Below are 55478 nucleotides of genomic sequence, written 5' to 3'. Positions count from 1 at the left end.
CTGTTTCCTCCATGGGACTAAACGTCACGTCAGGACGTGGTGCGGCAGACCGTAAAGCCGGTTTCTCCGAGGGGCAAGCATCCGTCCCCTGTTTGATGTTGAACCCTACGGAAGCGCCAGCGGCAAGGCGCCGGCGGCAGGCGTTCATTCCCCGGCGCTCTTGCCGTCACGACGGGATGCATGCTGGTCATGCCCCAGTAGCTTGGCGGGAACACTGGCGGCGATGGAGACGCAGCCATTATATGAATGCACATGACCCCCGATTCCACACGGAGACCAAGCCCATGCCCCAGTTCGATGTCGACCTCTTTGTCATCGGAGCCGGGTCAGGAGGCGTCCGCGCCGCCCGCATCGCGGCGGGCTACGGCGCCAAGGTGATGGTCGCAGAGGAGTATCGGGTCGGCGGCACCTGCGTCATCCGAGGATGCGTGCCGAAGAAGCTCATGGTCTATGCCAGCCGCTTCGCCGACGATTTCCACGACGCGGCGGGCTTCGGCTGGAAAGCCGGGGAGCCGAGCTTCGACTGGACAACCCTCATCCGCAACAAGGACAAGGAGATCCACCGGCTGGAAGGGATCTACCGGACGAACCTGGAAAAGGCCGGGGTCGAAATCGTCAACAGCCGGGCCGTGATCGAAGACGCGCATACGGTTCATGTCCTCAAGACGGGGGCCCGCATTCGCGCCCGCTATATCCTGGTAGCCGTCGGGGCTCATCCTACGATGGAGCCCGCCATTCCGGGCGGCGAACTCGGCATCACCTCCAACGAAGTCTTCCACTTGGAAGCCAAGCCGGAGCGCATTCTGATCGTCGGCGGCGGCTATATCGCCGTGGAATTCGCGGGAATCTTCGCAGGCCTCGGCAGCCAGGTGACCCTGGTTCACCGGGGCGACAAGCTGCTGCGCGGCTTCGACGAGGACGTGCGGGACGCCCTGGGCGAGGCCTATGCTCTGCGCGGAATGAACCTCGCCCTGGGCAAGACCCTCACGCGCCTCGACAGGACGGCGGACGGCATCGCCGCGACCCTGTCCGACGGATCCATCGTAACGGTCGATCAGGTGCTCGTCGCCACCGGGCGGCGCCCGAATACCCATGGGCTCGGTCTCGAAAAAGCAGGGATCACCGTCGACGAAGTGGGAGCAATCCCGGTCGACGCCTATTCCCGGACGCTCATCCCTTCGATCTATGCGGTGGGAGACGTGACGAACCGGGCCAATCTGACGCCCATCGCCATCCGCGAGGGCCACGCCTTCGCGGACACGGTGTTCGGCGGCAAGCCCACCATCATCGACCACGACCTGATCCCCACGGCGGTCTTCTCGACCCCCGAGATTGGCGTGATCGGCTGCGGCGAGGCGGCCGCCCGGGAGATCTACGGGGACATCGACGTCTACAAGACAGCCTTCCGTCCCATGAAGGCCACCCTCTCGGGCGGATCGGAGCGGGTACTCATGAAGCTGATCGTCGACAAGGCCACCGACAAGGTCGTCGGCGTTCACGTCATGGGTCACGACGCGGGCGAGATGATCCAGCTCGCGGGCATCGCCGTCACGATGGGGGCGACCAAGGCCGATTTCGACCGCACCGTCGCGGTTCACCCAACTGCAGCCGAGGAACTGGTGACCATGCGCACGCCCGTGGTGGTCAAGAAGCCGGAAGCCGTGGGGTGAGACTGCGCCTCGAGGCGGTCGCGTCCTTTCGGCACTCGCCTTTTTGTTTGTGTCGTGTATAGGTGCCTTTTCGTGCCGCTTGTTGCGGTTGCGAGAGGATGCAAACGACACGGGGGTAAGTGTCATGACTGAGCGGTGGACGCCCGACAGCTGGAGAAACAAGCCGATCCAGCAGGTTCCGGCCTTTCCGGATCCGGAGGCGCTTGAAAGTGTGGAGCAGCAGCTCGCAGGCTTTCCCCCGCTCGTTTTTGCCGGTGAGGCCCGTAAACTGAAGCGCGAGCTGGCCAAGGTGGCCAAGGGCGAGGCGTTCCTGCTCCAGGGCGGCGACTGCGCCGAGAGCTTCGCCGAGCATTCCGCCGACAACATCCGCGATTTCTTCCGCCTGTTCCTGCAGATGGCGGTGGTGCTGACCTACGCGGGCGGCTCGCCGGTGGTGAAGATCGGCCGCGTGGCCGGCCAGTTCGCCAAGCCGCGCTCGTCGGCGACCGAGACCATCGACGGGATTGAGCTGCCGAGCTACCGGGGCGACATCATCAGTGATATCGCCTTCACGCCCGAGGCCCGCACGCCCGATCCGCGCCGCCAGATCGAGGCCTATCGCCAGTCGGCCGCGACCCTCAACCTGATCCGCGCCTTCGCCACCGGAGGATACGCGAACCTTGAGAACGCCCATCGCTGGATGCTCGGCTTTGTGAAGGATTCGCCGCAATCCTCGCGGTACAGCGAGCTGGCCGAGCGCATCACCGAGAGCCTCAACTTCATGCGGGCCATCGGTGTCGATCCCGAGACGCATCCCGAGATGCGCTCCACGGATTTCTACACCAGCCACGAGGCCCTGCTGCTCGGCTACGAGGAGGCCCTGACCCGCGTGGATTCCACCACCGGCGACTGGTACGCCACCTCCGGGCACATGGTCTGGATCGGCGACCGGACCCGTCAGCTCGATCACGCTCATGTGGAATATATGCGCGGCATCAGAAACCCGATCGGTCTCAAGTGCGGCCCGTCGCTCACGCCGGACGGGCTCCTCAAGCTGATCGATGCCCTCAATCCCGAGGACGAAGCCGGTCGCCTTACCCTGATCTGCCGCTTCGGCTCGGACAAGGTCGCCGATCATCTGCCGAATCTGATCCGCGCGGTGCAGAGGGAAGGCCGCACGGTCGTGTGGTCCTGCGATCCGATGCACGGCAACACGATCAAGGCGGCCTCCGGGTATAAGACGCGCCCCTTCGAGCGCGTCATGGGCGAGGTGCGAGACTTCTTCGCCATCCATCAGGCGGAGGGCACCCATGCGGGCGGCATCCACCTGGAGATGACCGGCAAGAACGTGACGGAATGCACCGGCGGCGCCCGCGCGCTCACCGACGCGGACCTCTCGGACCGCTATCACACCTATTGCGACCCGCGTCTGAACGCGGAGCAGGCGCTGGAAATCGCGTTCCTGACCTCCGAGCTGATCAAACGCGAACGTCAGTCCCGGGAGCGACCCGCCGCGCTGGCAGCCGAATAAAAACGAGAAAAGGGGCGCTTCAGGCGCCCCTTTTTACTTGGCCGGGTTGGTGGTAATCCAATCCTAATCCTAGCTCAGCCAGCCCATGAAGTAGAGGATCAGAATGATCGGCAGAGGAATGCCGATCAACCAAAGCAAACCGCCCTTCAGCATCGTTGTCTCCATTGTCCAAATCTGTGAGGATAACGACCTGGGCTGTAGTGGGTTCCGAGATTCATGGTGTTCGCACGGGTCTCATCCTCATGGTTCCGCATTGCGTCATCACCGGCCCTGGGCCGGGGCGTTCTATGGGAGCGCTTGTGCCCTTCGCGTCGGGATGGCCGGGAGCCGTATGACGAGGCAGCCACGATCTGAGGAAACACTGGCCGAGGGATAGCTCTCGCTCAGCATTGCTGCGCACCCGCGGGCGCGCTAAGTCTTCAGACACCATGGCTCAGAACACGCTCAAGATCGCCCTCGCGCAGCTCAACTCGATCGTCGGCGATGTGGCCGGCAACGAGGAGAAGGCTCGGCATGCGCGCGCCGAGGCTGCCCGGATGGGAGCCGACCTCGTGATGTTCTCCGAACAGTTCCTCGCCGGCTACCCGGCCGAGGATCTGGTCCTCAAGCCTGCCTTCCAGGATACCTGCCGCGCCGCGCTCGAGCGCTTGGCCCGCGAGACGACGGATGGCGGGCCCGGCATGCTCGTCGGTCTGCCGTGGCGCGAGAAGGGCGAGCTCTACAACGCCTATGCGCTTCTCGACAACGGCGCGATCTCGGTGCGCTTCAAGGTCGACCTGCCGAATTACGGCGTCTTCGACGAGAAGCGGAACTTCGAGGCCGGTCCCTTGCCGGGCCCGGTGAATTTCCGCGGGATCCGGTTGGGCATCCCGGTCTGCGAGGACATCTGGACCGGCGACGTGGTCGAATGCCTTGCGGAAACCGGGGCCGAGTTGCTCCTCGTGCCCAACGGCTCACCCTATTGGCGGGGCAAGACAGAGGAACGCTTCAACATCGCAGCCGCCCGCGTGACCGAAAGCGGCCTGCCGCTCGTCTATCTCAACCAGGTCGGCGGCCAGGACGAGCTCGTCTTCGACGGCGCATCCTTCGTGCTGAATGCCGATTGCTCGCTGGCCTGCCAGCTTCCCGCTTTCGAGGAGACGATCGCGCTCACGGCCTGGGAGAAGGGCGAGGACGGCTGGGTCTGCCGTGAGGCTTCCAAGATGACGGTGGAGGAGGGTGAGCGGGCCGATTACGCCGCCTGTGTCCTCGGCCTCCGCGACTACGTGGAGAAGAACCGTTTCCCGGGCGTGGTGCTGGGGCTCTCCGGCGGAATTGATTCGGCGATCTGCGCGGCCATGGCCGTCGACGCGCTCGGCCCCGACCGGGTGCATTGCGTGATGCTGCCCTACCGCTACACGTCGCCCGCGTCCCTCAAGGATGCCGAGGAATGCGCGAAAGCTCTCGGCGTGCGCTACGACGTCCTGCCCATCGCCGACGCGGTGGAGGGCTTCGAGGCCGTGCTCCAGCCGCTGTTCCAGGCGACGGAGCGCGACATCACGGAGGAGAACCTCCAGAGCCGTGCGCGTGGAACCATCCTCATGGCGCTCTCGAACAAGTTCGGCGCCATGGTGGTGACCACCGGCAACAAGTCCGAGATGTCGGTGGGCTACGCCACGATCTACGGCGACATGAACGGCGGCTTCAACCCGATCAAAGACCTCTACAAGATGGAGGTCTTTTCCCTGTCCGCGCTCCGCAACCGCTGGAAACCGAAGGGGGCTCTGGGACCGGACGGCATCGTGATTCCGGACAACATTCTCGCCAAGGCTCCCACGGCGGAGCTTCGCGAGAACCAGAAGGATCAGGATTCCCTGCCGCCCTACGAGGAGCTCGACGAGATCCTGCGCGGTCTTGTGGAGGAGGAGTTGCGTGTTGCGGACATCGTCGCGAGGGGCCATGACCCCGAGGTGGTGAAAAAGGTGGAGCGACTCCTCTATGTAGCCGAATACAAGCGCCGCCAGTCGGCGCCGGGCGTGAAGGTCACCCGCCGGAATTTCGGCCGGGATCGCCGCTACCCCGTCGTGAACCGCTTCCGGGACCAGGGCCTCGCCGCCCATGTGGAGGACAAGGCCCTGGAGCGCGCCACCGGCAAGCCCCGTGTCGGTTCGCTCGATGTGTGATCGGCGGTGTCTCGTCCGATCCGAAGGACCAACAGCTGCCCACGTCATGGCCGTCCCGGACTTGATCGGGGGATCAGTCCCGGCCATTCCTATCGGAAAAGCGCCGCGCTTTACCCGTCGGGACCGCCAGCCCAAGGTCGGCAATGGTTTGAGAGCGAGCCGGATCAAGTCCTCGCCCGATCGGGCAAACCCCCTGCCCCTCACGGGGAAACGATAAGGAGCCTTGTTGTCCGATCCGCGTCCCCCTTGCGCCGCCTCGCTCCCTTCGCCATAGGTTGGCCATGTCCAAACCCATCGTCCGCTTCGCCCCGTCCCCGACCGGGCACATTCATATCGGCAATACCCGCGTGGCCCTGCTCAACGCGCTTTTCGCGCGTCGCGAAGGGGGAATCTTCATCCTGCGCTTCGACGACACGGATCTCGCGCGTTCGAAGCAGGAATACGCGGATTCCATCGAGGCCGATCTCACATGGCTGGGCATCCCGCCGGACGTGACTGTACGCCAGTCGGAGCGCTTCGACCTCTACGATGCCGCCGCCGAGCGGCTAAGGGACGTGGGCCGCCTCTATGCCTGCTACGAGACGCCGGAGGAGCTTGAGTTCCGCCGCAAGCGCCAGCTCGCCCGGGGCCTGCCGCCGATCTACGATCGCGCCGCCCTGAAGCTCACGGACGATGACCGCGCAAAGCTTGAGGCCGAGGGGCGCAAACCCCATTGGCGTTTCCGCCTCGATCACGTGAACGTGGCATGGAACGACCTCGTGCGGGGCGAATGCCACGTGGATTGCGGCTCGCTTTCCGATCCCGTTCTGGTGCGCGAGGACGGCACCTATCTCTATACCCTGCCATCCGTCGTGGACGACATCGGCCTGAAGATCACCCACGTGATCCGCGGCGAGGACCATGTCACCAACACGGCGGTGCAGATCCAGATCTTCGAGGCACTTGGCGCCGCCGCTCCCACCTTCGCCCATCACAGTTTGCTGATCACGGCGAGCGGCGAGGGGTTGTCAAAGCGACTTGGCCACCTCTCGGTGAAGGGCCTGCGCGATGCGGGGCTCGAGCCCCAGGCCGTGGCGTCGCTCGCCGTGCTCGTCGGCTCGGCGGAGGCGGTTCGCCCCGTGGCGGATCTCGACGAGCTCGCCAGGCTCATCGACTTCTCCCACATCTCCCGCGCGCCCGCCAAATTCGACGAGAGCGAGCTGGAGCACCTCAACGCGCGCCTCATCCACGAGATGTCGTACGGCACCGTGCGCGAACGCCTCGCCGCGCTCGATGCGGATCTGGGCGAAGCCTTCTGGAACGCGGTTCGCGGCAATCTCAACAAAGTGCAGGATGCGGTGGAATGGGCGAAGGTCGTGCGCGGCCCGGTGACGCCCGTGATCGAGGATCGCACCTTCATCGACGCGGCGGCGGAGGTGCTGCCTTCGGCACCCTGGGACATCACCACGTGGAAGGCCTGGACGGAGGCCGTGAAGGCGAAGACCGGCGTGAAGGGCAGAGCCCTGTTCATGCCGCTGCGCCTTGTATTGACCGGCGTCGATCACGGCCCGGAGCTTGGGAGCCTGTTGCCCTTGATCGGGCCCGAGCGCGTGAGGGCGCGGCTGGCGGGGCAGGCGGCTTAAAGCGCGTTCAACGATTCTCCTCGTCATGCCTGCAACAGGTGCGGGCATGACGAGGAGGGGGATGCTTCACGCCTTGATCTTGTAGCCTGTCCGGAAGATCCACCAGATCGCGGCCAGGCAGATCAGCATGAACGCGAAGGTCATGCCCAGGCTGATGCCCACATCCACGTCCGCGACGCCGTAAAAGCTCCAGCGGAAGCCGCTGACCAGATAGACGACGGGATTCAACAGGGCGACCTTCTGCCAAAAGGGTGGCAGCATGCTGATGGAATAGAAACTGCCGCCGAGGAAAGCGAGCGGCGTCACGATCATCAGCGGGATGACCTGAAGCTTCTGGAAGCTGTCGGCCCATACGCCGATGATGAAGCCGAAGAGGCTGAAGGTGACGGAGGTCAGCACCAGAAACGCGATCATCCAGACCGGATGCTGAATCGAGAAGTCTACGAAGAGCCGCGCCGTGACAAGGATGATCGTGCCGATGATCACGGACTTGGTGGCGGCAGCGCCCACATAGCCGATCACCGTCTCGATGGCGGAAATCGGCGCGGAGAGAATCTCGTAGATCGTGCCTGTGAATTTCGGCATGTAGATGCCGAACGACGCGTTGGAAATGCTCTCCGTCAGGAGCGAGAGCATGATCAGGCCCGGGACGATGAAGGCGCCGTAGCTTACGCCGTCGATCTGGGCCATGCGCGAGCCGATGGCCGAGCCGAAGACGATGAAATAAAGCGATGTCGAGAGAACCGGCGAGGCGATGCTCTGCATCAGCGTGCGCCAGGTGCGTGCCATCTCGAAGAGATAGATGGCTTTGATCCCGTAAACGTTCACGAGCGCCCCCTCACCAGGCTGACGAAGATGTCCTCGAGCGAGGACTCGGAGGTGTGAAGATCCTTGAAGTCGATGCCGTGCTCGTTGAGCCGGCGCAGGAGCGTGGCGATGCCCGTCTCCTCGCTCTGGGTATCGAAGGTGTAGATCAGCTCCGCACCGTCGGTGGAGAGCTGCAGATGCTCGGATTGCAGCGCGGCGGGCAAGGCCTCGAGCGGGCTCTGAAGGTGCAGGGTCAGCTGCTTCTTGCCGAGCTTCTGCATCAGAACGTGCTTGTTCTCCACCAGGATGATCTCGCCCTTGTTGATCACCCCGATGCGATCAGCCATCTCCTCGGCCTCCTCGATGTAGTGGGTGGTGAGAATGATGGTGACGCCGCTCTCGCGCAGGCCGCGCACCATGGCCCACATGTCCCGCCTGAGCTCCACGTCGACGCCGGCCGTCGGTTCGTCGAGGAAGAGGATCTTGGGCTCGTGCGAGAGCGCTTTGGCGATCATGACGCGGCGCTTCATGCCGCCGGACAGGGCCATGATCTTCGCGTCCTTCTTCTCCCAGAGGGAGAGATCTTTGAGGATCCTCTCGATATAGGCGGGGTTCGCGGGCTTGCCGAAGAGGCCGCGGCTGAAGTTCACCGTCGCCCAGACGCTCTCGAAAGCGTCCGTGGTAAGCTCCTGCGGGACGAGGCCGATCTTGGTGCGGGCAGGGCGGTAATCGCGGATGATGTCGTGCCCGTCAGCCGTCACCGTGCCTGTGCTCGGATTGACGATCCCGCAGATGATGCTGATGAGCGTCGTCTTGCCGGCGCCGTTGGGGCCCAGGAGCGCAAAGATCTCGCCGCGGCGGATCTCCAGATCGACGTTGCGCAGAGCCTGGAAACCCGAGGCATAGGTCTTGGAGAGGCCGGAGACCGAGATGATCGGGTCCGGCGCGCCGGAGGCTTGCTGTATTCGCGTGTGATCGAGAGGTTTCATGCGGCGCCTGATAGCACAAAAAATGCGTCGTGACCCCTCCTCCACAGGAGGGCAGGACTTACGTACATTCTTGTCTTCACGGACCTCGTGCCGGTGATTCACGCCTTTTTCGGCGCGGCGGTTCTCGAAAGACGTGGATGGCCGGGCCCGCCCCGGCCATGACGGGAAATCAGTTCTGCGGGGTCGGCACCGGAATGAGGTCCGGTGCGATCACGCGCACGGTCTTCTTCTGGCCGTTTCCGGCGACGACTTCCTGCTGGTTGCCTTCGTTCTCGCCGACCACGCGGGTGTTCTCGATGGATTGCGGGCCGATACCGGAGGATTCCCTGCTCGCGGTCGGGGCGGCGTCGGCGCTCTCGGCCGCGGCCTTCTCCTCCTCGTCCGCCTTTTTCTCGGCGGCCCTACGGGCCTGAACGGCTTTCGGACGCGAGAGCTCCTCGGCCTTCTCGGCGCTCACGATCATGTCGCCCTTGCGCTGCGACAGCATGCTTTCGGCCTTGCGAAGAACGGCGGCCCAGCTCTCGTCCTGCCGTTTGCAGGCGCAGCTTTCATCGAAGGTCTTGCGAAACTTGAAGGCGTTCGCGAGCGACGTGTAGGGCCGGTTGCTCGATAGAGAAACCGCGCGGGACAGGCCGTCGTCGCCGCCCGGATAGGCATAGGCGGTCGTCTCCGTGCCGGGGCACAGGGCCTGGCACATCTCGTCGGCACTCTGCTGGCCGCCGGGCGGAGTGGTGAGCGGGAAAAACGCGCCGTCGCAGGTTTTCACACAGATCAGGCGACCGCCGCCCAGAGCGGTCTGACCTTCGTCGGCGATGATCGGCTGACCTTCCGGCATGACCTGGTTGGGCTGCTGACCGCGCGGCGGGCCGAAGAGCGACTCGAAGAAGCCCCGGGGCTGTTCGGCGGAGCAGGCCTCCTGCACGGCCATCTGGAGCTGGCGACGGCGGACCTCCACCTCGGAGGGATCGACGGCCTGAGCGGCAAGGCGGGCATAACCGGCTTCGAGCTGGCGGATCTGCGCGGCGATGGAGCCGCACTGGGCCGGAGGCGGCCCGGCTAGGAAGCCTAAGGGACCGCGCTCGCATCCGATGGAATTGTAGTACCGGACCAGCCGGTTGATCTCTGCCCGCTGGGCCCGCATCTGCCCGGTCGGCGCCCCGCCTCCGCTGCGCTCGAGATTCGCCAGTTCCGCGCGGAAGCGCTGGCACTCGGCCGATTGGGCGAGGGCAGCCTGACCGGCGGCGAGAAATGCCGCGACGGCGAGGAGGGAGCGAAGAAGAAATGTTTTTGTCATCAAGCTGATCGCAGAACCGGGTCCGACACGGCGCCATGGCCAGAGACTGGTCATGTGGCGCCGGAATGGGGCCCTATTGTGATTACCGTCGCGCGGGCTTCGGGTGAAGCTGCAGGACAGCAGCAGCATGTACCCTCATCCGGCTCCGGGAGCAAATAAGGTTGCGTGAGCCCTTCCGGGCTCTCGCCAAGGGAGCGCGGCATCCCCACATGGAGCGTAGCATTGGGAGAGAACAGGAATGCTTGCTCGAATCGCTCTGGTCCTTGCCCTCGTCGTGGGCGCCGCCGCCGGGGCTGCGGCCCAGGAGCCGGATCTGATCTTCAAGAAGTCCACCGTCTGGCGGGCCCTGACCCCGGACGACAAGCTCGCGGTGTACGGAATCGACGATCCCCTCGTGGAGGGCGTGGCCTGCCATTATACGACACCCGAGCGGGGCGGCATCTCCGGCACGTTCGGCGTGGCGGAGGAGGTGTCGGACATTTCGCTCTCCTGCCGTCAGATCGGGCCGGTGACGTTCAAGCAGCGGTTCGGCCAGGGCGACGTGGTCTTCAGCGAGCGGCGCTCCCTGATCTTCAAGAAGATGCAGATCGTGCGCGGCTGCGACGCCAAGCGCAACACCTTGGTCTACATGGTCTATTCGGACCGGCCGATCGAAGGCTCGCCCAAGAATTCGACCTCCACCGTGCCCCTGATGCCTTGGGGCAACGAGGTTCCGGCCCAATGCGGCGAGTGGCTGAACAAGTGAGGCGCGCCCCTCAGCCGCCGTTCAGCAGCAGCCTCGCCGCCGTCGCCCACATGATGAGCCCGATCACGACGTCAAGGACGCGCCATGTGGCGGGGTTGGCGAAGAACGGCTTGAGCAGGCGTGCGCCGTAGCCGAGGGAGAAGAAGAACGTGAACGACGCCAGCATGGCCCCGATGGCGAAGCCTTCCTTTCCCTGGGCAAACTGCGTCGAGATCGAGCCGATGAGAACCACCGTGTCCAGATAGACATGCGGGTTCAGCCAGGTGAGGGCAAGGCAGGTGAGGACGGCACGCTTCATGCCGGCCGGCGCGGCCTCGGATGGCCGCAAGGCAGCAGAGCGAAACGCATCCCTGAAGCTGCGCGCGCCATACGCCAGAAGAAAGGCGGCGCCGAAATAGAGGAGGGTGGTCTCCGCCCAGGGCATCGCTGCGGTGACTCGGGACAGACCGGACACGCCGGCCAGGATGAGCACGGCGTCCGACAGGGCGCAGGTCAGGCAGACGGCCCAGACGTGCTCGCCCCGCAATCCGACGCGCAGTACGAATGCGTTCTGGGCCCCGATGGGAAGAATCAGGCTGATGCCGAGCAGGAAGCCGGCGATGAGAGAAGCGGTCATGTCGATGATCCAAACGAGAGACCATCCTCCCTAGGTGCGTCCATGGGATTAGGGTAGTTAAAAGAGCTGCTCTCACATTAGAAGTTCTAATCCATGCTGGACTATGCCCACCTGTCCGCCCTCGCTGCCGTGATCCGGACCGGCAGCTTCGAGCGGGCGGCGCAGTACCTGAACGTGACGCCTTCGGCGGTTTCTCAGAGAATCAAGCTGCTGGAGGAAAGGATTGGGACGGTTCTCGTCATCCGAGGTCAGCCCTGTGTGCCGACGGAAGCCGGGCAACGCCTGTGCCAGCATGTGGAGCAGGTCGCCCTGCTCGAAAGCTCGCTCCGTCGTACCCTTCCGGGACTCAAGGCTGACACGCAATCCGTGACGCTGCGTATTGCCGTGAACGCAGACAGCCTCGCCACATGGTTCATTCCGGCCATGGCGGAGGCCACGGGGTATCTGTTCGATCTCGTCCTCGACGACCAGGATTACAGCGCGGATTGGCTGCGGCGCGGGGAAGTGATGGCAGCCGTGACCTCTCACGGAACGCCGATCCAGGGCTGCAACTGCCGTCCTTTGGGAGCGATGCGCTACATTGCGACGGCCAGCCCCGGTTTCGTCGAACGCTGGTTCTCCGGCGGCCTCGACCGGGAGACGGTCGCCCGCGCGCCCTGCCTGATCTTCAATCAGAAGGACCGCCTGCAGCATGCCTGGTTGCGACAGGCCTTCGATGCGGAGATACGTCCGCCGCTCCATTGGCTGCCCTCGTCGCAGGCTTTCGTGGATGCCGCGCTTGCCGGGTTGGGGTGGGGGATGAATCCGGAAGTCTCGGTAAGGGAGCACCTGCGTACCGGTCGACTGGTAGCGCTGAAACCGTCGCTTCCGCTGGAGGTGCCCCTGTTCTGGCAGGAAAGCCGGATTGTCGGTCCGGTGATGGCGGACTTGACCCGGACTGTCCTGAAGACCGCCCGGGCCCTGCTGACATGCCTGCCTGTCTCACGGGAGCCCTGAGACCGGTTTGCCGCCAGCGTTACTGTGGGACGGAATCAGTTCGAGCAGGTGACCGAGATCGGGCGGAGCTCGTCGGTTTTGATCGACACCTTCTGGATGGAGCCTGTCGTCTCCTCGATCCGGAGCTGCCGGAACGAAACGGCTCGGGCATAGCCTTGAGCCTCGCACCAGGTGTCTGCCACAACTTGGCCACAAGCCTGGTTTGAGATGAGACATTCCGCGACGCCGTAGCCATCGGCGGCAGGGACGAGGAAGGTCGCTTCGGTCGATGAGGCCTGTGTGCCGTTCGGAAGCAGCGTCAAGGACGCGGCAGCAAGGAACACGGCTGTGCCCAACCCGAGCACGGCATATGCGCGGCGCATAGAAAACCTCATTGATTGAATTCGTGCTTCAGTATCACGGAAGCCCGTGAATAAAGGTCTAACGGGTTTGGTAAAGACCCGTTTCTTGCATGTGTGCAAATGAACTGTGCTCATTGGCACGGGAACCTTGACGCCTGTCCGCCGACGAGGCATTGATTGTTTCATGAACACGGCAACAATCCTCATTTCCGGGATTATTTGCGGCTAGCGCGCCACGCTGGCTGGAGCCGTCTCGTTCTCATTCCAAGAATGAAACCAAACTCCGGCCTTGTGGCCTGACAGGGACTTGGTTTCATGGCGCCTCAGCTGAAGCTCTACAACACACTCACTCGGTCGAAGGACGCTTTCGTCCCGATCGACCCCGGGAACGTGCGCATGTATGTCTGCGGCCCCACGGTCTACGACTATGCACATATCGGTAACGCCCGCCCCATTATCGTCTTCGACCTTCTGTTCCGTCTGCTGAGACATGTTTACGGTGCGGAAGCCGTAACGTATGTGCGCAACATCACGGATGTGGACGACAAGATTAACGCCCGCGCCGCCCGCGATTATCCGGGCCTGCCTCACAACGAGGCCATCCGTGAGGTGACCCTGAAGACCGAGGAGCAGTTCCACGCCGACATCCAGGCGCTCGGCGTCCTCATGCCGGAGGACGTGAACATCCCCGGCATACGGCCCAGCTTCGTGGAACCTAGGGCCACCGAGCACATCAGCGAGATGCGTATGATCATCGAGCGGCTGATCGAAAGGGGTAATGCTTACGTGGCAGAGGACCACGTGCTCTTCTCCGTCGCCAGCATGCAGGAGCTGTCTGGGCTGCCGAAATACGGCGCACTCTCGAAGCGCTCCCTCGACGAACTGCTCTCCGGCGCACGTGTGGACGTGGCTCCCTACAAGCGCGATCCGATGGATTTCGTGCTCTGGAAGCCCTCGGGGCCGCAGGATCCGGCCTGGCCGTCTCCGGCAGGGATCAAGACTCCGGGCCGACCCGGTTGGCATATCGAGTGCTCCGCCATGTCCTGGAAGCACCTGATCCAGGCCTTCGAGACGCGGCTTTCCTGCAGCGACCCGACGGAACGCGAGATTTTCGACATCCATGGCGGCGGCATCGACCTCGTGTTCCCGCACCACGAGAACGAGATCGCGCAGAGCTGCTGCGCTTTCCAGACACCGCGCATGGCCAATGTCTGGATGCACAACGGCTTCCTGCAGGTGGAAGGAGAGAAGATGTCGAAGTCACTGGGCAACTTCTTCACCATCCATGACCTGCTGAAGGATTGGCCCGGCGAGGTGCTGCGCTTCAACATGCTGCGCACCCATTATCGCCAGCCGATCGACTGGACCGTGAAGGGGCTCGAGGAGAGCCAGAAGACCCTCGACCGATGGTACGAGCTGGCCGGTCACGGCGAGAGGGCGCAGTGGTCGGAACATATCGTCGAAGCGCTTGCCGACGACCTCAACACGCCGAAGATGCTGGCGGAGCTGCATGCTCTCGACGGCGAGGGCGCCCATGACGAGCTCGGTGCCAATCTGCGCGCGATGGGCTTCCTACGGGAAGGGGTGGAGGGCTGGAAGGCCCGCAAGCGGGCTTCGCTCGCAGTCGATCCCGCCGTGATCGAGCGCCTGATTGCCGCCCGCAAGGAAGCGCGCGCCGCGAAGAACTGGCCCGAGTCCGACCGCATCCGCGACGAACTCGCGGCGCTCAACGTCGTGGTGAAGGACAACAAGGACGGCACCACCACCTGGGAGGTCGCGCGATGACCAAAATTGTCTCCGATCGTCATGGCCGGGCTCGTCCCGGCCGTCCCGGCGAAGAAAAGCGCGGCGCCTTCCATGATCGGGACCCCCGACACAGGGCCGGTGGTGACGGACGCGCAGTCGCCCGCGCATCGAGCTGGGAGGCATGCTGATGGGACAGTCGTTGTCGAAACCGGGACTCCGTCCCTTCCTTCCCGCCGACCTTCCGACGCTTGTCGAGATCTTCCAGGCGAGCATCGAGGAGCTGACGGGCGAGGATTACAGCGAGGCCCAGCAGGAGGCCTGGATGCTCCAGGCCGAGGAGGAGGATTTCGCCGGAAGGCTGGCGAAGGATCTCACCCTCGTCGCGACGGTCGAAGGCTCGGCCGTCGGCTTCATCGCGCTCAAGGACAACGAGCTGATCGAGCTGTTCCACGTGCATCCCGCCGCAGCGGGGCAGGGGATCGGCACCATGCTCTACGACGCGGTCGAGAAGCTCGCCACCGCACGCGGCGCGAAGCGCCTCGTGGCGGAGGTCAGCGACAACGCGCAGCCCTTTTTCCAGAAGCACGGCTTCCAGCCTCAGCGCCGCAACACATTGTCGCTCGGCGACGAGTGGCTCGGAACCACCACGATGGAAAAGCGCCTCGCGCCTGCCGAGGACAGGAAGCTGTCGTCATGACCCGCGAGCGCGTCTATCTCTTCGACACCACATTGCGCGACGGGGCGCAGACCACCGGCGTCGATTTCTCGCTCGACGACAAGCGAGCCATCGCCACGCTGCTCGACCGGCTCGGCATCGATTACGTGGAGGGTGGCTATCCGGGCGCGAATCCCCTCGACACCACCTTCTTCTCGGAGAAGCGCACCAAGAACGCCAAGTTCACGGCCTTCGGCATGACCAAGCGGGCGGGGCGCTCGGTCTCGAACGACACCGGCGTTTCGGCTCTGTTGGAGGCCCAGGCCGACGCGATCTGCTTCGTGGCGAAATCCTGGGACTATCACGTGCGCGTGGCGCTCGAGACGACGCTCGACGAGAACCTCGCCGGAATCCGGGACAGCGTCGAGGCCGCGTGTGCCAGGGGGCGCGAGGTGATCGTCGATTGCGAGCACTTCTTCGATGGTTACAAGGCCAATCCGGATTATGCGCTCTCCTGCGCGAAGACGGCTTACGAGGCGGGCGCGCGCTGGGTCGTGCTCTGCGACACCAACGGCGGCACGCTGCCTCACGAGGTGACGCAGATCGTGGAGACCGTGACAGCCGTCGTGCCGGGCGCGCATCTGGGCATCCACGCCCATGACGATTGCGGCTGCGCCGTCGCCAATTCGCTCGCGGCGGTGGAGGCGGGCGCGCGGCATGTCCAGGGCACGCTCAACGGCCTCGGCGAGCGTTGCGGCAACGCGAACCTCATCACGCTTATCGGCGCGCTGAAGCTGAAGGATGCTTATGCCTCCCGCTTCGATCTCGGCGTCGCGGACGAGGCGCTGGGCGGGCTCACCCATGTCTCGCGGCAGGTGGACGAGATCCTCAACCGCCAGCCCAACCGGCACGCGCCATTCGTCGGTGCGAGCGCCTTCGCAACCAAGGCGGGAATCCATGCCTCCGCCGTTCTGAAGGACCCGCGCACCTACGAGCATGTGGAGCCCGAGGTCGTCGGCAACCTGCGCAAGGTTCTCGTCTCCGATCAGGGCGGGCAGTCCAACATTCTCGCGGAGCTCAAGCGTTGCGGCTTCTCTTTGGAGAAAGGCGACCCGCGCATCGGGCGCGTGCTCGACGAGGTGAAGCGCAAGGAGGCGGAGGGCTTCGCCTTCGAAGGCGCGGACGCCTCCTTCTACGTGCTGGTCAAGCGGATGCTCGGCGAGGTGCCGGCCTTCTTCGACGTGGAGCGATTCTCGGTGAACGTGGAGCGCCGCTACAACGCGATGGGCGAACTCGTCACCGCATCGGAAGCCATCGTGAAGGTGCGCGTGGGCGACGAGGTTCTCATCTCTGCAGCCGAGGGGAACGGCCCGGTTAACGCGCTCGACGTCGCCCTGCGCAAGGATCTCGGCAAGTATCAGCATCTGATCCAAGATCTGGAATTGGTGGATTACAAGGTGCGCATCTACCAGGGCGGTTCGGATGCCGTGACCCGCGTGCTGATCGAATTCGCCGATGCGTCGGGCGATCGCTGGACCACCATCGGGGTGTCCGCGAACATCATCGATGCCTCGTTCCAGGCGCTGACCGATTCCATGATCTACAAGCTGCTCAAGAGCGGGGCGATGCTGTAGAGAGGTGCCGGCTTTCTTCGCTCCCCTTGTGAGGAGGGGTAGAGGCTGGCGGTCACAACGTCCGGGCGATGCGCATCGGCAAGAGTGCCTGAGGCCCATTCGTCATGTCATGGTCGTCTCCGGACTTGATCCGGGGATCAGTTCCGGCCATCCCCATGCGAAGGACGCAAGCGCTCCCATGGATCGGAATCACCGGCCCTGTGCCGGTGATGACATGAGAGGGAGCCGGGGGGAACGGAGAGGCGCGGAAAACCGGGTCCACATTTCTCCCTGATACGCTATGAACCGTTCATTCCAGAACCAAGTCGATCCAATGAACCTTTCGCTCCTCCTGCCCCTGTCCGGCATTCTCATCGGCGGCGTCTTTCTGTCGTCGCAGGCCCCCATCAACGCGGCGCTCGCGCGCGCTCTCGGTGACCCGCTGCTGGCAGCCTGCATCTCGTTCGGCATCGGTTTCGTGATCCTGGCGGCCGTCAGTGCGTTTCGCGGCGTCCTGCCCACGGGCAGCGCCATCGCCTCCGCGCCCTGGTGGGCATGGCTCGGTGGGGTCCTCGGCGCGTTCTACGTAGCGATCGTGATCTGGGGCGTGCCGCAGCTCGGCGCGGTGAGCACCGTGGCGGCGCTGGTGTTCGGGCAGGTGATCGCGGCTCTGGTGCTCGACGCCGTCGGCGCCTTCGGGCTTCCGGTTCAGGAAATTTCCTGGCAGCGCGTCGTGGCGGCGCTGCTCATCCTGGGCGGGCTGGTTCTGTCCCGCGCAGGATGAGCGGCCGATTCAGAACTTCGTTTCGATCAGATCCGCATTCTCGACGATGCCGATGCGGCGGGCGGAAGCCTCGAGCATGGGAATCACGTCCTCGACCTTTTCGGCCACCAGATAATTGAGTTCCAGGCCCGCGCGGATGAAGCCCTGGTCGCGCATATGGGCGAAGAGGGTGAGAAGCGGCTTCCAGAAACCTTTGGTGCTGAGCATCAGAATCGGTTTCGTGTGGCGGCCGAGCTGCGCCCAGGTCATCTGTTCCACGAGTTCTTCCAGCGTTCCGATGCCGCCGGGGAGCGCCACGAAGGCGTCCGCTCTCTCGAACATCATACGCTTGCGGGTGTGCATGTCCGACACGACGATGGTCTCCTGGACCTCGTCGAGGAGCTTTTCGCGCGACTTCAGGAAGTCCGGGATGATGCCCGTGACATAACCGCCATGGTCGAGCACGGCCTGGGCAATCGTGCCCATCAGGCCCACATTGCCCCCGCCATAGACGAGATTGATTTCCTGCTCGGCCATGGCTCGACCCAGTGCCGCCGCCGTTTCGGCGAAGACCGGATCGTCTCCGAATCCGGAGCCGCAGTAAACACAGATGGATTTGATGGGTTTGAGATCTGACATGGGCACTTCGGGGAGGAGGGGAGCCTCCCGCGTTGTATCATAAAACATAGAGATTCCCTTTTATGGCCGTAGCCTTTTGAAAGATAAACGGTTTAAATGCACGAAAGTGCCCCGGTAGAGAAAAAGCACATGGCGCAGGCAACGGAAATCAAAGGAACGATCGCGATTCTCGGCGCGGCGGCAGCCGGCGTCGTGGCGGTTCTTGTCGGCGCCCTCTACTGGGCTTGGCCCAGCACCCCTGAACCCCCGGGCTCGGCAGCCGCGCCCCAGGCGGCCATCCAGCAGCCCGCGCCGCAGCAGAGCCCTCCGGCCGAGTCCGCGCCCGCCAAGCCTGCGGAGACCAGAGCCCCGGCTCCCAAGGCAGCCGAGGCTCCCATCGTGCCCTCCTTCGATCTCGTCCGGGTCGAGCCCAATGGCGAAAGCGTGATTGCAGGGCGCGCCGCTCCGGGCGCCACCATCGAACTCCTGAGAGGCGATCAGGTCCACTCCCGGGCCGTCGCGGATGCTTCGGGGCTTTTCGCCATCGTGCCTCCGGCCCTGCCGCCGGGCTCGCACCAGATCGTGCTGCAATCGATTGCGCCGGACGGGGCCCGCCAGCGCTCCACCCAGAGCGTGACGGTGGTGATCGACGCGGCCCAGAAGCGGCCCCTGGTGACCTTGACCACGCCGGACCAGCCGACGGTCGTCCTCTCCAACCCGGAGCCGCCGGAGCCGCAGGTCGCGCAGAATGCGCCGAAGGAGCCCGAGCAACCGGCGCAACCCGAAGGGCCCGCTCAGCCTGCGCCGCAGCCGCCGCAGCAGCAGGCGAATGCCGCCCCCGAGCCGCCGGCACAGCCTGCGCCGCGGCCCGAGATCAAGATCGTGAGCGTCGAGACCGAGGAAGGAAAGCTCTTCGTGTCCGGCGTCTCGGCTCCGGGCGCGACGGTCCGCCTGTATCTCAACGACGCCCTTATCGCTCCCGGCGGGGCAGGGGCTGACGGAAAGGTCTCCTTCTCCATCGGCTCTGGCGTCCGGCCGGGCGATTACCGCATTCGTCTCGACGATGTGGATCCGGTCTCCGGCCAAGTGAAATCCCGCGCCGAGGTCGCTTTCAACGTGCCTGTGCAGGTGGCTTCCTCCCGGCGGGAGGCGCCGGGCACGACGCCGCCGTCGCAATCTCCGTCCACCCAGGGGCAGCCAGCCGCGAGGGCCAGCGCCGAAGCCCAGGTGGCTGCGGCCGGAACGATCGTGATCCCGAACATCAACACCGCGATCGTCTCCCGGGGCGACAATCTCTGGCGGATCAGCCAGCGGATCTACGGTAGCGGTTACCGCTATACCGTCATTTACGGGGCGAACCAGGACCAGATCCGCAATCCGGATCTCATCTATCCGGGACAGGTTTTCGTGCTTCCCAGCAGCGAGGAACGGAAAACCAACTAGCCTGATGGGGCCGTGAACGCCGCGGGGTGAATTCCTGTCTCCGAACCCTTATATCGGGGCCGACGGTTCATTCGGATTCTCTGGTCATGCCTCCCACTTCCTCGGTCCCCCCGACGAGCGCCGCCGTGCTCAGGCCCAAAGGCTTGTCCGCAACCTGGACGAAGCTCTGGCCCTATCTCTGGCCGCAGGGACGAGCCGACCTCCAGCGCCGTGTCTTTCTGGCCTTCGGCCTGCTCCTCGTCGCCAAGGGCGTGACCATGGTGACGCCGTTCGCCTTCAAATGGGCGACGGATGCCCTGGTGGCTGTCACGGGCAGCGGGAACCTGGCGACCGAGGCGGCCGCCGCCTCCGGCTCCTGGTTATGGAAGTCGCCGATCCTGCTCACCCTCGTCTACGGCGTCACGCGCATACTCATGGCGGTGCTGACGCAGGTTCGCGACGGGCTCTTCGCGAAGGTCGCCATGCATGCGGTGCGTAAGCTGGCGCTCCAGGCCTTCGAGCACATGCACCGCCTTTCGCTGCGCTTCCATCTCGAGCGCAAGACAGGCGGCCTGACTCGCGTTCTGGAGCGCGGCCGCGAAGGCATCGAGGATCTTTCGCGTCTCGTGGTGCTGACCCTGGTTCCCACCATTCTCGAGTTCGTGCTGGTGCTGGGACTCCTGGCCTGGGAGTTCGACTGGGTCTATTCCGCCGTCGTTTTCGTGATGGTGGTGATCTACCTCGCCTATACGTACAAGGCGACCCAGTGGCGAATTTCCATTCGCAAGCAGATGAACGACTCCGACACGGATGCCAATACGAAGGCGGTCGATTCCCTGCTGAACTACGAGACGGTGAAGTATTTCGGCGCCGAGCAGCGGGAAACCGCCCGCTACGACCGCTCGATGGAGCGCTACGAGAGGGCCTCCACCCAGACCTATACCTCCCTTGCCGTGCTCAATGCCGGTCAGGCGGTGATCTTCTCCATCGGCATGGCGATCGTGATGGTCCTGGCGGCCCGGGACATCATGGCGGGCCGCGTGTCCGTCGGCAGCTTCGTGCTCGTCAACGCCATGCTGGTCCAGCTCTACATCCCGCTGAACTTCATGGGCATGCTCTATCGCGAGATCAAGCAGGCGCTCATCGACATCGACGACATGTTCGACATCATCGAGCGCAACCCGGAAATCCAGGACAAGCCGGATTCGAAGCCGCTCGAGGTCAAACAGGCCATCGTGCGCTTCGAGGACGTGCATTTCTCGTATATTCCGGAGCGTCCCATCCTGAAGGGCGTGACCTTCGAGGTGCCGGCGGGGCACACGGTCGCCATCGTCGGGCCTTCGGGCGCGGGCAAGTCGACCATCTCGCGCCTGCTGTTCCGCTTCTACGAGCCCACGAGCGGCCGCATCCTCATCGACGGGCAGGACATTGCGGACGTGCAGCAGTCGAGCTTGCGCAAGGTCATCGGCATGGTCCCGCAGGATACCGTGCTGTTCAACGACACGATCGGATACAACATCCGGTACGGCCGTTGGGACGCGACCCAGGAAGAGGTGAGGGAGGCCGCGCGCCTCGCCCAGATCGACCGATTCATCGGTCTCCTGCCGGAGGGATACGACACCCCCGTGGGCGAGCGTGGCCTCAAGCTCTCGGGCGGCGAGAAGCAGCGCGTGGCCATTGCCCGCACGATCCTGAAGGCCCCGCCGATCCTCGTCCTCGACGAGGCGACCTCGGCCCTGGACACCTTCACGGAGAAGGAGATCCAGGACGCTCTCGACCGGGTCAGCCGCGGCCGCACCACCCTGGTGATCGCCCATCGGCTGTCCACCGTCATCGGGGCTGACGAGATCATCGTCCTCGACCACGGGCGCATCGTGGAGCGGGGTAATCACGCGAGCCTTCTGGCGCTCGGCGGGGTCTATGCCTCCATGTGGAACCGTCAGCGCGAGGCCGACCAAGCCCGCGAGACCCTGAAGCGCGCTGAAGAGGAAGACCGGCCGAAGGATCGGGCGGAAGAAACCGCGGCAGGTTGACGGAAGCCTCTCCGCCTGCCATCCCCTCGCAAACTCAAGAGCTTGATCAAGTCTCCTTGAAACAGGGTCAAGCTCTCGATTCGTTTTTTTGCCGCATGATCCGGGCGAGCAGCCGGTTTCCACTTGCTCTGATCATGCTCCAGCAAGGCTCCAAGAGAATGACCGATATCCTCGAATCGATGCGCCGCATCTTCGTCCCGATCCACAAGGAGGGGTATCCCTTCATTCTGATCGCGCTGTTCGCGACCATCGTCCTGGCCTGGCTGTGGTCGCCGCTGGGCTGGATCGGCACCATCCTCACCGTATGGGTCTGCTACTTCTTCCGCGATCCGCCGCGCGTGACCCCTCTGCGCGAGGGCCTCGTCGTCTCCCCGGCGGACGGGCGAGTGAACCTGATCACCACAGCGGTTCCTCCGGCCGAACTCAGCCTGCCGCCCGAACCGATGACCCGGATCTCGGTCTTCATGAACGTATTCGACTGCCACGTGAACCGCTCACCGGTGACGGGCCGGATCGAGCAAATCCTTTATAGTCCTGGTCTTTTCCTCAATGCCGAGCTCGACAAGGCCAGTGAGGACAACGAGCGCAACGCCCTCGTCATCGAGACGGCGGGCACCCGCATCGGCGTGGTGCAGATCGCGGGCCTCGTGGCGCGCCGCATCGTCTCCTTCGTGAAGGTGGGCGACACGTTGAGCACCGGCGAGCGCTTCGGTCTGATCCGCTTCGGGTCCCGTCTGGACATCTATGTTCCGATGAGCGCCCAGGTTCTCGTGGGCCTCGGCCAGACGGCCGTCGCGGGGGAGACGGTTCTGGCGGACCTGACCGCCAACGAGCCCGCCCGCCAGTACCGGAACGGCTGATCCCGCGCGGCAGGAGGGGCAGGTTCCCGCCTGCCGGGCTTCCCGGACGAAACTGTCCACAGCAGTTTGCTCTTTCTCAATTCCGTACGCCGCGCGGCTCGCCCTTCCGGTCAGGCGGCTCCCTTTCTCCGAAAGCCCCGATCTCTGACCCGAAGGGCCACGCTCGCGAAAACCGGGTCCACTTTTCCGTGCGATGCGTTAGGTTCATGCCATGAGTGATCTTTTCCCGCCCTTCGCCCCGGATCCGAACGAACCGCGCAAGCGGCTCTTCAAACCCGTTCCGTTCCGCGTCATCGTTCCCAACATCATCACCCTCATCGCCCTGTGCCTGGGGCTCACCGCGATCAGGCTCGCCTTCGAGGGGCGCTATGAACCCGCGGTCGTCGCCATCGTGGTGGCAGCCCTGTTGGACGGGGTCGACGGGCGAGTGGCGCGGCTGCTGAAGGGCACTTCCCGCTTCGGCGCGGAGCTGGATTCCCTGGCCGATTTCGTCAATTTCGGCGTGACGCCCGCCCTTATTCTCTACAGCTTCCTGCTGAACGAGCTGAAGGCGATCGGGTGGATCGCCGTGCTGGTCTTCGCCATCGCGATGGTTCTGCGGCTCGCCCGCTTCAACGTGATGCTCGACGATCCGCATCGGCCCGAATGGAAGAAGAACTTCTTCACCGGCATGCCCGCTCCAGCAGGGGCGCTGACCTCGATGCTGCCTCTCTACCTCTCGTTTCTGGGCTTTCCCATCGGTCCTGCGATCGCTCCCATCGCGCTCGTCTACCTGCTGGGGCTCGCCTTTCTGATGGTGTCCACCATCCCGGTCTATTCGGGCAAGACCATCGGCCTGAACGTTCCGCGCCATTGGGTGCTGCCGATCTTCGTGCTGTCGGTGGCGGTCTTCGGGCTGCTGGTGAACTTTCCCTGGGAGATGCTGACCGGCATCACGGTTCTCTTCCTCGGCTCGATTCCCCTCAGCGTCATGCGCTACCGCCAGCTCGAGCGCGCGGACGCCGTCAGAGTCGCTTCCGCCCCGCAGCCCGAAGCGCCGGAAGCCGAGGCGCCCCCTGACGCTTGAATCAAGCGTTGCAGGTGCCATGTTGTGACCGGGCGTAGCCTTCGCCCGGCTGGTAATCAATTATCGTGAAGGGCTTCAATGGCCCTGGAGCGTGGAGATCAAAGTGGCGTCCTCTTCCGAGCTGTCGAATCCCAGCGGGCGTCCGAAGCTCGTTCTGGCTTCCGCCTCGCCCCGCAGGCTCGCCCTGCTGCAGCAGGCCGGGATCGAGCCCGATGCCCTTCTGCCCGCCGATGTGGACGAAACCCCCTTGAAGAACGAGGGCCCCAAGGACCTCGCCAAGCGTCTCGCCCGCTCCAAGGCGGAAGTCGCCCGAAAGACGGCCCGCAACCGCGAGGACCTGAAGGACGCCTATATCCTGTCCGCCGATACGGTGGTGGTCTCCGGCGGGCGCATTCTGCCCAAGGCCGAGGTAGAGGACGAGGCGGCCGGGTGCCTGCGTATGTTGTCGGGCCGGGCTCATCGGGTCTACACCTCCGTCTGCCTCATCACCCCCAAGGATTCGATCCGCGATCGCCTCGTGGAAACCCGCGTGCGCTTCAAGCGTCTCTCCCGTGAGGAGTTCGAGCGCTATCTCGCGTCGGGCGAGTGGCGCGGAAAGGCGGGCGGCTATGCCATTCAGGGGCTTGCCGGCACTTTTGTGGTGAAGCTGGTCGGCTCCTACACCAACGTGGTGGGGCTGCCCCTCTACGAGGCGGTTGTGCTGCTCGATGGGGAGGGCTTCCCCGTACGCTCCACTTGGCTCGACGCTGCCTGATCGGAGAAGGAGCGAGGCATGGACCCTGCCAACGAGAACAAGCCCCTGGCATCCACCGGCACATGCCCGATCTGCGGCAAGCCGACTATCCTGGACTACAAGCCCTTCTGCTCCAAGCGCTGTGCGGACGTGGATTTGAACCGCTGGCTGTCGGGCAGCTACGCCATTCCCGCCGTGGACGATCCGGAGGACCGCGGCGAGGACGCGCGGGAAGACGGTCAATAAAATTTCTTCTAAAAAATTCTCTTCCGGCGGCTGGACAGGCGGCGAAGGTCTGACTATACAACCGCCCACGACGCGCACGGCACCAGCCGCGCATCGGATGCCCAGGTAGCTCAGTTGGTAGAGCATGCGACTGAAAATCGCAGTGTCGGTGGTTCGATTCCGCCCCTGGGCACCATTCCTCCCCTAAGTGCTTGAAGGCCTTATCTTGCAGGCTGAATGATCTGACGCCGGTGGACCGAACCGGTTGAAGAGCCATGAGCCTTCAAATGACACGTCCAACGAGCCGCCCCGATTCCTCGTATCGCCAGTTCGAGAAGAACGTGCCCGGCAGGGTGTCCCAGCGCGTACGTGGTCGGCTTTTCGTTATTGAGTCCCCGCCGCTGCGGAGTGAGCGGCAAAGGCCCGCATCGGCATCGCGGAAGCGCGCTTCCGGCGGCTGTTCGAAGCCATCGAGCAGGGACCGGCACCGCTTACATACAAGCAGATCATCGCTCTGTCCGGCGAGATCTGTCGGCTGTACGTCGAGTGATTTGAGGAGGACCCCGGATCGCCTGCGGAATGGGGCGCGCTAAGGCGATCAATCGCGCCATTCTCGAAGGCCCGATCAGCCAAGCGCCCGCAACTGAGCTAGGGGAAAGTCAATGACCAAGCGGCAGCCGCCGTGTTGTTTGGGGCTGACCTGACGGCGCAAGTGAATTCATTCCTGCCATCCGAAGCCGGCGTCCGAAGCCAGCCCGGAGGGGCTTGAGATGCGCTTCGGTAGGCTCGCCTCCCGGGTCCTGACGAAGCATGGCCTGGAGGTCGAACGCCGAAACACGGCTGAAGCTGCTGAGGGAGGTCGGCAGGGCTGCCCAAGACGCAGGATGGCGATACAAACGGGCAAGGCCACAGGGCGTAAGCCGAGCACCCACGAGAGCGACCGCCAGACCATCGAGAACCTGATCACTTATCTCGATCATGATGATCCGCACCGGGTGCGTCGCGAGGATGTTCTCGGATTCAAGAACCATCGGCTGGCTTCTATCAATTCACGCACAGGCAAACTGGTTGCAGCGAAGACCGTCAAGGACTTCGATCTCGTCGCCCTGAAGGCGGTCCTCGGCTGGGCGCGCAAGAGCAATCTCACGAGCTGCAATCCCGCCGAGGGCGTAACCCTGGATCTCGGCAAGCCGCAGCGACTGCGGTGGCCGGATCTCACCGATGCGGAAGCCGAAGCTATCCTCAGACACGCTCTCCATGCGCAGCGCGGACGAGAGCGCCCGAAAACCTAGGCCGCCAAGAAACGGGTGCCGTGGCTCATGGCCTATACCGGTGCTCGTCTCGGGGAAATGACGCAACTAAGAAAGCAGGATGTCCAGCGCGAGGCCCGGCACACTGGTCGGAACGGGAAGTCGCTCAAACGCAAGCCCCCGCATTCCGCCGCCTATGCAGCCTGCGCTTCCATGCCGGCTTCGTCCGGGTCCACGCGCCAGGCGTCGCGGGCCGCCTCGACGCCCTCCCAAGCGATGTAGGACACGATGACCAGAGTCGCTACGGGATCGGCCCACCACCAGCCCATGGTCTCCGTGAGAATGAGCCCGGCCAGCACCACGACCGTCTGATACTGGCAGATCAGCGTGTCGTTGGCGTCGTACTTGAGCGACTTGGCGTCTAGCTTCTTGCCGTAATGATACTTGCCCCAGGCCAGGACTGGATTGACCACGAGAGCCACGACCAGAATGCCGATGCCGAGCCAGGAGAAAGCCGGGGCTTTCTGCGCGATGAACGTGCTGACCGCCTCATAGAGAATGAAGGCCACCACGATCCAGAATGCGGCCGCGACGACCGACAGGGCGGTCTTCTTTCGCCGCGTCAGGCCGTGAGGGCTGATCTCGCGTTCCTCTCCGTGTAGCCGCCAGATCATCGCCCCTGCGGAAGCGCCCTCCACGTTGCTGTCGAATCCCCGGCTCACCAGTGCCGCGCTGCCCGAGAGGAACCCGGCAGTCAGCGAGATGACCACTCGGCAAGCCTAGCAAAACGGATCGCAGTTGCTTCTGTTCCTGTCAGCTCACAGACAGAGGGAGCGGCGTGTGCCTGTCCGGCCAGGCATGATCGGAATTGTGCGCTGGCCGATGCCGGTTACGCTCCTGGCGGATCGAAAAGGACCGTCCTCGCGCCGACCAGGACGACCGCCGCGCCCGCAGCGTCCCAAGGGTCGGGCCTCCGCCTGCCATGGCCCAAAGCCAAGCGAGCGAGGCTGCGACGTCGACTATTGGTTCGCCGTCATCACGGGCGAGGTCTGGTGGCGGAGCGAGGCCCAGGCCGTGCCGCCGTCACCCTCGCGCTTGATATAGGTGTAGCCGGTCCTGTGCCAGGGCAGGACGGCGTCCTTCTTATTGTCGAGGATGAAGTCACCCCGGCTAGTTCGCACCATCATGACGGCGTGACCCGCGCCCAGCTCGTCGATCACCACGGTCATGCGCAGCGCCCGGCGCGGAAAGCCTGCCTCGACCAGGCGCTTGCGCTTGACGAGCTGGTAGTCCTCGCAATCGCCGTAGCCGTCCTCGGCAAGGTCCCATACGTCCTCGACGCCCCAGTGATCCTTATCGGTCTTCGCCTTGATGCTGGCGTTAACCTGGTGGTTGATCCGGTTGAGGGTCTGCCATTCCTTCGCCGTGAGCTCGATAGTGGCCGGCTCGGAGAGGTCAACGGCGCACTCGGCCGGGTTCTGCTGGCAGAAGCGGACCCAGCCCATGATCGGCCTTGCGGTGCCTACCTTGGCAACGGGCTGGGACACGCCTGGCAGGATGCTCCCGGTCTGGGTCTGCGCCTGCGCTGCGGTCAGGGCGAGGGAGACGGCGGCGGCGAAACGGAACGTGCTCCTGGAAAAAGTCCGAACGCTCAGAAGCCCGAAGAGAGGTTGCCGCATTGCCCCCACCGATGTGCCGTTAAGGATTTGTTCATCAAACCTGACACGGCGGGTCGGCGGCGCTCAAGGCGAAAGTTAAACGAGAGTTAACAGGTCGCACCCTCTTTGGTTCCGGAGAGTTCCTTAACCATGCCTTGCGCGCAATGTCGCAGCGGTGATCTCCAGGCGCCCGCTCACGTCGTCGAACGAGAGGGCGTAGTGTATGTCGGCGCTGTCCAGATGCGCCTCGCCCTGCCGAGAGCGGCCTCGCCCCGTTCCAGCAGCACTTCACCGTGGCGCTCTGCCGCCATCCCGGGATCGTAGGCGACCATGGTGGCCCCGACCACCGTCAGGGCATCTTCGAGGAGGCACCTCGCCGCATCGGCGCCGCCCTGGCGGAAGCTGGCCGCGACGGTGATCCGCTCCATGGCGGGGCGGTCCGCCGGCCCGGACACCCCCGGTCTCGACCTGGCGCGTCGCGAAGCGGCACCGGGCGGCAACGCAGGCCGTCTGCCGGACGCGCAGGTCCGACCCGACCTGTTGCAGCGCAGGATTGACCATGCGCCGGAAGCCGTGCGGCTGCCGCGCCGATGCGGGTCATTTCCGTCAGGTCACCGTCTGAGGGGGAAGATCTGCGACAAGGCCGGCTCCCTGAACCAGTCCCCACGTCCGTGCTCCATCGCGCGAAACGGGACCGCCGCCATGGCACCCAATCACCCATTCCATGACGCACCCCTTGAGAGGCGAAAGATACCCTGATGACCAAGAGACCCCTCGTTGCCCTTGTTTCCACACTGGCCGTCGGTGCCCTGCCGCATGCGATGGCCCAGGCCCCCGAAACCTATCGCGCCGGCACCGTCGTGGTGGAGGCGCCCTGCTCGCGCGCCGCGCCCGGCGGCGCCAAGGTGGCGGGCGGCTACATGCGGATCACCAACACGGGCTCGGAACCCGATCGCCTGGTCGGCGGCTCGACCGTGGTGGCCGAACGCTTTGAGGTGCACCGCTCCACGGTCGCCGACGGCGTCGCCCGTATGGAGCCCGTCACAGGGGGCTAGGGATCGCCCCGGGACAGACGGTGGAGCTCAAGCCGGGGAGCATGATGATGAACTCAGGCAGCCCGCGGTCCCAACTGGATGACAGCAGCCCGAGCAGGCAAAGGCTAGCTCCGCTCAGATCCCACCGGTCTGGCCGACCCCCCTCGACCGCCCAGAGCCACGACAGGGACGCCGCGATGTAGACGCCGCCATAGTCCGCGTAGGTCCGGCCCGCCGCGGCGCTGTCGACGAGCGTCAAGAGGTAAGCGAAAAGGGCCAGCGAGACGCCGCCGGGAAGCAGTCGCCAGACGGACTTGCCCAGGCGCAGCCAGGCCCAGAAGGCAAAGCAGCCGGCGATTCCGGCACCGGCGGCACCAGCATAGGCAATGATGGTCAACATGCGGCGACCATCCCACGCAACGGGTGTTTCGCCACCAGTGACGCTGTTCACACGGACAATGAGAGCCCGAGACGGGACCGGGCCTGCGCGACGCATCGGAGAAGGTCAGAAAGTGGCACGAGGCTGACCTTAGCCGTACTTCCGCGCTGCTGGGATGAGCGGACCTTTGCGCGAACCCGCTGAAGAACGCTGGGTGACCCGCTGCAGACCTTCGGCGCCGAAACATAGCCAAGCTGAAGCATTCAAAACAGCTGCGGTCGCCTGCGGAATCGCTGTTTCGGCCGGACGCCAACTGCCTTAGAGCAGCCACTCGACCGGAAGAATGCGCATGCAAACCGCGAGCAGGCGTGCCGGCAGCGTGGCTCCCGGCTCCCGGGTTAGCACCGCGCCATCGTCAACCCAGACCACCTTGCCTCGACGGAGCTCGACCCGGTAGCTCTGGGACGGTGACCGCACCTGCGTCATCGTTGCTGCTAGCTCCCGGGCGAAGGCTTCGTCCTCGATCAGCAGCACCAACTCCGTATTATGGTCCGCCGAGCGCGGGTCAAGATTGTAGGAGCCGATCACCGCGAGGTGCCCGTCTGCAAGCATGACCTTGGCGTGGAGACCCGCACCGCCGGAGCTGCCTAATAGGGATAGGGCGCGGCGCACCTTGGCGTCAGGCTGTAGTTCATGCAACTCGACCCCGGCGGCGAGCAGTCTCCGACGGTGACGCGCATAGCCGATCTGGGCCGGCAGGACATCATTGGTGCCAAGGGAGTTCGTGACAACCCGGACCGCCACCCCGCGTGCTGTCAGCCTTTGAAAGCGCGCCAGATCCTCTTCATCGGGGATAAAATAGCCGGTCTCAATATCGAGCGAGTTTCTGATGCCGCTGAGAGCGTCCCAGAGCCTCTTCTGGAGCCGGCCCGCGCCTGCAGCTTCCCCGGGCGTGTCGCCCAGCACAGTGGCCGTTGCCCAGATCAGGTCGGAGAGGAGTGCATTCAGACTCATTCTGTGTTCGGCAAATATCTCCTCGGCGTTGCGCTGTGGCTCTCCTTTCCCGCTGCGTCGACGCAGATTTTCACGGATGCTGTGATCTAGGCGGGCGAGAATGGCGTCGACCTCGGCCTCTTTGGCCTGCTCCTTCACTCCAAAGGCCGCCGACGGCATGGCGAACTCGCTGTCCCAGAACCGCTCGAAAAAGGCCTCCACTGCCTGCACGTCCGGCCCGACGGTGAGCACGTCGAGATCACGAAAATTCATGTTGGCTGCTAGGCCGAAATAGACATCACCGATATTGCGCCCGCCGATGATCGCGGCGGCACCATCGGCAACCAGAGCTTTGTTATGCATGCGCCGATTCAGGCGGTGGAAGGAGAACAGCCAGTTCAGAAAATAGGCGCGGCGGGTCACCGACGGATTGTAGACCCGAAGCGTAATCTGCGGGTGTGCTGCCAGCAGGCGCACAAGCCGTTTGGTCGAGCGGGCATGCAGGTCGTCGAGCAGGATGCGCACGCGCACGCCGCGCCCAGCTGCTTGCAGCACCGCCTGGGCCATGAGGCGGCCAGCCAGATCGTCGTGCCAGGCGTAGTACTGCAGATCGAGGGTGTTGACCGCAGCCCGCGCCAGCACCAGACGGGCGGCGAGTGCCTCGGGGCCATCGACGAGGAGCCGGTGACCGCTTTGCCCCCTATGCGCGTCTGAGCCAGCCTGTGCTGCTGCAGCCAGCGGCGAAGGACGCACTGGCCGCTCCGGCCGGAACTCGTCGCCCCGATTGAGGAGCTGTCTGCGTACGCGCCGGAAGTGCCGCTCCGCTACTCCCACGAGCAGACCACTGGCAAGGATCCCGGCCAGGAGACGGATGGCCCAGCGCCCTGCGAGCTGGAGCATTGCAATCACCGTCGCGCCTAAACCGGATGGTGCATCGGACGATCCTGCATAGTCCGGCAGGAGCTCCCGTGCCCCATCGAAGCAACAGGATCCGATCCATCCACCTCGCGCGGGAGCGCACCCGCCGTCGCACAGACACGCAGGTGCGATATTCGGTTTGACTCTGGGGACATCAAGGACATTGACTGCATTCCGACAAACAGATGGTGGATCCCGATCCGGCCCTGCGTTGAAGCGGAGCTTCAGCAGTGGACGCTAGCAGAACAGATCGTATGAGCAGGAGTTCCGATCTACTGCGGTGGGTACAGCTCGGGCGGATCTGCCAAGCCCGCACCGCTACCCGACATGAGTGAGCATGGTGTGACAGCCCCTCAGTCCAAATCGTAGAATCTTAAGGCACGGGTAGTCATGGATGGCAGCGCCGAAGAGACCTTTGGGGAGGGCAAGGTCTGGAAATGGCACAAGGCAGACCCCGAATGGTCTAGTTGACGCAGCATCACCCAAGAGAATTTGTCCGAAATCGGTATTCTGGCCCATCCTGGGAAGGAGAACCCATGCGCGCCGCCGTCAACGGGACGCGGAGCAAGGCGGGCGTCATGCGGCGGTCACGCGGATGACCAAACCACAATCAGCACTTCAGTTGTTTGTGCAGAGCCGACCCACTGACCGCGAGCCGTTCGCTGTTGATCGTCGGAGGCCTATGCCTGACGGCATTCGGATTTATCAAGGGGCGGGATGAACTAGACGCATCAGAGGCCGGCAAGCCACTCCCCGTCACATCGGCAAGGTCCAGGTCCGGCGGCCAGCCGGGCGCGTGACGCATTCCTCGCTCGGCTTCTTCGCGGCGGCCGCATAAGGTGCCGTTTTCGCGGCTATTCGCCCGTCGCTCTTTGGCGGGCGCTTGAGCCAGAGCCAGGTGGAGGCTTTGCCCAACGGGGACCGGCTGGACGGCCTGCTTCGGGAGGTCATCCTGCATCGGAAAGAGCAGGCTGGATGCCGGACGGAGTGTGAGCAGATGCAGCATTCGTTATTTCGTAACGTAACGTATTCATCCGGTTTCTGACTCCGTTACTGGTCAATAAGTCGCGGGAAGACAATGATATCCAAGTGGATTTTGATCCCATCGATGCCAGTTGAAGACTAGAATTTACCTTCCAGGAAGGTATAAGTGCCCCACCAAGGGGGGGAGCGCTGCGGGGCGCTACCGGGTGGGACAGAAGATGAAACTCAGTTATCGCGCCGACATCGATGGCCTTCGGGCTGTTGCGGTTCTGTCTGTCATTTTATTCCATGCGCATTTCAGCCTCTTCGCCGGCGGCTTCATCGGGGTTGATGTCTTCTTCGTGATATCAGGCTATCTGATCACGAGCATAATCCTCAAACACGAGGGGCCAATTGGTCCCTTTCTGCGCGCTTTCTATGAGGGTCGAATTCGACGCCTTCTTCCCCCGGCAATTCCGGTACTTTTGTTCAGCGCAGTGGCCGGAGGGTATCTCCTGTCGACCGAGGCCATGGAGGAATTCTCCAATAGCCTTGTGGCTGTTCTGCTATTCGTTTCAAACTGGTTCTTCTGGGACATAGCCGGTTATTTCGACGGACCTTCGCATCTAAAGCCACTCCTGCACACGTGGTCCTTGTCGGTTGAGGAGCAGTTCTATCTCTTCTTCCCCGTCCTTCTGCTAACCACTGCACGATTGAGTCGCGCCGGCCGTGCCGGAATGGTATGCGCGATCATCGGCCTGTCATTCGCCATCAATATATATTTCGTTGCCAATAATGACCTTAACTCAGCCTTTTACAATTCTTTCGGGCGTTTCTGGGAGATGGCGGTCGGTGGCATTCTAGCGTTCAGGATTATACCAGCTCCGCGCTCTGCCTTATGGCAAAATGTCGTTGGCGTAACAGGCCTTGCGACCATCGCCGGATGCATTGTCTTCTTCGACCCTACAATGGCGTTCCCCGGCTTTTGGGCTTTGCTCCCTACTATCGGGACCGCTCTGGTGATCCAGGCACAAGGTGGGCTCGCCAGCAAGCTGCTTTCGACAAAAGCCTTCGTTGCTGTCGGTCTGATCAGTTATGCGCTTTACCTATGGCACTGGCCGCTCTTCGCGTTTCTGAATATCATCTACGGCGATCCGTCCTCGATGCAGTTTGCGATGGCCATTGCCGCGACCTTCGCAATCTCGACCATCTCGTATTTCATTATTGAGCGGCCAATTCGCTTTCGGGCCGTCATGCCGAGCCGGAGCCAGGCTGTGGCGCTTTTTGCAACGGCTAGCATCGTCTTCATCGCTTTCGGCGTTGCGGGGAATGTTACGAATGGCTTCCCATGGAGATTGCCTGATGCCGCCAATAAGTACGCCAAAGCTCTGAAGGCACAGATTAGGGCGCAGCGCCGGGCGGCACTGCATAACAAGTGCTGGATCGGCGCAAATGCTGATTTCAAAGCTGCCGAGGAGCCATGCGTAAAGTCTCGCGACGGGCGCCCAAGAGTTCTACTGGTTGGTGACTCGCATGCGGCGCATCTCTTCGACGGTTTGAGCCGAGCCAGGCCAGATCTCAATGTCAGCCTTCTCGCGTCAAGCAGTTGCACCCTCTCTGGCTACGAGCGTATCGATCAGAGACGGCCAGCCTGCATGGCCCTGATCGACTATCTTGATCAGCTGCGCCCGGGTGATTTCGATGGCATCATAATGACTACGCGAGAAGTGCTCAGCGACACTTATCTGCGCGCTTTCGTCAATAGAGCCGCACGATTAGCCGAGATTACATCGGTTCACGTGGTTGGCCCAATCCAATTCTATCGACCAAACATGCCAGAGCTTTACGAGGGTATGGTAGGCCGTCTCACGCGAGATCTGATCTCGTCCCGTTTTGATGCCGCCGTCCAGGACGCACAATTCCAGAGCAACGAAAGATACAAAGAGCTCTTAGCTGAGAAACCTGCTGTGAATTACATTTCCCCGCTAGATACTCTCTGCCCTAAGCGGAAGTGTAAGCACTTCGACAAAGATGGATGGCCGATCCTCATCGATAACACGCACATGGGCTTGGCCGCGTCTCACGAACTGGCTAAGGAAATTGGGCCCAGGATTACGATTCACAACAGTGTGCAAGCCGAAGCAGCGAGCCGGTAGGTGATCTTAGGCGGAGGAACCGAACCGCGATGGAATGCCCACTTGCTTGATGGTGCACTGCTGTAATTTTACCGGATATTTCGTTGGGGGTAACAATGAGCAATCTCGCTCGTGAAATGGAATACTTCGCTAGGGAAAGCACGCTTCGCGCTGCCCGATCTGCCGTATACGCGGTCGTTGCATACCTGCTGCTATGGATGCAGTCGGTCTACGATGGACCGTATTTTGTTGTAGCGCTCGCTCTTCTTCTCCTTGGGCTCACTCGGGGGTCACAAACGCTGATTCAAATTCTGCTTTGTATCCTTTTCGTGATTAGCCTTCTGTCGGACCCGATCAGCAGCGCGATTCAAACGTTAACCTGATGAAGGATTTCTCTTCATCCGCCTTGCCTCCAAGCTGATCGACTCTATGTCGTCTCCTTCCCAGGAGATGCGGCACATTGCTTGGACACCACGCCCCGCTGGCTCAGGCTGGCGGGGTTTCTTTGTGGCGATCGGGGCCCAATCGCTTCACCAGATCAGGATAAATGGCCCTGCACCGTTCAAACCCCGGCGGTACCCTTCATTGAGTTGCTTCTGAGCAATCTCGCAGCCCCGCTTGGCGGCGATCTCCAGGCGAGGGGAGGGCAGGCGTGCATCCTCCCCCAACACGCTTGATCAAAGCCGCCTTGGCTGAAACGTTCGGTCAAATCGCTCTGCCATCGTCATCTCAGCATCAAGGCCGTCGAGGCGGCATGGGCGGATCCTTGAAGGCCTAGCAGAGAGCCGCATTGGCGAGGGTTGAGGGACTGATCCGATACGCCGCAGCGAGCTTTTTGAGGTCCCGCGCTCACCGGCCGTCTAGCGCATTCTGGCCTCAAAAACCTGCAACACTGTCAGCTTCTTGATCTGCGGCATGCTCAGCCATATCGGATTCGGCGCAAACGAAGAGGGAACCTGACAAACGATTGGCCGGGAGTCGAACGGCTGCCGCATCTTCTTGTGAAGTACGGGGATAAATCTACGGGACGCCGAGTGCTGCCATTCCTCAGGCCAGGTGTTCACGGGTTGGCCGGTGAGTTCGACGTGGCAGTGGTGTCGCGGGAGTAGGTAGAGGCCATCTAGGCTCCAGCTTCTTGTATCTCGGGACGGAATCGGCGATCAATGTCAGCCGTTCGAAGATTACAGCCGGAAACTAATCTGGCGACACGACCGCCAGAGATTTGCCGGAGAATGCTTTGATCAAGCGTCTGTTTCTGATTGGAGTAGTCAGCTCGATCGGCCTCCTCCAAGCAGGTTGCGATTCGGATGCCCCACAATTCCGCGAGCGTGCGCGCTTGGCATGGGGGCAAGTTCTGACTCTGTATCTCGAGCGCATCCACAAAGTTGAACCTCTGATCGAGATCGTTCGGCAGAGGGTACCTTCCGAACGCGAATTGTTAGCCGAAGCGGCTGCAGCCCGAGACGAAGTTCTTGCCGTGGTGGCGGACGATGGCTCCATAGCGGACGGCCAGCGTTTCAGAACTTTTGCGAGGGCCCAGCGCCGACTGTCAGCAGCAATTGCTCAGTTATATGCAATGGTCCAACGGTACCCTGACATCGCGGGCGATACCGAGTTCATGAATCAGATCAGATCGCTTCAGCAGCTCGAGGATCGAATTGTAATTGCTCGAAGCGACTTCATCAGTGCGGTGCGCTTGTATAACGCGGAATTGCAAGAAATTCCGGATCGATGGATTGCTTCTATTCTGCATCCGGACGCGAGACCCTTCAATGCCTTTTCCCGGGCACAGCTAGATCGATCGCCTCCCAGCTAGTGAGCTATCAAGGAGACGGCGGTGTTTTCGCGGGAGCAGGATATGCCAGGGCTATGGCGGAGAAAAGTGATGAAAGTCTTTAGTGGGCGGCTCCAAGGCTATATTCAGTTAACGTGACATCCCCGCCGGGTCTTTGGCTTTGTCGATCTTGGTGCGTGCGTCGCGCTCGGCGGCCTCGAGGCGCTCGGAGAATGCCTTTACACGGGCGTTCAGGTCCTTGTGGCGGGCCTGTAACAAGGACAAGGCCTCTCTCTCATGTAGGGCATGGGCGCGCCTCGCCTGGCCTGACCGCATTCCCGGCCCGCCGGTTGGATTCGCGCACCACCCCCATGGCTTCATTGAAAGCCCGATTGGTGTGTGCATCGACAAACGTGCCCCCGCCCGCATTGGCGACGGACTTCAGGGAGGCCGCTTCCTTCGGTGGCAAGCCGAACCCGATAATGTTCACAATGGCCCGGGTTTGCCCCTGATTGACCCGTCGTGCAATCTCTACGGGATCTCCGCCAAAGGTCTCTTCCCCGTCAGAAATGCCATAAATGATCTGCTCGCCGGAAGAAGATGAATTCTGGAGCATGGCTTGTGCTTGCTCTATGGCTGCTGCCAATGGGGGCCACCCGACGGCTTTGGTTTCGTCGAGGGTTGCCAGCAGAGCGGAATGATGTGGGGTCATTGCCGCTAATGTGTTTATAGCGGAACAGGATTGTTCCTTGCCAGCTCGGGTATTGTTCCCCTGTTGGCCGAAGGCGATCCCGGAAGCCTCGGCGTCCGATGGAAGGGAGTCGATAAACGTCCGAGCGGCTTGGCGGGCGAGGTCGAGCTTAGTGCGACCATTGAGCCGACCGGCCATCGATCCGGATCCGTCGATCAACACGATCGCGCGGCGCAAGAAGGCAGAGCCGGAATCCTCTTGCTTTCCCTCTATCCGGGCCAAGCTGAAATGGGTTTCGCCAAAGCAGGCCCCGGCATCATCCCTGATGAATTGACCTACATAGGCCTGCGCTGAGGCAACGGTATCCCTCCTGGGTTCGGCGCTATCGGCCCCAACCTGGAAGAGTGGAAAGTAGCTGCGCACAGCGCCAGCGCGGTCATCGAGCAGGTACGTTTCCGGTCGGACTTCATGATGCACAACCAAAATTGCCTTCACAGTAGGGAGTGTAAACGTCTCAAAAATGAAAAACCCTCGAGTGTGCTAGTACAATCAGTCGCTTAGGTTCCATGGGACTCGTTCTGCGATCATGCCGAGGCCCCTATGGCGGAGCGAAATCGATCCGAAGCATGGGCCACCGCCTCTGCCATCTCTTGCCATCGACGCGGCCCCGGTAGACCCCCATCTTGGATGCGCACGAGGGTGTTGGGCGAACGACCATGCTCAGAAGATCGTCCAACCCGAAGGGTGCTAGGAGCGCAATGGTCCGGTCTGCGCAGCGAGCCGCAATGGCGGTGCAGCACTCGGGCCAGTGTCGGAGGGCATCCTCAGTGTCGGTATAGGGCTGATCATCGTTTCCGATGTGCATGCGAGCCTGGTTCTTCACCGACCATTTCACATCTGGGCAAACAGCCTGGAGCGCATCTCCAAGGGCCTGATCCCGGCTTGGGCTCAGGTCTGATCGGCAGAAGTAGACAACATCAACGTCGTCCCATGACGATGCATTTGGCTGTCCAGTTAAGGCACCCCACACAGCATTGCGGATGAAGCCTGCCCCAACCCAACAATCCGGCAGCCCCAAAGTCTCCACCGCTCGGAGGATGCGCAGCATATCTGGGCGGCTTTGAAGGAAGGCAACAATGCCATCGCTATCGCTGATCATACAGGAGTGTGAGACACGGATTTTCCTTGGTGAGAACCCGCTGGCAGGCGGCATTCACATAAGGAACTCGCGAGTATTCAGAGACGAGCATAGGGGTTCATAAGAGCTGGTTAGACTAGGTCTTTACAGGGGACAGCCCGCTGGTCAGAAATGCATCTTCCGAGCACTTCAAAAATTACACATCATCCGGTTCCATAAAAGGGGATTGTCGGAAATTTGCGGACAATCATCTCACGCGCGTAGGCGCCTGATAGGATGCCTTGTTTCTTGGAGAGCGCCGTGCGGCGGATTGGGCGAAAGGTGCTTATCGGTCTCAGCGGATTCGCCGCTTTGGCAGGTCTCGGCCTCTGGCTGATATCAGACGATGTCACAGCAGAGGATGAGGCCTTGGCTGACCGCCTCCTCGCGACCAGGGGAGCGGTTGTGCCCTTCAGCCAGATCTACCCGGAGAAATGGGATCACGTTTGTTGGCTCGGCGACTATTCTATGCCCTCGGCTTGGATACCCCGGCTCCTGCCTCACTCTTCCTCTCAGCTAAAGTTCGTTCCCCATGACCGGTGGGTGGATGAGGGGAGGCGCGCCCTTGTGTTCATCGACAGCGTGGCGGCTACAGGGCGGGTTTTTCTCTTCGACTATCGCGACATCGACCTGCCTGACGAGCCTGAATGTGTCGAGCGGGACCACGCGACATTCCGTATTGAGACCGTCAAAGCCCCCAATCTGACCTACACAAAGCTCGTGATTTCAAAAGCGCTCGTTCCATGAAAGGCCATCTCGGAAATCATGGTCCGAGTTCCGATGTCAGGTCAGGGCTTTTGCCATGCGGCAGGGACCGTTGGCAGGCGCAATTTGCTCCTGGTACCCCAGGGACAGGTAGAACTGGCGTGCCGTCTCGGTGCTGTTGAGGGTGCAGCGGTCCAGACCCAGCTCGCGGGCCTGAACCTCCAGCCGCTCAATCAGGGCCTTGCTCACGCCCCGGAACCGTGCATCCGGCGCAACGTAGTTCAGGGTGATCTCTCCAGCCGCGGTCATGGCAGCCACCCCGAGGATCGTTTCGCCTTCCGCGGCGACGAACACGTGGCTCTGAGGATGGCTGATCCAGGCTGCCACGTTCTCCGGGGTCTTGTTGGAGAGCCAGTCAGCGAGCTTGGCTGCATTTCCGCTGTGGTCGGCGTGGCATAGATCCTGGATGGAACGACGCAGCACTGTACAAGCCTGCTCAGCGTCTTCAGTACGGGCTATCCTAATCTCCATGTGCACACCTCCCTACTAGCTTCGTCTGTAGGCCCATGTTGCCTCCAGGCAGGCATTCCATAAACGGTGTTGCACGTCATTGTGAGCCGATGAGCGGCAGTCATGACGCTAATCCTCCCCTCCCAGAGCAAGGCAGGGCAGAGGGACTCAATGGGTCGGCCGCTTGTAGAGGTACATGGTCCGAGGATCGATGAACCATGCTGAGCCGGACCACTTTTGGCCATTCCAGGCTCCAGTCACGCCGTCTCGGCTGGGGTCGTGTTCATGGAAGGCCCGGACGCGGGTTCCGTCCTTGGGAGCAGTCTCTATCGGTTGACACTCACTCATCCTCCGCCCTTCGAGCCGTGAGAGGAGCGGGAAAGCGGTGGGACTCAAGGCCAATAAAGCCCAATGATTCCAGCAAATCGTTTTGTGTCCCGCTTTGGCCTAAGACCTTGTGACCTATAGGGAGGTGTATTCTGCCCTGGCACCACTCGTCCCTTGAGAGCCTGATTTGCGAAATGCGAGGCGGTTTCCGTTGGCGTGGATACACGGCTCGTCTTTGGCTTGCCGTATTGTCCGGCGCGCACCGGAGCCTGTTCGCGGAGGCCTGCTCTAAGGGGCCGAAACGGGGTCGGTCTCCTACATGCCCCAACGGAAATTTGGGTCTTCTCGGAAACTTGACAGTAAATTTGCTGCATACTCCGGTATACTACCAATGAGTTATATGCATTGTCGGATTTCAGACAGACAAAGCACGTCAGGTGCAGGTATTTGCCTCCCTGTCCTTGGGCAAATTCCAGATAAGCCAGACCGAATACTCCCTATCTCCAGGATAGGAGAGGATCTGTCTCTGATTGCTGGTGCCGCGGACATCGAAACGTTCAGCCTAAAAAAACGCATCGCGAATTGATTGACGAGAGCTTCGTGGCTCCACACGCGCTCCGCCTCGCCGCGGAGCATGGACAACGAACACACCAACAGCAGGGTGGAATCATGCCGAACCAGCAACATGGATCGTCTGCGCTCAACCGCTTGGTTGTCGGCGCTGGCCGGAGCTTCGATCTGCACGCGCTTCTGCGGGATACGGCACGCACCCTCTCCAATCTGGACCTCGAGCATCAGCACGAGATGCAGAAGCTGGCGAGCAGCAGGACCAATCCGGTTCTGAAGAAGCAGATTGCAGAAAACCTGAGGCTTCGCCATCGCGAGCGGAGGCAACCCTATGTCGGGCTCGTCGCGGAGCTTCAGAAACACCTTGCGCGCGTCGAACGGAGTGATCTGCAAGCGGCGCGCTGATCGACATCTTCCTTTTCACCGGCTCATTTGCCCCTACGGGCCGGGACCTTGAAGCGCCCCACCGGGCGCTTCTTTTTTGCCTTCTCGGAAGGGACCGAGATACAGACCGTCACGGCGTCGTCCCAGCAGCGCAGGGGCCATTCCCCTCACGCTCCAGATACAGGTAGTTCGGGTTGAACATCGACAAGGCCGTCAGCCGCTCGAGATCGTGAATGAACAGACGCTGTCCCTTCTAAGCGATCAGCCCGTGCTCGCGCATCTCCTTGAGTGTGCGGTTGACGTGCACCGTCGTGAGCCCGACCGTATCCGCCAATTCTGTCTGGGTTACCGGAAAGTCAAAGCTCTTTCCCTCGACCAAGTCGACACTTCGGAGGCGTGCGAACATCTCGCAGAACAGGTGCCTCCCGCGTCGGGGCTTTGCGCTGCCCCACGGTCACGACCCGCTCACGTGTGATCGCCTCGTCCACGAGGGTACTCCGCCACAGGGCGCGGGCAACACGGGGGAGGCGGTCGGTGAGGTCGACGATGGCCTCCGCCGGGACACCGTCACGGGCGCTGCAGTCAGAGCGCCGATGCGGTGGTCCATGCATTGGAGGCCAAAGATGCGCTGGTCGCACAGGTCCCCCGGGATGAAATAGGCCGTGATCTGGCGCTCGCCATCCGGCAGCACCTTGCAGCGGCAGGCCCAGCCCGACAGGATCAGAAAAATGCCATCCGTCGGATCGCCCTCGCGGATGAGATCGGCGCGAGCCGGAACGGTCATCGGCTTGTCGGCGCCATTCTTTCATCCTCGGCCACGCCGACATAGTGGCTCAGCTTGCGGATCAGCGGATCGTCCATCTCCTCGTGCCTCGCCGGAAGAGCGACACTGTCTTTTTACCGTCCTTTCCGGAGGCGGTCCGGTCCTTGATCCCGTACAGCGCCCGAACGTGCCCTTCGAGCAACGTGAGTTCCGCGAGAACGAGAGCCCGCCGCTTCTCGTGGTAGAGCCGCAGCCGCTCGAGCATCTCCCGCTTGATCAGCTCATCGCCTGAATTGCGCTGAAGAGCGTCAAGATGCTTTTCATAGGCGAAGTCGATGTCTGCCAGATCGGCCAGCAGCGTTTGCAGCCGGGGCAGCAGGTCTGGCGGGTAGGCGCGATGGGGCCCTTGTCCGGTCCGCTGGGCAGGGCGCTTGTCTCGGACGAGCATGGTCTCTCCCTTCGTGCCTGTCGGTGTCCGTGGAACGTGCCGAAGTCAGGCCTTGCGCCGGTGCGCCTCCTCGGATGTCGACGTCGGTGAACAGGACGATGAGGTCGTCACGGGTCTCCAGAACCCGCAGGGCCCTTCGGCGCGGCATGCCTCAACGACGCTGAACCCCGCTTCCTCCAGGGCTTCGGCACAGAACAGGCGCACCAGCACCTCATCCGCAACGAGGAGGATGTTTGAGATCCTTCCGGTCGATCCTGTGGGCGACACCGAGGCCACGGCCTGCCTCCTGGCAGGTTGTCGCGAAGTCCGTTTCGGACGGGGATTCACCTGAGTTGTTAACCGGGCCGCCTGAGATCGGTTCAAGCTTCGCTGTCATGTTTGTGCCCATCACGGCCTGTTTGCGGGACCGCAATTTGGATACGCTTTTCCGCACGATGCGCTAGAGGAGCAGATAATCCGCCAAAAGATGCTTCTGGTGTTCGGGGGCAATGAGGCCCGCCCCTTCGTCCGATAGGCTCGCACCCTGTTGCGGCCGATCGGGACCATCCGCCCTGAACGGTGTCAGGACCGCGGAGAAGTCGCCGGAGAAGATCTCTCCGGCAATCTGCTGTCCCTTCGAGAGGTGAGTAGCCTCAGCGAAATCAAAGCTCCGGTCGTCGGCGGTGAACAGAGGTGCAAAGGTGCCGCCGTCAGCCCCGGCGAGTTTCGGCCCCGCCAAGTGGACGTTGCTGATCCGTGCCTGGAGGCCATGGAGTTCGATGATGCTCAAGAGGCCAGCGACCTCTTCGGCGACGGTTCCGCCCGCGGCGATGGCGGTATCCTCCAGCCAATCCTGAAGGGCGGTGCGGTCGGATGCATCCAGCTCGGCGAGCCCCCGTTCGATATCGTGCAGTGCGCCGCTGGTGTATCGAATGGCGGCTTTCTCCGACAGCAGTTCGGGATGGTCGTTTACGATCGTCAATTGCTGAATGAAGAGCAGGGTCGCCAGGCCCGCATAGACGCTGGCCTCCGGGTCCAGCTGCCCGTTCGGAAGCCTTGAGATGCCTTCCAGCAGCGCGAGGTCGCCGATGGCCCGATCAAGAGGGTCGAGCGAGTCATAGGCCTTGTCGTGCCGCTTGAACAAGGCATCGAGAGCATCGACCGGCTTGGACGAGTAATCCACGGGCTGAGTGGGGTAGTCGAGCACCTCGCCATCGGAATAGCCTGGCCCACCGTATTTGCCGTAGGTGGGAATGAGAACGCCGCCAGGGCCGGGGACCAGGATATCCCAATTGACGCTCATGTCGTTGCCTCTTGAAACATCGCGAAGGAAGCGCGGGCTGAGGGAAGGTCAACCAAGAGGCTTCCGAAGCATCCCGGCATTTTTGTGTCTGTGGGCGGACGGTCGGCTGCGGTGCCGCGGGAGCAGGGCCCCTGGTTCGGGATGAATGCCAAGGCGCTGGAACTCTCAGGCGGGACCTTGTTTAACTCCTATGAGGTAGACTAGAAGTGTCGCCGTTTCGGATTGCGGGATGTCCGCAATCGGCGGATTCGAGGACGTGGGGCTGGGCGATGACGGATCTGGACGAGATGAAAAGAGTCATTGTCGCCACCGTCCGCGATGAGGAACTGGCCTTGTCGGCCTGCTACGCAGTCGAAGCCTATGCGAGACGGTGGCCCTTCGTCTTCATGATCACCGATTGGGATGTCTGGAACAAGGGTAAGTCCGCGCTCAAGCTCGAGGTGGTTTACTGGCTCGAGCAAACGGAAGCGTCCCACGATGTCCACCTGTTCCTGAGCGGTGGCGGCATCGTCGGGTTCGAGAGCCGGAACGCGGCTTCCCAATTCGCGCTGCGGTGGTCCAGGAAGATGGAAATGGCCTCCGCCGAGATGCTGCCGGCTCCGCGCCAGGACTGGAATCCTCACCCCATCAAGAGCACCTTCGAGCCGCCGCATCTCGACGCGGCTTGAGCGAGGCGCGTGCCGTCCGAGGTGGTTCCCCGACCTCGCGCCCTGCCAAGTTACCGCGCCTCTTGATCCGACAGGTGAATGCGCAGGCCTCGGGAGGCTTGCCTCATCTGCCGTTCCTATTTGATCGCATCGAAGATCGGCCCTGAGCACTGTACGACGAAGATCAGAAGCAGGATGCCGATGAACCACAGCCAGGATCCGGATTTTTGAGGCTTCGCGGCCGGAGCCGCAGCAATGGCGGCTTGGGGGCGGAAAACAGGTGCGGGCGGCATCGGCAGCCGCTCGACCAGTTCGGCGGCTTCCGCGCGAAGGCGGCCTTCGGTGCCGATGAACCGGAAATGCATGGGAATCCCGCCGATGAATCCGACTTCCGCCGGCTGGATCCGGGAATCGTGGTGGACCCACCAATATTCCGTACGCTCGTTCATGCGACACCCTGTCAGGAATGGCCGTGTAGTGGGCTTGTTTTGCCAGCAGACGGCACTGGAAATCCAGAGTCTTTCGAGTAACGATGGTGCAAAAGGTGCCGAGGTGATTTCGTGAAAGTACTGGTGACTGGAGGGGCGGGCTATATCGGCGGCCATATGGTGCTGGCTCTGCGCGATGCGGGTCACGATTCCGTCGTCTTGGACAATCTCTCGACCGGCTTCCGCTGGTCGGTTCCCGAGGACGTGCCGCTCGTGGTCGGCGATGTGGGCGATTACGAGCTGGTGCTCCAGACCCTCCGGGCCCATTCGATCGACGCCATTGTGCATTTTGCCGCCAAGCTCATCGTGCCCGAATCCCTGCGCGATCCGCTCGGCTATCATCTCAACAACACCGTCAAGAGCCGCTCCCTGCTGGCGGCGGCGGTGGCCGCCGGTGTCGAGACTTTCGTCTTCTCCTCTACGGCGGCGGTCTATGGCAACGCGTCCGACAGGCCGATCGCCGAGGATGCGCCGCTGGCGCCCCTCTCTCCCTACGGCAGCTCCAAGCAGCTCACTGAGGTGATGCTGCGCGAGGTGGCGGCGGCCCACGGCATGCGTTTCGTCGTCCTGCGCTACTTCAACGTGGCGGGGGCGGATCCCGCCATGCGGCATGGGCAGTGCACCGCGAATGCGACCCATCTCATCAAGGTGGCGGTCCAGACGGCGCTCGGCATGCGCCCGTCCATGGAGGTCTTCGGCACGGATTATCCGACGCCGGACGGCACCTGCATCCGCGACTACATCCATGTGAGCGACCTGATCTCGGCCCATATGCGGGCGCTCGACCATCTCGGCGCGGGCGGCGAGAGCCTCGTGGCGAATTGCGGCTACGGGCACGGCTATTCCGTCTCGGAGGTGATCGATACGGTCCGCAAGGTGTCCGGACGGCCGCTTGAGGCGCGGATCGCTCTGCGGCGCGACGGGGACCCGGTCACCATCGTGGCGGATTCGACCCGGCTCCGTTCGAGCCTCGACTGGCAGCCCCGCTATGACGATCTCGCGACCATCGTGGAGCACACCCTGCGCTGGGAGACCATGCTGCGCGAAAGAAACCTGAAGCTCTGAACGCACCCCTGCGGAATGGCCTCGGAGAAGTCCGGCCTGCTAAGGACAGGTTAAGAACCCCTGCCTCTAATGCGGGCGGCGGCGCCTGATTCCGCGGGCGCGGACGCAGAGGGGGGACTTCATCATGAATGCGGGCACGACGAACGGGATCCTGCTCCTGGGCCGCCTCCTGCTGGCCTGCTGCTTCCTGCCGTCCGCCATCGTCAGGCTGACTAACATCTCAGGCTTCGCTGCGGCTCTCACCCTGAAGGGCATCCCCTATGGAGATATCGTGGCGGCCGGCATCGCGGTCGCGGAAATCGTGGCTCCGCTCGCCCTGATCCTCGGTCTTGCGCCGCGCCTGAGCGCGATGGTCCTGATCGCTACCCTCGTGGTCACCACCGGAGCCCTGCACCGGTTCTGGGAATATGGCGGCCTGAACCGCCAGATGGAGGAAGCGCTGTTCCTCGCTCATGCGGGAATCCTGTCCGGGCTGCTGTTCTACCTGCTCCTGGGGCCGGGCGCCTGGAGCTGGCAGGGATGGTGGGGCGGTGCGGGTACCAGGAAGCCTGCAAAGAAGAAGCGTCAGTCCCGCCCGCGCGCGGCGAGGCCCAAGCCCAAGCCCAAGCCTGCGCCGGTCCGTCCCGTGGATGACGAGGATGAATTCGCAAATGCCGCGTGATGAGTGATGGGCGCCGATGGCGACCGGGGCCGCAAAGTTTCCGTCACCCCTGGACGCGACGCGCTTTCATCACCAAGTGAATGCCTTCATTCAGCCCTTAATCGACGCGATAAGGCGTGGCCGCCACGGTTTCGCGCCTGGGGCGGACATTGCTTGTTCTTTCGGGTTTGCAGTCGGGTCATGCTCCAGAAGTCTCTGCGTCGCTCCATCGGTCTCGTCCTCGCGCTGGCATTTGCCTCGCCGGTTGCCGCTCAGCAGCGAGCGTCCGATCCGCTGACACGCTTCCTCGACAGCATCTTCAAGCCCAACCAGGGACAGGGGGCTCCTGCGACCCAGCCACAGGCTGCTCCGGTTCAGCAGTCGGAGCCGCAGACCGGGACCGCTGCGCCCAAGCCGAAGGCACCTGTCCGGCAGCAGGCCGCGCAGCCTAAACCGCAGCCGGCCGCGGCACCGCAACCCGCGCCCAAACCGTCTCCTGCTCCAGCGATCAAGCAGGCCACGCCTGAGCCCCGGAAGCCTGCCTCGCCGTCCGAGACGCGGAGCGCCGAGACGCCGAAGGCGCCCGACCCCACGCCTGTGAAGCTGACCGAGCCGCCGAAGCCTGCCCGTTCCACGCCCGCACAGGCTGCGCCGACCCCGACTCCGGTCGCGGCCCAGGCCGCCGCCGTTACGCCCGTTTCACCGCCGAACCCCACGTCCCCGGCGGCGGCCCTCCAACGGGTGAACGCCTATTTCAACGGCATGGACCAGATGTCCGCCCATTTCGTGCAGAAGAACCCCAACGGCCAGCAGGTGGAGGGCACCCTTACCGTCCAGCGCCCGGGGCGGCTGCATTTCGCCTATGCGCCGCCGAGCACTCTCGAGATCGTTTCCGACGGCCGCAACGTGGCGATCCGGGACAAGAAGCTGGGCACCAACGATGTCTATCCCGTCAGCCAGACCCCCCTGAAGTTCCTGGTCCAGGATAAGGTGGATCTGGCGCGCGACACCAAGGTCCGCGACGTGCAGATCGGCCGTGACGGCATGATCACGGTGAGCTTCGAAGACAGCGCGACGCTCGGCGGAACCTCCAAGATTACCCTTCGCTTCGACAGCCGCGCCAGCGCGCTCAAGCAATGGACCGTGGTGGATGCGCAGGGCTACGAGACCACGGTGGTGCTCTCCCGCCTCAACGTGGTGCCGCGCCAGAACGCCAGCGCCGATTGAACCCGTGGAAAGCGCCACGCCTCCCGAGAGATTCTTGAGATTGGGGCCTGGCCTGTTCGACGATTCGGTTTAGAACTCCGCCAGGCCTCCCGGGAGGCATATCCACCGAACAGCCGTGGCAGGTGAGCATGGTCGATCAAGCAGCCCTTCGGGCTTATTCCGGTTACATCCTCGAGGATGCGACGATCCCGGATCTGCCGAATCATTACCGGGGCAAGGTCCGCGACAATTTCGATCTCCCCGACGGGCGGCGCATCATCATCGCCTCGGACCGGATCAGCGCCTTCGACATCAATCTCGCCTCCATTCCGCTCAAAGGTCAGGTGCTCACGCAGACCGCCCGCTTCTGGTTCGAGAAGACGGCGGATCTCTGCCCCAACCACATCATCGAGTATCCCGATCCCAACGTGGCCGTGTGCAAGAAGCTCACCATCCTGCCCGTCGAGATCGTCGTGCGAGACTATCTGGCCGGAACCACGGGCACCTCGATCCTCTCGCTCTACAAGCAGGGCCAGCGCGAGATCTACGGCATTCGCCTGCCGGACGGCATGCGCGACAACCAGAAATTGCCGCAGACCATCATCACCCCCACCACGAAGGCCTTCCACGGCGGTCATGACGAACCGCTGACCGCGAGGGAGATCGTGGAGCGCGGCTTGCTGACCGCCGAACAGTGGCGGACCGTGTCCGATTACGCCCTCGCTCTCTTCGCCCGAGGCCGCGAGATGGCGGCGGCGCGCGGCCTCATCCTCGTCGACACGAAATACGAATTCGGCATCGACGAGGCCGGCCGGATCATGATCGCCGACGAGATCCATACGCCCGACAGCAGCCGCTACTGGTTCGCGGAGAGTTATCCCCAGCGCTTCGAGGCGGGCGAGCGGCCAGACAGCTTCGACAAGGATTTCGTGCGCAGCTGGGTCGTCGCCCGCTGCGATCCATACAAGGACCCGATCCCCGAGATCCCCGCCGAGGTGATTCTCGAAACCTCGCGGATCTATATCGACGCCTTCGAGCGCATCACCGGCCAGACCTTCGCGCTGCCGGATCCCGGCGTGCCGGTGCTGGAGCGCATCCGGAGGAATCTGGCTCGGTACTTTTAGATCGTAGCGCGGGCTTCGGGCGGAGCCGCCGTGCAGCTCCGCCTTTGGCCGGTTCTTCGATCATAGAAACGCTCTCACGACCTTCGCCACGTCCCGCGCCCGCTCGACGGGCAGCATGTGAGTTTCGCCCTTGAAGAGCTTGAGGTGGGCTCCGGCGATCAGGCGGGCCGTCTCCTCCATCGCGTCCGCATCGAAGAACGGGTCGCGCGTCGCGCCGACGATGAGGGTGCGGGCCCGGATAGCCCGCAGCCAGGAGGGATCCTTGCCGAAATCCTCGCCAGCGACGGCGTGGAGACCCCGGACGATGATCGCGGAATCGTTCATCGTCTCGTTCAGCCTCTTCCGCTCCTGCTTGAAGCGCAGGCGCAGCAGCCAGTTGAGCCAGGGGCGCCGGAAGACGAGGCCGAACTCGTCGAGAAAGCCCTCGAAGTCGCCTTGCCAGGCGTATTCGATCTGCCTGTCGACACTGCGGCGGCCTTGATCTGAGAGGCGGTGGGCGCTCACCATCAGGATCAGATCCTTCACGAGATCGGGATGATCCGCCGCGAGGCGCGCCGCCACGAAGCCGCCGAAGGAGATGCCCATCACGCTGGCGGGGCCGATGTCATCGCGCAGGATCCGCGACACGTCGCTCACGATCAGGTCGATGCTGTAGCCTGCGGGCGGAGCGGGATCGTAGCCCAGCACATAGATCGTGCGGTGAGAGGGCAGGAGTCGCGCGATGCGCCTGGCGTCTCGCTCTGCGCGGGCGGGCGTGGGACGCCGGACAAAGGCCTGTCCGCCGTTGAGAACGACGATGGGATCAGAGCCGGGGCCGATTCGGACGAAGGGAATCCGGCTCAGGAAAGTACCTGTTTCGATAGTCGTCATGGTCGAGAACTGTCGCTGCAAGCAGCCCGTGACGGCATTGGCGTGAGGTCTGAGGGGGCTGCATCGAACCGAAAAGAGAAATCTGCGGGAAGAGAGTCGCTGACCGATGTGCGCGATCGCACTTCATCCACACGGCTGAAGCGACGGCAGGGGGCAGATTGTGGAGCCGACGGGCGCTGGAAGGGCGGCGGCGGCTTGCGGGCCGGGGCGCCTTTCTATGCGCGGCCACCGGGCTCGTCAACTGCCAAGCTGCCTGCCGTCGGCACTCCGGTCGGGATGCTCGCTCCTGTGCTTCTCCCACGGCCAGCGCCCCTCGATCTCGACTTCGAGCGAGAAGCTCAGGAAGGTGCGGATGAGCACGATCCCGCCCAGGATCGCGAGGCTTTGGAGCGACGGTTCGATGGCGACCGTATTGATGATGTCGGCGGCAACGAGGAATTCGAGGCCCAGCAGAATCGCCCGCCCGAGATTGGAGCGATAGAGGCTGAGCACCATATCGCCCGGTCGTCCTCGCAGAAGCTGCCAGAGGACGGCGGCCGTTGCGCCGAAAGTCCCCAGGACGATGATGGCGATGCCGCAGACTTCGATGGAGCGGGTCGTGAGACGCAGAGCGTGCTGGAACCAATCGTCCATGAGGGATCCTTCACAATGAGCATGGACATTGATTCATAGGACAACGTACCGGCACCTCCAGAGGGCAGGGGCAACGTCGCTCAGGTGAAGCCGGGCTTGTTGGGAAGGCCGAGCCGCAAAACAAAGGGCCGGCAAGAGACCGGCCCTTCATCGTGACCCATGGGGATCCGTTCAATAATAGGACACCCGGACTTCTTCCTGCTCGACGTCGTCGAAGGGACTGCGCCCGTTCAGTACCACCACCGGCGAGCCCACGGGAACGCGGTTGTAGAGGTCGATCACGTCCTGATTGAACATGCGGATGCAGCCGGACGACACCGATTGGCCGATGGACCAGGGCTCTGTGGTGCCGTGGATGCGGTACATGGTATCCACGCCGTCGTTGTAGAGATAGAGCGCGCGGGCTCCCAGCGGATTGCTGAGGCCGCCCGGCATGCCGCCGGCCCAGGGTTTGTTGCGCTCGGGCTCGCGCTTGATCATCGCGGCGGTGGGCGTCCAGCGGGGCCATTCGGCTTTGCGCCCGATTCTGGCGCGCCCGGACCAGGCCAAGCCCTCCTTGCCGACGCCGATGCCGTAGCGGATCGCGCGTCCGCCCTCGCGAACGAGGTAGAGATACCGGGCCGCCGTATCGACCACGATGGTGCCAGGTTCCTCGCGGCCGTAATAGGCGACTTCCCGGCGCAGGAAGCGCGGATCCACCTCGGAGATGTCGGTGGCCGGAAGCGGGTGCGTCTCGTCGGGACGAGCGCCGTACATGGCCATATAGGTGGGATCGATGCGGCGGACCGCCTGCGGCGGCGGGGAGGAGGTCACGCACGCGGCCAGCGCCACCGGGAGGAGCAGGGAGCAGACGCGGACGAGATTCCGCAACAGGGACAAGCGTGGGGCCGTAAGAGCAAACATCAGTGGGGGAGGCTCGCAGTTTTTGGTTTTTCGCTTATGCCGCCAACGCTTGGAAGCGGCGGCGGTACTCTGAAAGGGAGTTCATAGTCCAGGCAGTGACAACAAGGTGTTACCGAGGTGGCCGAAATGTGGCCATGACGGGATGTGATCAAAAGGACACAATCATTTGATAGGGTGAAAAAAGTCCCTCAGGATGGGTACACCCTCAAAAATGGGTACACCCTCAAAAGAGGGCACCACGACGATACGTCTTCCGTTCCAACAGGTTTCCAAGATGCAGTCTCTGTCCATGTCCACGCTGACGATCTGCGGGATTTCCGAATTATCCGAGCAGAGGGAGAGGGCAGTCACGCATGTGCTCTCGATCCTCGATCCCGGTCATCCCGATCCGGAGGCGTTCGGGGCCTACGATCCGCACCGCCGCACGGTCCTGCGCTTTCACGACATCATCGCTCCCGTCGAGGGCATGATCCTACCGCAGCCTGAGCACGTGGAGGCGGTGCTGCGCTTCGCCGAAGAGATGGAGGCGGGCAGAGCCGACCGTGTGGAGGGGCATCTCCTCGTCCACTGCCACATGGGAATCTCACGCTCGACCGCTGCGATGCTGACCCTGATGGCGCGGAGCTCTCCGGATGAGGTCGAGGACCGGCTGTTCGAGAGGCTGGTGGAGATCAGGCCCCAGGCCTGGCCGAACTCGCGCATGGTCGCCTTCGCGGACGATCTGCTGTCACGCGACGGCCGTCTCGTCGATGCGCTGCGCCGCCACTACGGACGCCAGATGCGGCGCAAGCCGGAATTCGCGCAGTGGATGCACGAACTCGGGCGCGGCCGCGAAGTCGAGATGGCGGCTTAAGAGGCACAAGACGGCCGAACAACGTCATGGCCGTCCCTGAACCCTTCGTCTTGGCCGGGCTCATCCCGGCCATCCCGATCGGGCAAGCAAAGCGTTTGAGGCAATCGGGGTCACCGGCACGGGACCGGTGACGGCGCGGGATGACCGGGTCGACTGCTCTGCCGCTTCAAGCCTTGCCCAAGGCCCCGAAGCGCGCGTCCGCCTTGGCAAGGACGGGCGGGGAGTCTTCGTTCGCGAGCTCTTCGATGATCGGACAATGGGGGCGGGAATCCCCCGAGCAGTTCTCGGCAAGGTGCTTCAGCGTCGAGGCCATTTCCTGCAACTCGCGGATCTTGCGCTCGAGCACGCTCACATGGCCGAGCGCTATCGTCTTCACGTCCTTGCTCGCCCGCTCCCGGTCACGCCAGAGCGAGACGAGATCAGCGATCTGCTCCACGGAGAAGCCGAGATCGCGGGCGCGACGGATGAAGCGCAACGTATGCACGTCCTGCTCCGAATAGACACGGTAGCCCGCCTCCGTGCGGACGGTCTTCGGAATAAGGCCGATGGATTCGTAGTAGCGGATCATCTTGGCGGAAACGCCGGATGCAGCAGATGCATGTCCGATATTCATGCCGAAGCTCCTGCAGGTTGAGCAGCAGGCAGGTTCTCCTGCCTGACCTCGATGGGCGCCTTGAAACGGCGTAGGCGAAGCGCATTGCCGACGACGAAGACGCTGGAGAGGGCCATGGCCGCCGCGGCCGCCATGGGCGACAGCAGGGTGCCGTCGAAGGGATAGAGCACCCCCGCGGCGACGGGAATCAGCAGCACATTGTAGGCGAAGGCCCAGAACAGGTTCTGCCCGATATTGCGGATCGTCGCCTTGGACAGGGCGATGGCGTTCACCACGCCGCGCACGTCGCCGGACATGAGCACCACATCCGCGCTCTCGATGGCGATATCCGTGCCCGTGCCGATGGCGATGCCGATATCCGCCTCGGCGAGTGCCGGCGCATCGTTGATGCCGTCTCCCACGAAGGCGATGCGGCCATGGGTTTGGCGCAGGCGTTTGACCGCCTCCACCTTGCCCTCGGGCAGCACCTCGGCGACGACCTCGTCGATGCCGATCCGCCGCGCGATGGCTTCCGCCGTCTTGCGGTTGTCGCCGGTGATCATCGCGACTTTCAGCCCCAGAGCATGCAATGCGGCGATTGCGTCCGGGGTTGATTCCTTGATGGGATCCGCCACGGCGACGATGGCCGCGAGCCTCCCGCCGACCGCCGCGTAGAGCGGGCTCTTGCCCTCGGCGCCGAGGCGGGCCGCCGTCTCGGCGAAAGTGGCAGTGTCGAGACCGAGCGTGCGCATGAAGCGATCCGCGCCGACATGGATTTCGCGGCCTTCCACGGTGGCCGAGACGCCGAACCCTGGGACGGCCTCGAAGCCGTCGGTCGCGGGAAGGGTCATGCTCCGCCGCTCGGCCGCCGCAACGATGGCCTCGGCGATCGGGTGCTCGGAACGCGCTTCGACGGCGGCGACGAGCCTCAGGGTTTCGTCTTCGGAGAACCCGGGGGCGGTCACGAAATCGGTCAGGTCCGGACGGCCTTTCGTGAGCGTGCCGGTCTTGTCGAGCGCGACGACGCCGATTTCCTTCAGGCTCTGCAGGGCCTCGCCCTGGCGGAAGAGGACCCCTAGTTCCGCGGCGCGGCCGGTGCCGACCATAATCGAGGTGGGCGTGGCCAGTCCCATGGCGCAGGGGCAGGCGATGATCAGCACGGCCACCGCGTTCACGAGCGCGAAAGTGATCGCAGGGTCCGGGCCGAAGATGAGCCAGACCGCGAATGTGAGCGCCGCCGCGCCCATGACGGCCGGGACGAACCAGGCGGTGACCCTGTCGACCAGGGCCTGGATCGGCAGCTTGGACCCTTGCGCCTGTTCGACCATGCGGATGATCTGGGCCAGAACCGTGTCTGCGCCGATGCGCGTGGCGCGGAAGGTGAAGCCGCCCGTCTTGTTGATCGTGCCGCCGACCACCTCCGAGCCTTCGAGCTTCTGCACGGGCACGGGCTCGCCGGTGATCATGGATTCGTCGACGAAGGAGGAGCCGTCGACAACCTCGCCGTCGACCGGCACCTTCTCGCCGGGACGAACCTGCACGATGTCGCCGATCCGCACCTGATCGATCGGGATTTCCGAAGCCTCGCCGTTGCGGATAACCCGCGCGGTCTTCGGGGCGAGGCCGATCAGGCGCTTGATGGCCTCAGAGGTGCGGCCCTTGGCCTTTGCCTCGAGGAAGCGGCCGAGCAGGATCAGCGTCACGATGACCGCAGCGGCCTCGTAATAGACGTTGGCCATGCTGGCGGGCAGAAGGTCCGGCAGGAAGGTCGCCACCACCGAATAGGCGTAGGCCGCGCTGGTGCCGAGCACCACGAGCGAGTTCATGTCGGGCGCCCGGCGCAGCAGCGCGGGCACTCCCTTCTTGAAGAAGCGCAGGCCCGGGCCGAAGAGGACGAGCGTGGTGAGCGCGAATTGCAGGTACCAGCTCGTCCGGTGGCCAAGGGTGTTCATGACCCAATCGTGAATCGCGTCGACGAGGTGCGAGCCCATCTCGATCATGAGGACGGGCAGGGTGAGGATGGCGGCAAGCGCGAGCGAGCGCCTCAAGGCTGCGATTTCGGTCTCCCGGGTCGCGCGCTCCCGATCCGTCCGCTCGGCATCCTGCCGGACTTCCTCGGCCTCGTAGCCCGTCGCATCGACGGCCTCGATCATGCGGCCGACAACCTCCGTCCCGCCCAGGTAGCGCACGGATGCGCGCTCCGTCGCGAGGTTCACATGCGCATCGAGAACTCCGGGCGCGCGCTTGAGCGCCTTTTCCACCCGCGCCACGCATGAAGCGCAGGTCATGCCCCGAATGGCGAGTTCCGCGTGGCTCTCCGTGGGCTCATAGCCCGCCGTCCGGATCGCCTCTGCCACCGCCTTGGGATCGGCCTTGTCCTGGGCGAAAGATACATGAGCCCGCTCCGTCGCCAGGTTCACATTGGCGGCGGTCACACCCTCGACCGACCTGATCGCCTTTTCGACGCGGCCGACGCAGGACGCGCAGCTCATGCCCTGAACGGGAATGTCGAAGCTCTCCGCCTCGGCGGAAGGATTGGTGGTGGTCATCTGGAATCTCCTGATCCACTATATGGGATCGGGGTGTAGTCCTTCCAATCATGGGAAGGTCAAGCGCCCCTTTCCGGTTGCGTTTTTCAGGAACTCTGGCCGAAGATGGGTCATTGATCCGACACTTTCGCGCCTTAGGGCGCGAACCGAAACGTCATGGCATGTCCCTGTGGGGCAGTGCCTGTTCATCGTCACCAATGTTCGAGCCGGTACGGACCTTTGAAGCATAGCCATCATCAGGGGCGCCCCTTTCGGATCCTCACCTATAACGTACATCGCTGGCTAGGCACCGACAGAAAGATCTCGCCGGGGCGGATCGCCGAGGTCATTGCCGATTGCGAGCCGGATATCGTCGCGCTTCAGGAGGTGAGGGTCGGCCGCACCAGTGCCGGGGAGGTCGACCAGGCTGCGAACGTAGCGGATAGGCTTGGTATGGGCCTCCATTTCCAGCCCACGATCCGCATCCTAGGTGAGCAATACGGAATCGCGATCCTGACCAGGCATCCCGCTCGTCTGGTGAAGTCCGAACGCCTGCCCACTCAGTCGACGAGGCCGTCCTTCGAGAAGCGGAGCGCTCTGTGGGTGTGCACCGAGATCGACGGGCAGAAGATCAACGTCATCAACGCCCATCTGTCCCTCCGCTCCGGCGAGCGCCGGACTCAGGCCGCCGCGCTCGTGGGGCCCGAATGGATGGGGCATAGGGATTGTGCGGATCCGGCGATCCTGCTCGGTGATTTCAATGCGCCGCCTTACTCGCGCTCCTACCGCATAATCGCCGACCGCCTGCGGGACGCGCAGCTTTCAAATTCCCACGGGGAGCCGCAGCCCACCTTTCACACTCGTGCGCCCGTGCTGCGCCTCGACCATGTGTTCGTGACGAAATCGGTGCATGTGGTGAACGCTGCGCCGGTCAGGAACTCTCTCACGCGCGTCGCCTCCGATCACTTCCCGCTGCTGGCGGAACTGCGCGTGCGCCACCATGCCAGAGTTTCCGCTTCCGGGCCCAAGGAGGCACATGAGGGGGAGCTGCTCTCATCCGGCCACGGCAAGGCAACGGACTGAGACGGAGTGGCCTGTCTTCCCCGGCCTCCGGGGGCCACGGACGGGGCCCGAAAGCCATATGGCAGAGACGAGGGCGGCTAAGGGCTTGGCTCCTCTTGCCTTCTTTCATGAGGGCGGCTAGGCACCCGTTGCCATGCTTCCACTGTCCGTCTTCATCATTGCCAAGAACGAGGCCGACCGGATCGGAACGACGATCCGCGCCGTTCGCGACCTGACGGACGATCTGATCGTGATCGATTCGGGCTCGACCGACGGCACCCAGGCCGTCGCCGAGGAGCTCGGCGCTCGGGTGATCTTCAATCCCTGGCCCGGTTATGGCCAGCAGAAGCGCTTCGGCGAGGACCAGTGCCGGCATGAGTGGCTCCTCAACCTCGATGCGGACGAGGAGCTTTCACCGGCCTT

At 63.3% G+C, this 55478-nt stretch carries 54 protein-coding genes, 1 tRNA gene and 1 pseudogene (1 of these 56 running past the window's edge); 31 read left to right on the top strand and 25 right to left on the bottom strand.

The genetic code is table 11. From position 1 onward, the window contains the following. The first annotated feature begins 284 nt into the window (after positions 1 to 284). The 4 genes from gor to gltX all read left to right on the top strand — a co-directional run bounded on the left by gor (position 285) and on the right by gltX (position 6964). Complete coding sequence (gene gor, locus GR328_RS14710; RefSeq protein ID WP_160885276.1) at positions 285 to 1670, top strand: glutathione-disulfide reductase; 1386 nt, start codon at positions 285 to 287, stop codon at positions 1668 to 1670. A gap of 124 nt (positions 1671 to 1794) precedes the next feature. Beyond that, the gene (locus tag GR328_RS14705) at positions 1795 to 3180 is read left to right on the top strand and encodes a class II 3-deoxy-7-phosphoheptulonate synthase (protein WP_160885275.1); all 1386 of its coding nucleotides are present in this window, start codon (positions 1795 to 1797) and stop codon (positions 3178 to 3180) included. A gap of 428 nt (positions 3181 to 3608) precedes the next feature. Further along, positions 3609 to 5342 carry an NAD+ synthase gene (locus GR328_RS14700; protein ID WP_160885274.1) on the top strand — a complete coding sequence of 578 codons (1734 nt, stop codon included), beginning with the start codon at positions 3609 to 3611 and terminating at the stop codon, positions 5340 to 5342. A 281-nt stretch (positions 5343 to 5623) separates the two neighbouring features. After that, positions 5624 to 6964, top strand: coding sequence for a glutamate--tRNA ligase (gltX, locus tag GR328_RS14695; RefSeq protein WP_160885273.1), 1341 nt, complete (start codon positions 5624 to 5626; stop codon positions 6962 to 6964). A 66-nt stretch (positions 6965 to 7030) separates the two neighbouring features. On the opposite strand, the gene GR328_RS14690 is transcribed toward gltX, so the two are convergent. The 3 genes from GR328_RS14690 to GR328_RS14680 all read right to left on the bottom strand — a co-directional run bounded on the left by GR328_RS14690 (position 7031) and on the right by GR328_RS14680 (position 10054). Then, positions 7031 to 7792, bottom strand: a complete 762-nt coding sequence (locus GR328_RS14690) for an ABC transporter permease (RefSeq protein WP_160885272.1) — start codon at positions 7790 to 7792, stop codon at positions 7031 to 7033. Beyond that, a complete protein-coding gene (locus GR328_RS14685; RefSeq protein ID WP_160885271.1) occupies positions 7789 to 8760 on the bottom strand; it encodes an ABC transporter ATP-binding protein in 972 nt (323 codons plus the stop codon). Before GR328_RS14685 ends, GR328_RS14690 begins: the two co-directional genes overlap by 4 nt. A 169-nt stretch (positions 8761 to 8929) precedes the next feature. Then, positions 8930 to 10054, bottom strand: a complete 1125-nt coding sequence (locus GR328_RS14680; protein ID WP_160885270.1) for a DUF2865 domain-containing protein — start codon at positions 10052 to 10054, stop codon at positions 8930 to 8932. Positions 10055 to 10292: 238 nt separating this feature from the next. Here GR328_RS14680 and GR328_RS14675 point away from each other — a divergent pair, with 238 nt between their 5' ends. Next, complete coding sequence (locus tag GR328_RS14675; protein ID WP_160885269.1) at positions 10293 to 10799, top strand: CreA family protein; 507 nt, start codon at positions 10293 to 10295, stop codon at positions 10797 to 10799. A gap of 10 nt (positions 10800 to 10809) precedes the next feature. Here GR328_RS14675 and GR328_RS14670 read toward each other — a convergent pair whose 3' ends face one another. Continuing rightward, complete coding sequence (locus GR328_RS14670; RefSeq protein WP_160885268.1) at positions 10810 to 11415, bottom strand: LysE/ArgO family amino acid transporter; 606 nt, start codon at positions 11413 to 11415, stop codon at positions 10810 to 10812. 93 nt (positions 11416 to 11508) lie between these two features. Between GR328_RS14670 and GR328_RS14665 the strand changes: the two genes are divergently transcribed. Further along, complete coding sequence (locus GR328_RS14665) at positions 11509 to 12411, top strand: LysR family transcriptional regulator ArgP (protein ID WP_160885267.1); 903 nt, start codon at positions 11509 to 11511, stop codon at positions 12409 to 12411. A gap of 35 nt (positions 12412 to 12446) precedes the next feature. On the opposite strand, the gene GR328_RS14660 is transcribed toward GR328_RS14665, so the two are convergent. After that, entirely contained in the window at positions 12447 to 12773 is a 327-nt protein-coding gene (locus GR328_RS14660) for a hypothetical protein (RefSeq protein ID WP_160885266.1), read from the bottom strand. A gap of 294 nt (positions 12774 to 13067) precedes the next feature. On the opposite strand from GR328_RS14660, the gene cysS reads away from it, so the two are divergent. The 4 genes from cysS (at position 13068) to GR328_RS14640 (ending at position 17550) form a co-directional block, all read left to right on the top strand. Next, the gene (cysS, locus tag GR328_RS14655) at positions 13068 to 14537 is read left to right on the top strand and encodes a cysteine--tRNA ligase (RefSeq protein ID WP_160885265.1); all 1470 of its coding nucleotides are present in this window, start codon (positions 13068 to 13070) and stop codon (positions 14535 to 14537) included. A 148-nt stretch (positions 14538 to 14685) separates the two neighbouring features. Next, complete coding sequence (locus tag GR328_RS14650) at positions 14686 to 15195, top strand: GNAT family N-acetyltransferase (RefSeq protein WP_160885264.1); 510 nt, start codon at positions 14686 to 14688, stop codon at positions 15193 to 15195. Further along, positions 15192 to 16787, top strand: a complete 1596-nt coding sequence (gene cimA, locus GR328_RS14645; protein WP_160885263.1) for a citramalate synthase — start codon at positions 15192 to 15194, stop codon at positions 16785 to 16787. The genes GR328_RS14650 and cimA overlap by 4 nt, the downstream gene beginning before the upstream one ends. Before the next feature lie 280 nt (positions 16788 to 17067). Next, positions 17068 to 17550, top strand: a complete 483-nt coding sequence (locus GR328_RS14640; RefSeq protein WP_246215878.1) for a DMT family transporter — start codon at positions 17068 to 17070, stop codon at positions 17548 to 17550. A 9-nt stretch (positions 17551 to 17559) separates the two neighbouring features. On the opposite strand, the gene GR328_RS14635 is transcribed toward GR328_RS14640, so the two are convergent. Continuing rightward, entirely contained in the window at positions 17560 to 18168 is a 609-nt protein-coding gene (locus GR328_RS14635; protein WP_160885262.1) for an LOG family protein, read from the bottom strand. Between the two features lie 129 nt (positions 18169 to 18297). On the opposite strand from GR328_RS14635, the gene GR328_RS14630 reads away from it, so the two are divergent. The 8 genes from GR328_RS14630 to GR328_RS14595 all read left to right on the top strand — a co-directional run bounded on the left by GR328_RS14630 (position 18298) and on the right by GR328_RS14595 (position 25778). Further along, positions 18298 to 19590: a LysM peptidoglycan-binding domain-containing protein gene (locus GR328_RS14630; RefSeq protein WP_160885261.1), complete on the top strand. Its 1293-nt coding sequence runs from the start codon at positions 18298 to 18300 to the stop codon at positions 19588 to 19590. A gap of 86 nt (positions 19591 to 19676) precedes the next feature. After that, the gene (locus GR328_RS14625) at positions 19677 to 21602 is read left to right on the top strand and encodes an ABCB family ABC transporter ATP-binding protein/permease (RefSeq protein WP_160885260.1); all 1926 of its coding nucleotides are present in this window, start codon (positions 19677 to 19679) and stop codon (positions 21600 to 21602) included. A 158-nt stretch (positions 21603 to 21760) separates the two neighbouring features. Beyond that, positions 21761 to 22462: a phosphatidylserine decarboxylase gene (locus tag GR328_RS14620; RefSeq protein ID WP_160885259.1), complete on the top strand. Its 702-nt coding sequence runs from the start codon at positions 21761 to 21763 to the stop codon at positions 22460 to 22462. 211 nt (positions 22463 to 22673) lie between these two features. Beyond that, entirely contained in the window at positions 22674 to 23528 is an 855-nt protein-coding gene (gene pssA, locus GR328_RS14615) for a CDP-diacylglycerol--serine O-phosphatidyltransferase (protein WP_160885258.1), read from the top strand. 103 nt (positions 23529 to 23631) lie between these two features. Further along, positions 23632 to 24282 (top strand): Maf-like protein, encoded by a 651-nt coding sequence (locus GR328_RS14610; RefSeq protein ID WP_160885257.1) that lies wholly within the window; start codon positions 23632 to 23634, stop codon positions 24280 to 24282. An 18-nt stretch (positions 24283 to 24300) separates the two neighbouring features. Then, positions 24301 to 24507: a DNA gyrase inhibitor YacG gene (gene yacG / locus GR328_RS14605; RefSeq protein ID WP_160885256.1), complete on the top strand. Its 207-nt coding sequence runs from the start codon at positions 24301 to 24303 to the stop codon at positions 24505 to 24507. A gap of 99 nt (positions 24508 to 24606) precedes the next feature. Then, positions 24607 to 24682 (top strand) — tRNA-Phe (locus tag GR328_RS14600). 688 nt (positions 24683 to 25370) lie between these two features. Then, positions 25371 to 25778, top strand: coding sequence for a hypothetical protein (locus tag GR328_RS14595; protein ID WP_160885255.1), 408 nt, complete (start codon positions 25371 to 25373; stop codon positions 25776 to 25778). Between the two features lie 152 nt (positions 25779 to 25930). Here GR328_RS14595 and GR328_RS14590 read toward each other — a convergent pair whose 3' ends face one another. The 3 genes from GR328_RS14590 to GR328_RS14580 all read right to left on the bottom strand — a co-directional run bounded on the left by GR328_RS14590 (position 25931) and on the right by GR328_RS14580 (position 27849). Beyond that, complete coding sequence (locus GR328_RS14590) at positions 25931 to 26506, bottom strand: cation efflux transmembrane domain-containing protein (protein WP_160885254.1); 576 nt, start codon at positions 26504 to 26506, stop codon at positions 25931 to 25933. Positions 26507 to 26755: 249 nt separating this feature from the next. Next, positions 26756 to 27415: a transglutaminase-like cysteine peptidase gene (locus GR328_RS14585; protein ID WP_160885253.1), complete on the bottom strand. Its 660-nt coding sequence runs from the start codon at positions 27413 to 27415 to the stop codon at positions 26756 to 26758. 173 nt (positions 27416 to 27588) lie between these two features. Continuing rightward, the gene (locus GR328_RS14580; protein WP_160885252.1) at positions 27589 to 27849 is read right to left on the bottom strand and encodes a hypothetical protein; all 261 of its coding nucleotides are present in this window, start codon (positions 27847 to 27849) and stop codon (positions 27589 to 27591) included. A gap of 303 nt (positions 27850 to 28152) precedes the next feature. On the opposite strand from GR328_RS14580, the gene GR328_RS14575 reads away from it, so the two are divergent. Continuing rightward, positions 28153 to 28449, top strand: coding sequence for a copper chaperone PCu(A)C (locus GR328_RS14575; RefSeq protein WP_246215877.1), 297 nt, complete (start codon positions 28153 to 28155; stop codon positions 28447 to 28449). 53 nt (positions 28450 to 28502) lie between these two features. Here the strand turns inward: GR328_RS14575 and GR328_RS14570 are convergent. Next, positions 28503 to 28828 (bottom strand): annotated as a pseudogene (locus tag GR328_RS14570) (YnfA family protein). Positions 28829 to 29125: 297 nt separating this feature from the next. Next, positions 29126 to 30700: a phospholipase D family protein gene (locus GR328_RS14565; RefSeq protein ID WP_160885251.1), complete on the bottom strand. Its 1575-nt coding sequence runs from the start codon at positions 30698 to 30700 to the stop codon at positions 29126 to 29128. 1220 nt (positions 30701 to 31920) lie between these two features. Between GR328_RS14565 and GR328_RS14560 the strand changes: the two genes are divergently transcribed. Together GR328_RS14560 and GR328_RS14555 are read left to right on the top strand one after the other, a co-directional pair. Further along, the gene (locus tag GR328_RS14560) at positions 31921 to 33837 is read left to right on the top strand and encodes an acyltransferase family protein (RefSeq protein WP_160885250.1); all 1917 of its coding nucleotides are present in this window, start codon (positions 31921 to 31923) and stop codon (positions 33835 to 33837) included. 1216 nt (positions 33838 to 35053) lie between these two features. Then, positions 35054 to 35632: a LemA family protein gene (locus GR328_RS14555; protein WP_160885249.1), complete on the top strand. Its 579-nt coding sequence runs from the start codon at positions 35054 to 35056 to the stop codon at positions 35630 to 35632. Between the two features lie 108 nt (positions 35633 to 35740). Here GR328_RS14555 and GR328_RS28020 read toward each other — a convergent pair whose 3' ends face one another. The 3 genes from GR328_RS28020 to GR328_RS28595 all read right to left on the bottom strand — a co-directional run bounded on the left by GR328_RS28020 (position 35741) and on the right by GR328_RS28595 (position 37389). Continuing rightward, a complete protein-coding gene (locus GR328_RS28020) occupies positions 35741 to 35875 on the bottom strand; it encodes a hypothetical protein (RefSeq protein ID WP_281351964.1) in 135 nt (44 codons plus the stop codon). A gap of 10 nt (positions 35876 to 35885) precedes the next feature. Then, complete coding sequence (locus tag GR328_RS14550; RefSeq protein ID WP_160885248.1) at positions 35886 to 36776, bottom strand: VWA domain-containing protein; 891 nt, start codon at positions 36774 to 36776, stop codon at positions 35886 to 35888. 103 nt (positions 36777 to 36879) lie between these two features. Further along, positions 36880 to 37389 (bottom strand): nucleotidyltransferase family protein, encoded by a 510-nt coding sequence (locus tag GR328_RS28595; RefSeq protein WP_205790007.1) that lies wholly within the window; start codon positions 37387 to 37389, stop codon positions 36880 to 36882. Between the two features lie 438 nt (positions 37390 to 37827). Here GR328_RS28595 and GR328_RS14540 point away from each other — a divergent pair, with 438 nt between their 5' ends. Further along, positions 37828 to 38205: a hypothetical protein gene (locus GR328_RS14540; RefSeq protein WP_160885247.1), complete on the top strand. Its 378-nt coding sequence runs from the start codon at positions 37828 to 37830 to the stop codon at positions 38203 to 38205. Positions 38206 to 38241: 36 nt separating this feature from the next. On the opposite strand, the gene GR328_RS14535 is transcribed toward GR328_RS14540, so the two are convergent. Continuing rightward, on the bottom strand, positions 38242 to 38646 hold the full coding sequence (locus tag GR328_RS14535; protein ID WP_160885246.1) for a GNAT family N-acetyltransferase: 405 nt from the start codon (positions 38644 to 38646) through the stop codon (positions 38242 to 38244). A gap of 1023 nt (positions 38647 to 39669) precedes the next feature. On the opposite strand from GR328_RS14535, the gene GR328_RS14530 reads away from it, so the two are divergent. Next, entirely contained in the window at positions 39670 to 39972 is a 303-nt protein-coding gene (locus tag GR328_RS14530; RefSeq protein ID WP_160885245.1) for a hypothetical protein, read from the top strand. Positions 39973 to 40204: 232 nt separating this feature from the next. On the opposite strand, the gene GR328_RS27410 is transcribed toward GR328_RS14530, so the two are convergent. From GR328_RS27410 to GR328_RS14515, 4 genes are all read right to left on the bottom strand, one after another. Continuing rightward, positions 40205 to 40357, bottom strand: a complete 153-nt coding sequence (locus GR328_RS27410; protein WP_246215876.1) for a helix-turn-helix domain-containing protein — start codon at positions 40355 to 40357, stop codon at positions 40205 to 40207. A gap of 48 nt (positions 40358 to 40405) precedes the next feature. Then, positions 40406 to 40735: a Crp/Fnr family transcriptional regulator gene (locus tag GR328_RS27405; RefSeq protein WP_246215875.1), complete on the bottom strand. Its 330-nt coding sequence runs from the start codon at positions 40733 to 40735 to the stop codon at positions 40406 to 40408. 61 nt (positions 40736 to 40796) lie between these two features. Further along, positions 40797 to 41162 (bottom strand): hypothetical protein, encoded by a 366-nt coding sequence (locus GR328_RS14520; RefSeq protein WP_160885244.1) that lies wholly within the window; start codon positions 41160 to 41162, stop codon positions 40797 to 40799. 439 nt (positions 41163 to 41601) lie between these two features. Next, entirely contained in the window at positions 41602 to 42444 is an 843-nt protein-coding gene (locus GR328_RS14515; protein WP_160885243.1) for a phospholipase A2 family protein, read from the bottom strand. A gap of 287 nt (positions 42445 to 42731) precedes the next feature. Between GR328_RS14515 and GR328_RS14510 the strand changes: the two genes are divergently transcribed. Further along, positions 42732 to 43112 carry a hypothetical protein gene (locus GR328_RS14510; protein WP_160885242.1) on the top strand — a complete coding sequence of 127 codons (381 nt, stop codon included), beginning with the start codon at positions 42732 to 42734 and terminating at the stop codon, positions 43110 to 43112. 116 nt (positions 43113 to 43228) lie between these two features. Here GR328_RS14510 and GR328_RS14505 read toward each other — a convergent pair whose 3' ends face one another. After that, entirely contained in the window at positions 43229 to 43540 is a 312-nt protein-coding gene (locus tag GR328_RS14505; RefSeq protein ID WP_160885241.1) for a hypothetical protein, read from the bottom strand. A gap of 111 nt (positions 43541 to 43651) precedes the next feature. Here GR328_RS14505 and galE point away from each other — a divergent pair, with 111 nt between their 5' ends. The 4 genes from galE (at position 43652) to GR328_RS14485 (ending at position 47614) form a co-directional block, all read left to right on the top strand. Continuing rightward, a complete protein-coding gene (galE, locus tag GR328_RS14500) occupies positions 43652 to 44644 on the top strand; it encodes a UDP-glucose 4-epimerase GalE (protein WP_160885240.1) in 993 nt (330 codons plus the stop codon). 124 nt (positions 44645 to 44768) lie between these two features. Next, entirely contained in the window at positions 44769 to 45305 is a 537-nt protein-coding gene (locus tag GR328_RS14495) for a DoxX family protein (RefSeq protein ID WP_160885239.1), read from the top strand. Between the two features lie 180 nt (positions 45306 to 45485). Continuing rightward, positions 45486 to 46511, top strand: a complete 1026-nt coding sequence (locus GR328_RS14490; RefSeq protein WP_160885238.1) for an outer membrane lipoprotein carrier protein LolA — start codon at positions 45486 to 45488, stop codon at positions 46509 to 46511. Positions 46512 to 46639: 128 nt separating this feature from the next. Beyond that, on the top strand, positions 46640 to 47614 hold the full coding sequence (locus GR328_RS14485; protein ID WP_160885237.1) for a phosphoribosylaminoimidazolesuccinocarboxamide synthase: 975 nt from the start codon (positions 46640 to 46642) through the stop codon (positions 47612 to 47614). 60 nt (positions 47615 to 47674) lie between these two features. On the opposite strand, the gene GR328_RS14480 is transcribed toward GR328_RS14485, so the two are convergent. From GR328_RS14480 to GR328_RS14470, 3 genes are all read right to left on the bottom strand, one after another. Continuing rightward, positions 47675 to 48484: an alpha/beta fold hydrolase gene (locus tag GR328_RS14480; RefSeq protein WP_160885236.1), complete on the bottom strand. Its 810-nt coding sequence runs from the start codon at positions 48482 to 48484 to the stop codon at positions 47675 to 47677. Between the two features lie 237 nt (positions 48485 to 48721). Continuing rightward, a complete protein-coding gene (locus GR328_RS14475; RefSeq protein ID WP_160885235.1) occupies positions 48722 to 49117 on the bottom strand; it encodes a DUF1622 domain-containing protein in 396 nt (131 codons plus the stop codon). Between the two features lie 171 nt (positions 49118 to 49288). Next, entirely contained in the window at positions 49289 to 50020 is a 732-nt protein-coding gene (locus GR328_RS14470) for a L,D-transpeptidase (RefSeq protein WP_160885234.1), read from the bottom strand. A gap of 274 nt (positions 50021 to 50294) precedes the next feature. Between GR328_RS14470 and GR328_RS14465 the strand changes: the two genes are divergently transcribed. Next, the gene (locus GR328_RS14465; protein ID WP_160885233.1) at positions 50295 to 50873 is read left to right on the top strand and encodes a tyrosine phosphatase family protein; all 579 of its coding nucleotides are present in this window, start codon (positions 50295 to 50297) and stop codon (positions 50871 to 50873) included. 166 nt (positions 50874 to 51039) lie between these two features. On the opposite strand, the gene cueR is transcribed toward GR328_RS14465, so the two are convergent. Together cueR and GR328_RS14455 are read right to left on the bottom strand one after the other, a co-directional pair. Beyond that, on the bottom strand, positions 51040 to 51486 hold the full coding sequence (gene cueR, locus GR328_RS14460; protein ID WP_160885232.1) for a Cu(I)-responsive transcriptional regulator: 447 nt from the start codon (positions 51484 to 51486) through the stop codon (positions 51040 to 51042). Continuing rightward, on the bottom strand, positions 51483 to 54014 hold the full coding sequence (locus tag GR328_RS14455) for a heavy metal translocating P-type ATPase (protein WP_160885231.1): 2532 nt from the start codon (positions 54012 to 54014) through the stop codon (positions 51483 to 51485). The genes cueR and GR328_RS14455 overlap by 4 nt, the downstream gene beginning before the upstream one ends. A gap of 219 nt (positions 54015 to 54233) precedes the next feature. Here GR328_RS14455 and GR328_RS14450 point away from each other — a divergent pair, with 219 nt between their 5' ends. Both GR328_RS14450 and GR328_RS14445 read left to right on the top strand, forming a co-directional pair. Then, entirely contained in the window at positions 54234 to 55076 is an 843-nt protein-coding gene (locus GR328_RS14450) for an endonuclease/exonuclease/phosphatase family protein (protein ID WP_205790006.1), read from the top strand. 133 nt (positions 55077 to 55209) lie between these two features. Further along, positions 55210 to 55478, top strand: partial view of a glycosyltransferase family 2 protein gene (locus GR328_RS14445; protein ID WP_160885229.1) — the beginning only. 526 nt of this gene lie beyond the right edge of the window; 269 of the gene's 795 nt are visible here — the first part of the coding sequence; it begins with the start codon at positions 55210 to 55212; its stop codon lies beyond the right edge, outside the window.

Source organism: Microvirga makkahensis (assembly GCF_009830105.1).
Lineage (GTDB): Bacteria > Pseudomonadota > Alphaproteobacteria > Rhizobiales > Beijerinckiaceae > Microvirga > Microvirga makkahensis.
Note: the sequence above shows the minus strand (reverse complement) of the source record. Positions and strands in the feature narration are given on the sequence as shown.

What these genes read in the sequence shown, in the direction of transcription:
- GR328_RS14495 (WP_160885239.1), top strand. Translation starts at nt 44,769, where the DNA reads ATGAATGCGGGCACGACGAACGGGATCCTGCTCCTGGGCCGCCTCCTG.
- GR328_RS14640 (WP_246215878.1), top strand. Translation starts at nt 17,068, where the DNA reads ATGAACCGTTCATTCCAGAACCAAGTCGATCCAATGAACCTTTCGCTC.
- GR328_RS27405 (WP_246215875.1), bottom strand. Translation starts at nt 40,735, where the DNA reads ATGACCGTTCCGGCTCGCGCCGATCTCATCCGCGAGGGCGATCCGACG.
- GR328_RS14675 (WP_160885269.1), top strand. Translation starts at nt 10,293, where the DNA reads ATGCTTGCTCGAATCGCTCTGGTCCTTGCCCTCGTCGTGGGCGCCGCC.
- GR328_RS27410 (WP_246215876.1), bottom strand. Translation starts at nt 40,357, where the DNA reads ATGTTCGCACGCCTCCGAAGTGTCGACTTGGTCGAGGGAAAGAGCTTT.
- GR328_RS14665 (WP_160885267.1), top strand. Translation starts at nt 11,509, where the DNA reads ATGCTGGACTATGCCCACCTGTCCGCCCTCGCTGCCGTGATCCGGACC.
- GR328_RS14630 (WP_160885261.1), top strand. Translation starts at nt 18,298, where the DNA reads ATGGCGCAGGCAACGGAAATCAAAGGAACGATCGCGATTCTCGGCGCG.
- GR328_RS14700 (WP_160885274.1), top strand. Translation starts at nt 3,609, where the DNA reads ATGGCTCAGAACACGCTCAAGATCGCCCTCGCGCAGCTCAACTCGATC.
- GR328_RS14490 (WP_160885238.1), top strand. Translation starts at nt 45,486, where the DNA reads ATGCTCCAGAAGTCTCTGCGTCGCTCCATCGGTCTCGTCCTCGCGCTG.
- GR328_RS14515 (WP_160885243.1), bottom strand. Translation starts at nt 42,444, where the DNA reads ATGAGCGTCAATTGGGATATCCTGGTCCCCGGCCCTGGCGGCGTTCTC.
- GR328_RS14670 (WP_160885268.1), bottom strand. Translation starts at nt 11,415, where the DNA reads ATGACCGCTTCTCTCATCGCCGGCTTCCTGCTCGGCATCAGCCTGATT.
- yacG (WP_160885256.1), top strand. Translation starts at nt 24,301, where the DNA reads ATGGACCCTGCCAACGAGAACAAGCCCCTGGCATCCACCGGCACATGC.
- GR328_RS14565 (WP_160885251.1), bottom strand. Translation starts at nt 30,700, where the DNA reads ATGCTCCAGCTCGCAGGGCGCTGGGCCATCCGTCTCCTGGCCGGGATC.
- gor (WP_160885276.1), top strand. Translation starts at nt 285, where the DNA reads ATGCCCCAGTTCGATGTCGACCTCTTTGTCATCGGAGCCGGGTCAGGA.
- GR328_RS14685 (WP_160885271.1), bottom strand. Translation starts at nt 8,760, where the DNA reads ATGAAACCTCTCGATCACACGCGAATACAGCAAGCCTCCGGCGCGCCG.
- GR328_RS14485 (WP_160885237.1), top strand. Translation starts at nt 46,640, where the DNA reads ATGGTCGATCAAGCAGCCCTTCGGGCTTATTCCGGTTACATCCTCGAG.
- GR328_RS14660 (WP_160885266.1), bottom strand. Translation starts at nt 12,773, where the DNA reads ATGCGCCGCGCATATGCCGTGCTCGGGTTGGGCACAGCCGTGTTCCTT.
- GR328_RS14505 (WP_160885241.1), bottom strand. Translation starts at nt 43,540, where the DNA reads ATGAACGAGCGTACGGAATATTGGTGGGTCCACCACGATTCCCGGATC.
- GR328_RS14680 (WP_160885270.1), bottom strand. Translation starts at nt 10,054, where the DNA reads ATGACAAAAACATTTCTTCTTCGCTCCCTCCTCGCCGTCGCGGCATTT.
- pssA (WP_160885258.1), top strand. Translation starts at nt 22,674, where the DNA reads ATGAGTGATCTTTTCCCGCCCTTCGCCCCGGATCCGAACGAACCGCGC.
- GR328_RS14510 (WP_160885242.1), top strand. Translation starts at nt 42,732, where the DNA reads ATGAAAAGAGTCATTGTCGCCACCGTCCGCGATGAGGAACTGGCCTTG.
- GR328_RS14470 (WP_160885234.1), bottom strand. Translation starts at nt 50,020, where the DNA reads ATGTTTGCTCTTACGGCCCCACGCTTGTCCCTGTTGCGGAATCTCGTC.
- GR328_RS14520 (WP_160885244.1), bottom strand. Translation starts at nt 41,162, where the DNA reads ATGCTCGTCCGAGACAAGCGCCCTGCCCAGCGGACCGGACAAGGGCCC.
- GR328_RS14560 (WP_160885250.1), top strand. Translation starts at nt 31,921, where the DNA reads ATGAAACTCAGTTATCGCGCCGACATCGATGGCCTTCGGGCTGTTGCG.
- GR328_RS14480 (WP_160885236.1), bottom strand. Translation starts at nt 48,484, where the DNA reads ATGACGACTATCGAAACAGGTACTTTCCTGAGCCGGATTCCCTTCGTC.
- GR328_RS14465 (WP_160885233.1), top strand. Translation starts at nt 50,295, where the DNA reads ATGCAGTCTCTGTCCATGTCCACGCTGACGATCTGCGGGATTTCCGAA.
- GR328_RS28595 (WP_205790007.1), bottom strand. Translation starts at nt 37,389, where the DNA reads ATGCTGCGCATCCTCCGAGCGGTGGAGACTTTGGGGCTGCCGGATTGT.
- cueR (WP_160885232.1), bottom strand. Translation starts at nt 51,486, where the DNA reads ATGAATATCGGACATGCATCTGCTGCATCCGGCGTTTCCGCCAAGATG.
- cysS (WP_160885265.1), top strand. Translation starts at nt 13,068, where the DNA reads ATGGCGCCTCAGCTGAAGCTCTACAACACACTCACTCGGTCGAAGGAC.
- GR328_RS14650 (WP_160885264.1), top strand. Translation starts at nt 14,686, where the DNA reads ATGGGACAGTCGTTGTCGAAACCGGGACTCCGTCCCTTCCTTCCCGCC.
- GR328_RS14705 (WP_160885275.1), top strand. Translation starts at nt 1,795, where the DNA reads ATGACTGAGCGGTGGACGCCCGACAGCTGGAGAAACAAGCCGATCCAG.
- GR328_RS14530 (WP_160885245.1), top strand. Translation starts at nt 39,670, where the DNA reads ATGCCGAACCAGCAACATGGATCGTCTGCGCTCAACCGCTTGGTTGTC.
- GR328_RS14585 (WP_160885253.1), bottom strand. Translation starts at nt 27,415, where the DNA reads ATGCGGCAACCTCTCTTCGGGCTTCTGAGCGTTCGGACTTTTTCCAGG.
- cimA (WP_160885263.1), top strand. Translation starts at nt 15,192, where the DNA reads ATGACCCGCGAGCGCGTCTATCTCTTCGACACCACATTGCGCGACGGG.
- GR328_RS14475 (WP_160885235.1), bottom strand. Translation starts at nt 49,117, where the DNA reads ATGGACGATTGGTTCCAGCACGCTCTGCGTCTCACGACCCGCTCCATC.
- GR328_RS14575 (WP_246215877.1), top strand. Translation starts at nt 28,153, where the DNA reads ATGACCAAGAGACCCCTCGTTGCCCTTGTTTCCACACTGGCCGTCGGT.
- gltX (WP_160885273.1), top strand. Translation starts at nt 5,624, where the DNA reads ATGTCCAAACCCATCGTCCGCTTCGCCCCGTCCCCGACCGGGCACATT.
- GR328_RS14635 (WP_160885262.1), bottom strand. Translation starts at nt 18,168, where the DNA reads ATGTCAGATCTCAAACCCATCAAATCCATCTGTGTTTACTGCGGCTCC.
- GR328_RS14595 (WP_160885255.1), top strand. Translation starts at nt 25,371, where the DNA reads ATGGCGATACAAACGGGCAAGGCCACAGGGCGTAAGCCGAGCACCCAC.
- GR328_RS14625 (WP_160885260.1), top strand. Translation starts at nt 19,677, where the DNA reads ATGCCTCCCACTTCCTCGGTCCCCCCGACGAGCGCCGCCGTGCTCAGG.
- GR328_RS14455 (WP_160885231.1), bottom strand. Translation starts at nt 54,014, where the DNA reads ATGACCACCACCAATCCTTCCGCCGAGGCGGAGAGCTTCGACATTCCC.
- GR328_RS14620 (WP_160885259.1), top strand. Translation starts at nt 21,761, where the DNA reads ATGACCGATATCCTCGAATCGATGCGCCGCATCTTCGTCCCGATCCAC.